This window comes from Polyangium sorediatum, assembly GCF_029946465.1.
Classification (GTDB): domain Bacteria; phylum Myxococcota_A; class Polyangia; order Polyangiales; family Polyangiaceae; genus Polyangium; species Polyangium fumosum.
The window spans coordinates 1-57,671 of record NZ_JARZHI010000067.1 but is presented as its reverse complement, the minus strand read 5'-3'; the positions used below and the strand labels follow the sequence as shown (position 1 = coordinate 57,671).

Sequence of the window (57,671 nt, the reverse complement as noted above, 5' to 3'; positions counted from 1 at the left end):
CCACAAGGCTCGGAAGGCGTTCGAGAAGGCCCTCGCGCGTCGCCAGGCGCGCCTTTCGCGGGGGAGGCGCCGATGAAGGAGCCGAAGCGATGGCTCGACGCCGACGGTTCGGCTCCGCCGCGCGTGCGTGAGCTTCTCATGAGCGCCGAACCGACGCGGAAGATGACGCAACTCGAGCTGGCGCAGTCGACCGTGCAGGTTGCGCAGATCGCGGCAACGCCTGTGGGCGTTTTGCCGGGGGTTCTCGCGAAAAAGATCGTGATGGCAATTCTGGGGATCGGCGGCGCGGTCGCACTTGTTGTCGCGCCTCGTGTCGGGCAGGACGTCCCGCTCGTGCTCAGGGTGCGGGCGCCGATCGAGAGGGTGGCGGCGACGGTGGAGGCGGTGCGTTCGAACGTACCTGCGCCGGAGGAGCCTGCGAAGCGCAGCGAGCGCCCGACGGAGGAAATGGAGGCGCGCGCCACGCCGGCAGCGAGCCGTCCGGCGCCATTGCCCAAGAAACCGGCCAGGGGTTCGGTCACGAAGAAAGTTGCGCCTCCCATGCCGTCGCCGCCGGTTTCGGCGGAGCCTGTCATGGAGGACTCGATCACCCGTGAGATTGTGATGTTGGAGGAAGCGCGGCGCCTCATGGCGACGAGCCCCTCGGAGGCGCTCGGTCGCGTCGAGGCGCATGCGCGGGAGTTTCCCGCGGGGCGGCTCGCGGCGGAGCGGGAGTTTCTTGCGATCGATACGTTGCTTCGGCTCGGGCGCAAAAACGAGGCCCGAGCGAGAGCCGAGGCCCTGCTCGAGCGATCGAGCGGGAGCCCGTACGAGGTGAGGGTGCGGCGGAAGCTCGACGAGATGCGCTGATTCGGAGAGAGGCGAACCATGCGAGGAATGCGATCGATGGGCTATCGTGTGGGGGCTGGGCTTCTGGTCCTGGGAATGGCGACGGCATGTGCGCCGGAGGGCCATGAGGCGAATGCGAAAGGAGCCAAAACGGGCGACGAGGCGCAGCCGGCTACGTCTGGTCTGAAGCCGATGTCGACGACGATGGTTGGAGGGCATCCACAGTCGATGGTGGCGCGTGATTTCAATGGCGATGGTCATCTGGATATCGCCGCCATCGTCTGCGGGACTGTCGCCGATGAGATGAACATGCATGGCTCGCCCGAGTGTAGCTGGGTTGATTGCTCCGTCGTCACGCTGTTCGGGAACGGCGACGGGAGCTTCGAGCAGCCGCCCGTCAAGTTGCCCCCTGGCTCCCTTCGAACCTATCGGGATCTCGAGGCAGGCGATTTTGACGGTGACGGGAACCAGGACCTCATTGCGTTGGCCGGGCCCGACGGGTTCGCCGTGGCATTTTGGCATGGTTTCGGCGGAAAGGATGTGCCGTTTGATGCTCCCGTCGAAACGATCGGGTGCAGCACCTGGACGGACCATGATTGGTTGTCGTCTTATGGGGACCCATGGTGGCCTGACGTGATGCGACCGTGGCTACCCGTGTCTGGAACATTTGGAAACGACGCGGCGACGGATGTGCTCGTATTGGGCGCAGAATGTGATGCCTTCGTGCTGGAGCACGGCAAGAATGTCGTTGGCGGCATTGGCGACTCGTCATGGATCTTGTCGACGGATATGCCGAGCGGGCCTGCTGTTGCGGGTGATTTTTGCGAAGACGGGAAGAGTGATCTCGTGTTTGCGGGTCAACTCTACTGTGGCGTCGCTGATGGCGCATTCCAGTTTGCTGTCTCAGATTTTTACAATCCGTTGAGTGATCGAGTCGTTCGTTCAGATGAGCCATGGGTGTCGTCGTATGAGACGGAGGAAAGGGTGCTCTTGACAACGGACCTCAACGGTGACGGTCATCTGGATCTCGTGCGGCTTCTTGGTCAGGCATCTGGGGCCCAGGATATCGCGGCCTCTCGCGGATTCGGGGACGGGACGTTTTTGTTGTCCGCTTATCTTTACGTCGGCGAAGCGACGCAGTGGACGTGGCCTCAATTGCAGACTGGCGATTTTGACGGGAATGGTAACGCCGACGTCGTGTACTTGTTCGAGGCCGAGCCTTTGCGGCAGGTACTTGTGGTCCTGCTAGGTGACGGACAGGGCAAGTTGATGAATCATGGCGAAATTGTCTACCGGAGTGAATCTCACGTGAATGCGGTGGGAGACTTCGACGGCGACCATGTGACGGACATCGCCCTTGCATACAAATGGAACATATCCACTGTGGCTGGTTCCACCCTCGTGGGGGTCGCCAAACATTGAGCGTACGGGCGGGCATCCTCAGCCTCCACGATATCCACGACTTCATGAACAAGCGCGTCTCGTACCGTCAAAGCAGCGTGCGTCTCGGTGCCGTAGCTGCGCTGCTCCTCGCCGGATGCACGACCGATGTCGACATCGCACGTTCTCGGGGCGAACTCTGCACAAGGAGCCAAGCTCTCGGAGCCGACCCAGGGGGCGCGCAGACTTGCAAACGCGGCGCGTGTGCCTGGAGCAAGCAAATCGACTCCCAGCACCGGGGCAGCGTTATGTCTGCCGCCCTCGATCGAAGCGGGAACTTGCTCATCGTCGGTCATTTTCAAGGCGAACTCAACCTCGGCGGCGAACCGCTCGCGTCACCAACCGGGGCATGGTTTCTGGCCAAGCTGGACGCGCAAGGCGGCCACGTATGGAGCAAGCGGTTTTGGGGGAGTGTCGCGGAGATCGTGTCCGTCGCGACCGACCCGTGGGAGAACATCGTGCTTATGGGCAACGTCGATGGCATCGTCGACTTCGGTGGAGGCCCGCAGCATCCGTCGGGGCGTTCCCAACATGATATGTTCGTCGCCAAATTCGCTGCGGATGGCAGTCACCGATGGAGCAAGCTCTTCGAAGCAGACCATGTATATGATTGGTCGCGACAGTTGAAATTGAAAGTAGATGCCATGGGTAGCATGATCGTGTGTGGCATCCGTGAAAACGAAGAAGCCCAGACCGCAGAGGGTGTTCTGCTCACGCTCAAAGAAGACGGTACCGACCAATTGAATACGAGACTCTCGAGCAGCGACAACTTTTTTGCGGGCATAGGCTGTGCGGCTGACTCGATGGGAAACATTTTTGTTGGAGGTGGCGCTGCGCTGCCACTGAATGAAGAGGGTCATGGTTCGACCCAAAGCGGCACGCATGTGCTGTTTTTGGCTAAATATGACACGAATGGCAAGCTCCTGTGGAGCCAGCAGCTCAGTCGCGACGGAGACAGCGGTGCCCTCGATGATGTTGCCGTTGACTCCCAGGGAAACGTCGTCGTCGTCGGTTCTTTCGTCGACATAATCAATTGGGGCGGCTGTCCCCTCGTTGCTGATTCAGAGGTCGGCGAAGCGTTCATGGCGAAGTTCGACGCCACGGGGAACCTTGTGCGGGCCAGGCAACTCCGAAGCATATATGGGCCATCCTTGGTGGCGGCTGGGGCAGGTGCCACCCTTGTCGGCGGATACGTTTCCGAGGACACGTCGCCCGAAGCAACCGATCGCAATCTTCATCTGGACGGCTGCCCTCTCTCGAACGGATCGGCGAGCGCGTTCCTGTTCAAGCTCGATGACGCCGGAGACATCCGCCGGATTTATTTCATGGACAGAGCATGGACTGGCGGCGCAGCCGCAATCGATCGAGACCATAATATCTTCCTCGCCGGTTCCTTCCAGGACACGCTCGACCTCGGCTGCGGCCCCATGACGAGCACGGGGGAGGAGAACATCGTCATCGCCAAGCTCGCGCCCTGACGCCCCAGTCTCGAAACGTGTGGCGCTCGATCCGATTTTGTGAAGGAAAAGCGCCTCCGCGCGGAAGTACATCCAGAACAACCACCTGCGACGTGGAAGCACGTGCGACGTGCCTTCAGGACGAGTCCTGAAGAAACCTCGCGGCGCAGGCGGACAAAGTGGAACGGGCGCACAGGGCGAGCCAGGTGTGGGGCCATCGATCCACCCTGCGCACTGCGAATGTGAAAGGAAATGTGCATGAAGCGTTTGACGACTCTCGTGATGATGGTTCTCGTGGGTGCGGGCTGTGCAGCGGAGGCAGCGGATGAAGGAGAGGGCGCCCTGGAGGGCAACCCGGGCGAGGAGAGCGTCGCGGAGGCCGAGCAAGCGCTCCATCTCTACGACTACTCCGCCTCGGACACCAACAGCGCTGCGAACGAGGCCAACGTCAAGAAGAAGACGATCAGCATCGGCGCCGGAGAGACCGTCATGATCGGGACGACGGTTCTCCCGGGAGCCCTCTTCAAAGGAGATACGTATCTCCGGCTTTACAATTTTCTCGACAAGCAGGCTGCGTCCAATGACGACTCGGCATGCGCCCAGAACTCGGGATCCCTGATCGCGTTCACATCTCCGTATGGGACGAAGGAAAACTTCGTTCTCTGGGGTGGCTGTTACGGCAACGATGCATGCGGGCCGAATTCGGTGCAAATTGCCCGGAGGGATCCGGTCGTCTTCTCGTATAGCGCCCAAGATACCAACAATGCCGCGGTCAACACCACCAATAAGACGTACTCCCTGACGGCCAACCAGATCGTTCGCGTCAGCACGTGCAACTATGCTGCTCACGGCGCCAAGGCCACCGGGGATACCTATTTGCGCCTCTACCGGGAAGTGGAGGGGACGTGGGTGTACGTGGCGGGGAACGACAATACATCTGCATGCGCAGACCAGTGCGATCTCGCATCCCTGATCCAGTACACGGTCCCCGCGACCGGTAAATATCAAGTGCGTGCCGGCTGCGCAGACGCCGCAGAATGTAGCGGCACGGTCGTGCTCTACAGGCAATAAGCGGGGCCTCATGGGCCACGGCGGCGGCGTCGATCTCGCCAGCCGCCGCCGCTCCCGCGTCTTCAAACGTCCCACCCCCCTCGCGTCACGGTAGCTCGCGCCCGTTCGAACGTTCGAACCCCCACGCGTCGCCGTCTCCTGCGGCTCTCCAAACGCCCGAACCCCGGCGCGTCACGGTCGCTCGCGGGTCTCCAAGCGCTCGAACCCCCACGCGTCACCGTCTCCCGAGGCGGTCCGAACCTTCCCCCACCCACGCGTCACGGTCGCTCGTGGGTCTCCAGGCGTTCGAACCCCCACGCGTCACGTTCTTCTGCCACCGTTCGAACGTTCGAACACCCTCGCGCACCGAAAACCTGCGGACCCCAGCGGACTGAGGACACGTCCGCGCGCGCCCTCCTCGCGCGCATGCGGAGCCCCCACCTACCCGCGTGATCCGCGCAGGATCCCGGCGGTGTTTCCTTGAAGCGATGGCCGAGGCGCGTCGTCTAGGCACAGTCAGGGTGGACCCCTACGAGCCGCGCGCGCCGGTGCCCGACACCTGATGTGACGAATCCAAAACGAAGGCTTCCCCTCATGAACTTTGAACGACAGAGCTTCGGGCCGTGGCCGGGTCGTATCCTCGGCCCGGTCATGATCACCATGCTTGCCGCTTGCAGCGACGCCACGCCCGCCGAGGGCATGGCCGCGCCTGCGAGCGCCCCCGCCCAGGCGGAGCGGGAAAGCTCGGCATCGATGCCAAAAGCCCTGCGCGCGGCCTACATCGCCTCCGTGCAGCAGCATGCCTCGGATCGTTATGCCGCCGTGGCGCTCGCGCCGGGGCTCGTGCGCGCCGAGAACGAGGCGCAGCGATGGGGGACGACGCTCGACAGCGCAGGGGTCTCCCTTTCGTCGGACGACGGCGCGTGGACCCTCGGAATGCGCGCGGCGGGGCTCGGCTGCGAGGGCCAGGTGACGGCGCTCGGCGCGGCGGCGCCCACGGCGGAGGGGAACCGCATTCGTTATGAGCGCGACGGCCTGGAAGAATGGTACGTGAACGGGCCGCTCGGGCTCGAACAGGGGTTCGTCCTGCGGTCGGCCCCCGCGTGCGCCGGGACGAAGGTCGTGGCCATCGAGTTCGGCGGGGATTGGCAGGGAGAGCTCGTCGACGAGGACGGGGATGGCCTTGGGGAGGCGCTTTCGCTGCGGGACAACGATGGGCGCGCGACGCTCCGGTATACCGACCTGTACGTGAAGGACGCGGCGGGCAAGGAGCTGCCGGCGTGGCTGTCGCTCGATCAGGGGCGGGTCGTGATTCACGTGGACGACGCGGGGGCCGTGTATCCGGTGGAGATCGATCCGCTGATGGCCATTCATCTCGGGAAGCTGTGGCCGGACTTCGGGTCGGTCATCAATTTCGGCAACGCGCTTTCGTTCTCGGGGGACACGGCGCTCGTGGGGGCGCGTAGCGACGGCGGCATCAACCCCTACTCCGGCTCGGCCTACGTGTTCGTGCGCAGCAGCCAGGGGCTCTGGACCCAGCAGGCCAAGCTGTTGGCGGATGACGGAGCGACGTATGATCAGTTCGGCTGGTCGGTGGCGCTCTCGGGGGACACGGCGCTCGTGGGGGCGAACTACGACAACGCCACGGGCCCCTATTCCGGCTCGGCCTACGTGTTCGTGCGCAGCGGCGGGGTCTGGACCCAGCAGGCCAGGCTCGTGGGGAGCGGAGGGGCGGAGGTCGAATTCGGTACTTCGGTGGCGCTCGCGGGGGAGACGGCGCTCGTGGGGTCGATTGGCGAGGGCGGGTATTCCGGCGCGGCCTACGTATTCGTGCGCAGCGGTGCTGTTTGGACCCAGCAGGCCAGGCTCGTGGCGAGCGACGGGGAGGCGGAGGACCGCGTCGGCTCTTCGGTGGCGCTCACGGGGGACACGGCGCTCGTCGGGGCGATCGGCGACGACGACAAGGGAGAGAATGCCGGCGCGGCCTACGTGTTCGTGCGCAGCGGTGCTGTTTGGACCCAGCAGGCCAAGCTCTTGGCGAACGACGGGATGGGGAATGACTGGCTCGGCTACTCGGCCGCGCTTTCGGAGGATACGGCGCTCGTGGGAGCGCATCGCGACGAGTTCGGTTTCTCGAATCGCAACTCGGCCTATGTGTTCGTGCAGAACGATAAGGTCTGGACCCAGCAGGCGAAGCTCGTGAGCGGCGCGGCGTTGGATGAGCGATTCGGCGCTTCGGTCGCGCTCCAGGGGGATCTGGCGGTCGTGGGGGCCACGCTCCCCGGCCGGGCGTACGTGTTCGCGCGGAGCGGGGGCGCGTGGACCAAGGAGGCGATGCTCGAGGATACGAGCGGGGGGGGGAACGAAAAGTTCGGCGCCGCGGTCGCCATCTCCGGGGAGACGATCCTCGTGGGAGAGCCCGTCGGGCCTTCGGGGGTTGGCGATGTCCATATCTTCGGCCCTGCGCTGAGCCTGGGCACGCCGTGCATGAGTGGTGCCGTCTGCGCGAGCGGATTTTGCGTGAATGGCGTCTGCTGCGATACGGCATGTGGTGGAGACGCGATCGGGGACTGCCAGGCGTGCAGCGTGGCGGCGGGCGCGGCGGTGGACGGGACGTGCGGGCCCCTCGCGGCGGGCACGGTATGCCGCGCGTCGGCAGGCGCGTGCGACGCGGCTGATGGCTGCGATGGGGTCGCGAAAGAGTGCCCGCCGGACGCGAAGGCCGCGGTGGGCACGGTATGCCGCGCGCCCGTGGGCGCGTGCGACGCGGCCGATGGCTGCGATGGGATCGGAAACGATTGCCCAGCGGACGCGAAGGCCGCGGCGGGCACGGTATGCCGCGCGGCGGCGGGTGCGTGTGACGCGGCCGATGGCTGCGATGGGGTCGGAGACGATTGCCCTGCAGACGAGAAGGTCGCGGCGGGCACGGTATGCCGCGCGGCGGCGGCCGCGTGCGACGTGGCCGAGAGCTGCGACGGGGCCGCGAACGATTGCCCAGCGGACGTGAAGGTCGCGGCGGGGACCGAGTGCCGCGCGTCGGCGGGCGTGTGCGACGTGGCCGAGTTCTGTGACGGCACGGCGAAAGGTTGCCCCGCGGATGGAAGCGCCGTCGATGGAACACCGTGCGCGGCTGGTGTCTGCGAAGGCGGCGCGTGCATTGACGGCACAGGCGGTGCGGGCGGCGCGGGCGGCGCGGGTGGCGCGGGTGGAATGGCGGGCGCGGGTGGCTCCGGGGGGATGGCCGGCGCGGGCGGCGCGGGCGGCAGCGCGCCATCCGAGGACGGTGGCTGCGGATGCCGGACGGCGCCGCAGACAGGGAGCTCGTCCGCGCTGTCGGCGCTGGCGCTCGGGCTTATGTTCGCATGGCGGAGGCGCGAGCGGCGCGCGTGAAGCCGCGCCTATTCCCTGAGACCCATTCGACCAAGGCCTTGAGCGCCTCGAACGGGGCGCCGTCGCCCCCCCTGGAAGATCATGGCAGCGCAGTGATTCGATCGAGCGCGGGTGGGCTCACGGGGGAGTGGGCTGCGAAGTAGACCTGGAGCGCCTCCAGGTCGAGCGCGCCGCCGAGCCGGTCCGTTCCCTGCACGAGGACGGTGAAACTGTCTCCGCCCGCGGCGAGGAAGCTGTTGACGGTCACGCGGTAGCTGGCATTGGCCTCGATGGGCACGCCGTTCAGCTTCATGCTCGCGAAATCGACCCTGGCTCCGGCCATCCCGCTCAAGGTGTACGTGTAGGTAAAACCCTCCGAGATCTCCAGGAGCCGCACGATCGGCATCCCCTGTGCGTTTTGCTGGAACTGCTGCTCGAGGAGCTGCTTGATCTGCTCGCCCGTCAGGGTCATGACGACGAGGCTATTGCCGAAGGGCTGGACGGTGAAGATCTCACCATAGGTCACGATGCCATCCGCCATCTCGCCCGCCGACGCGGCATGGACGAGGTCCGCGCGCACGCCGCCTGGATTCATGAATGCGATCTGCGCGCCGCCGAGGTTCGGAGCCTTCGTCGCTTCGAGCTGTGCGTCCGCGATGATCATGCCCATCGACGAGCTTTGCGGGAGCGCCTGCGGCACGGGCTTGTACAGGTCTGCCGTGATGGAACCAACCTGTTTGCTCGCGAGCGGCGCCGCCAGATCCTTGTACGTTTGGACGAAGGCCTCCACCATCGGATCCGAGAGGTCCCGGGTCACGATCATGTTCGCCGCCTTCTTGTCGACGACATGCCCGGTGGCCTTGTCGATCGTGAGATCGATATCGGCGACGAGCCGGCCGTACGACGCGGCGCTCGTGACGATCTTGCCGGAGAGGACGCAGTTATAGGCCTGGTGGGTGTGACCGCTGACGATGACGTCGACGGCGTCCGAGAGGTTGGCCGCGATTTCGACGATGGGGCCGGAGATGCCCGGGCATTCATCAAAGAAGCCCGTGGGGTAGCCGCCCTCGTGGACGATCACCACGATGGCCTCGATGCCCTGGGCCTGGAGCTCGGGGACGATCTCGTTGACGGTCTCGACCTCGTCCGTGAAGGTCAGACCCGCGATGCCCGTGGGGGTCACGATCGAGGGGGTGGCTTCGAGTGTCATGCCGATGAACGCTACCTTCGCGCCGTCGAATTCGCGGATGTCGTACCGCGGGAAGAGCGTCTTGCCGGTCGTCGTGTCGACGACGACGTTGGCGGCCAGGAACTTGAAATCGGCGCCGGGGAAAAAGGTGCCGTCTGCGCACCCGTCGACGGGGCTGCATCCGCCGTATTGCAGGCGCAGGAGCTCGGCCGCGCCCTGGTCGAACTCGTGGTTGCCGACGCCGTTGATGTCGAGGCCGATCATGTTCATCGACTCGATGGTCGGTTCTTCGTGGAAGAGCGCCGAGACGAGCGGCGAGGCGCCGATGAGATCGCCCGCGGAGACGACCACCGTGTTCACATTCTGTGCGCGAAGCGCCGCGATGTGCGTTGCGAAATACGCCGCGCCGCCGGCGTTGACCAGGGTCATGTCCGGCAGCTTGATCTGACCGCTGCTGCCCGTCGGCGGCTCGAGGTTGCCGTGAAAATCATTGAAGCCGAGGATCTGCACGTCGACGAGCGACGGCCCGGCGCCGCCCGTTCCGCCTGCGCCGCCTGCGCCGCCTGCGCCGCCTGTGCCCCCGACGGCCCCCACGCCGCCCGAACCACCGACGCCGCCTGCGCCGCCGTGGCCGCTCGTGGCTCCTGCATCCGCGTTCGTTTCTCCTTCGTCACTGCAGCTTGTCAGCGGCAAGAGGCAGGAAGCGAGCAATACGCCTGCAATGGTGACGAGGGGGCCCTTGGAAAATCGATCCCCGCGTCGTCGCAGGGCCATGGTGAGGGACTGCATATCGAACTCCTGTCGCGATTCGCCGCAAAGGGCGCCGACGCGACGAGACCCCATAGACCCTCCCCGCGACGATTGGAGGGCGACGCGGTTTCATCGTAACGACAAGCACGTCGCAGCGCCGCGCGTCCCCCGCGGCGTCACACGATCGTCGCGTCCCCCGCATGATTCCGACACCGTAGGTACACTATCGTCGTCGACGGAGGTTGGGCAGTTGAAAAGCGGTGTGCTGAAGACGGTTACGCTCGTGGTCACGAGTCTGCTGATGGCTCATTGCGCGGCATCCGGGACCGGCGACGATCCGGGCGCCGGCGGCTCGGCGGGGCCGGCAGCAGCCCCGCCGACCTGAGTGGCTGGCTCTTCAAGGACAACGACGATACGCACGTCTACGCCATCCCGAATGGTATGACGCTCGCGCCGGGCACCTACCTCGTCTTGGAGGAGCTGAGCCTCGGTTATGGGCTCGGAGCCAGCGATTCGGTGAGGCTGTTCGATGCGGGGGGGCAAACCCTCGTCGACACGTACACATGGTCGAGCCACGCGGCGACCACCTACGGCCGCTGTCCAGATGGCAGCGGCGCTTTTGTCGTCAAGCTCGGCCCGACCAAGGGCGCCGACAACAATTACGATGTAGGCCCCCCGGGGCTACCGTCGGACCGCGGCTCGGCCCGTGGCGCCCCCCACTGCCGCCTCCGCTGCCGTCCGAATCGACCGACGAGGCCGAAGGTCCACACGGAGCCAAATTCGGCAGTCCCCCATGGAAAGCCCGGCCGCGACAAAGATGTTGGGTTGGGTTATGGGCTCACCTTGCCGGCCTCGCGAACGCGCTGGGCGCGGGCAACCTCCTCGGCGATGGCGAATCCCTCCACGCGCAACGCGGCGCAGGCCGGATCGGTGGCCACGCGAGCCACGTTCCCGACCACGCACCGGAATTCGTCGCATGTTTTGCCCGTGCACGCGAAACGACCGTCCCCTGCCTGCGCGAAGGAGCCATCGGCGCGAACGCCCAGGGTGAGCACGAGGCTCCCGCTCGGGGCAAAGACATCGATCGTATCGACCTCGCGCGGGAATGCGAAGAAACGCCCCTCCGGATCGGCGCCGAATGGGTACGGCTGCGACTGGGTGGCGAACGACGCGTACTGCGGCTCGGCGCCGTCCGTGGCGGGAAGGGTCACGATTGTGATGGAGGCCCCGGCCCTCCCGGCCCGGAAATCGTGTCCCACGATCCAGAACCGGCGATCCTTCTCCAGCCAGCCCATGGACAAGTCCAGAGGACTCGTCAGATCCCAATCCGGCGCCGGGAAGCTCCGTCGCACGTTCCCGGTGGACAGCTCGATCTCTTCGATCGAATGGTTGTACCGGATGCTCGGATCCTTCAGGTGCACCGTGAAGGCTGTCTGGCGCGCGCTCGACACGACCAGCCCGCGATACTCATCCTTGGCGTTGCGAGTGTTGCAGGGGCTCGTCGAGGGAGCGCCGGGCGGGCAGCTCCGCAGGAACACTTGTCCCGTCCGCGTGTCGATCCATTGCAGGCCGGCCTTCCCGCCGGCGATCAGCATCTGCGGACGCCCTGCGTTCTCGAAGGAGACGAAATCGGGCCTGAAGGTCGAGGCCGCAGAGGTCTTTTGCCAGGTGAAGCCCGGCTGACCCGGCTTTCGTTTGCCCAACGAGAGGACGTACTTGCTGTCGTCGAGCCCCGCGTAGGTCGCCAGGAGCGCCTCGTTGCCGCGGCTCAGGAGAACACCCACCGACGTCTTCGGCGCATCGAACACGAAGCCGGTTTCCTCCAAATGAAACAGCTTCTCGTTCGTGTACGCATACAGATCCGAGCCCGAGCCGGCGAAGTCCACCTGCTTGTCCGCCACGCCCGGCGGCGCGGGCAGCGGCGCGGGGAGGCCCAGGCGATCGACATCCATGGAATAAGCTTTGGGCAGCTTGTCCCAGGTGAGGAACCGCTGGGTGAGGGAGCTCCATACGATCCGGCGGCCCCCGCCGGCCCAGTTGAATTGGCTCGTCAACCGCTCCCTGTCGTCCGTTCTCTGGTACTGGCGCGCTTCCACCAGATGCTTCGCCAACTGGCAGGCGCTCGTGTCCTTGATCAGGCGAAAACGCCTGGAGATGTCGGCGTTTTCGTCGAGGTTGCTCTGCTCGTCGACCAGGATCGTGGGCATCTCTTCCGAGCCGCCTTGCGCGAAACGAGCGCACGTCGCTCGCACCCTCCCGACGATGCGCCCCACGTCGTCGAAGACCAGGGGAACCTCCTCCCGGGACCGATAGCGATGGACGAGCGTATAGCGCCGCCCTGGCGACACCTCTTGCGCGTCATGGTTCCACCACGAGAAAGGAAAATCCTTGAATGACCATGCTTCCGCGGCGCCGAGCGCGCCCGTACGCTCGTCGAGCGCGACGACGTGGCAGTTCGTGAGGGAGGGCGCGAGCATCCTCATGCAGCGGGTCGCAAAGAGGCCGCGCGGGCTCAGCGTCAGGAGGTCGTCATTTTCGGCCGACGACGCGCCCTCCTTCAGGTTCGGCATGGCAGGCAGGGTGCGCGACCAGAGCCGCGTACGCGTGGCGAGGTTCCACCGTTCCACCACCCGCACCGAGGGGAGCCGAACGAGTTGTCCCTCCCAGGCCGTCGCTGCGACCGACGAGAGCACGAAGGCATCGGCGCCCTTCGAGGTGAGCACGATGCTCCGTGGGTTGAGGCTGTTCGCGGGAAGCGAGGCGACGGCGACGAAGCGCCCCCGATCGACGCCCTCCCCGGAAGGGGCCTTCTCGAAGAACGTCAGATGGTTTTCCTCGCTCCAGAACACGTTCCGCTCGGGCAATGCCAGGAGGCGTCCCGCCCCCACGCGCCACGGCTGAAAGACCACGCTGGCCGGAGGCGCGGCCGGTGGGCTCGGAGGCGTCACGGCAGCGCTTTGCAGGATCGGTGGCGTGGGGGTGGGGGTGCTGCTGCAACCGATGGCGACGCATCCGGTGAAGAAACCAAGCCATCGTCGAGCGCTTCGGGGCGCGAAAGAGTTCACCCGCACCGTACATCACGGAACCGTCGTATCCGTCAAGGTCGTGTGGCTCGGCGCGCCCCGCTCTCGCGGCAGCGCCAGCGCGGCACCGATATCGTACATTTGAAATGGCATGATACGTCCCACAAACTCCTTAGCGTGCGTAAGAATTCGCTGGCCATTTCGACCTCGGTTCGTGTAGGGGTATTCCGAGATGACGGGCGAGGCGCGTGTTGACGCGTAGAGGCAGCCTTTTCTGCCATTCCAGGCGCTCGTACCGGGGAGCAAAAATGAAAAAGTTCACTACGGTGGTGCTCGGCACCGTCGCGGGGCTGGTTTGTTCGCAAAGTGCGCTCGCCGCCGGGGGCGTCACGTTCGACGATCAGATCGTCATCACGTCGGCGGACGGGACCGAAATCGCCGCCAACCTCTTCACGCCCGTCACCACGAGCCCAAACGCGGCGCTCCCGACCATCATCTTCGTGAATAGCTGGGCGCTCGAAGAGCACGAGTATCTCGTCCAGGCCGGCAAGCTCGCGCAGGACGGCTACCTCGTCCTCAGCTACAGCGCGCGCGGCTGGGGGCAGTCGACGGCATTCGCGACGGTCGGCGGGCCCGAGGACGTGGAAGACCTGTCGGCGATCATCGATTGGCTAGACGCGAACACGCAGGCCGACATCTCGAACATCGGCATCTCCGGGATGTCGTACGGCGCGGGGCTCTCGCTGCTCGGGCTCGCGCACGAGCCACGCATCAAGACCGCGGCGGCGCTGAGCGGATGGGGCAGCCTGCCCGACGCCCTCTACGGCGGCGAGTCGACGAGCCTCGTCTGGGGCACGCTCCTCGTCGGCTCCGGCTACCTGCTCGGCGAGATTTCGAGCGATATCCCGGCGTATTTCGGCGATCTGCTCGCCGGGACCGACGTCGCCGAGGCGATCGCCTGGGCCCACGAGCGCTCCCCCCTCACGCACGTGGACAAGATCAACGCGCGCAATGCCCCCGTCTACATCAGCAACAACTTCAACGACGAGCTGTTCAAGCCGAACTCCTCGCTGAAGTTGTATTCGCTCCTCACCGGCCCGAAGCGGATCGACGTCAACCAGGGCATCCACATCAGCGCCGAGGCGACGGGCTTGCTCGGGCTCCCGAACTACGTATGGAACAACGTCCACGACTGGTTCGATTTCTGGCTCAAGGGCGTCGACAACGGCATCACGGAGGAGCCGCCGGTCACGATGGAGCTTCAATCCTCGAACCAGCGCGTCGAATTCGAGGACTGGCCGAGCGCCAGCGTCAGCACGAAGACCCTCTACCTGGGCCCCCGCGGCTTGATCGGAGACGGCGCCCTGCGGAGCTCCCCCAACACGTCGACCTACACGAACGCGATCTGGTCGGGCGCCGACTCGATCGCCACGACGGGCATCCCCATCCTCTCGGCCGCGCTCGACGCGCACATCAATCTCGAGGTCTCGGCCTGGCTGCCCGCGGCCTCCGACATCAACTCGATCGTGTATGAGACCTCGTCCTTCAGCTCCCCACTCAAGCTGCGCGGCGCCTCGACCCTCGACGTATGGATATCGCCCTCGCACGCGAAGACGCAGCTCGTCGCCTACCTCTACGACGAGGACGCCTTCGGCAACGGGAAGCTGATCTCGCACGGCGTGCGGACCCTGCACAATGCGACGCCCGGGCAAGACGTGAAGATGTCCATCGAGTTCGTCGCAGCAGGCTACGACGTGCCGGCCGGCCACCGCCTGGCGCTCGTGCTCGACACCTACGACCCGCTCTATCAGCCGGCGACGCTGCTCGCGCACCAGGTCAATATCCGCTACAGCTCGTCGAAGCAGTCCGTGCTGAAGCTCTCGTACGACCCCTGAACCGCAAATTCCCCGAAGCCGCGGGGCGCCGTCCCTTCCCAAAAGCCCGATCTGCGTGTAGAACTCGGGCGTGTCCGCCCGCTCTCCGCGCCCCGACGACCGAAGGCTCCAGCGCGCCTCGCGCCTGCTCTTCGCAGCCGCCCTCGGCCTCGTCTGCGCCGCGCCCTTCATCACAGGCGAGCTCCCCATCGCCGAGGCCAAGGAGGCGAAGGGCAAGGCCAAGCCCAAGGCCGAGAAGAAGGCCCCCGCCGGCAAGGGTGTGTTCGAGCACGGCTGCCGCGTCCAGAGCCCGCAAAAATTCCTCGAACGCCGCACGTTCGTCTCGAAGGGCGTGCTCGACGGCGGGAAACACACGAAGGCCGTCCAGTACCTCGCGACCCATTACGGCAACGTCGGCGACGACGTGACGCGCAAGCTGAACCCCAAAGGCGCGCTCCCCCAGGCCGTGACCGTGCAGTTCATGGGTCTTCCCGTTTCAGTGCACACGAAGGTCGCGCCCGCGCTCGCCTGCGTCGAGAAGAAGATCAAGAAGTCCTGCACCGGCGCTTCCAAGTACACCCCGCGCGCCCTCGGAGGCTTTCGCGGGGCGAACACCTACCGCGGCATCGAAATCTCGAACCACCTCTTCGGCATCGCGCTCGACATCGACCCCGACCGAAACCCCTGCTGCGGCTGCGTGGACCCCTGGCCGAGCCACCCAAAATGCAAGCAGAAGTCGCGCTCGCCCTACGACCGCGCAGCGATGCCGAAATGCTGGATCAAGGCATTCGAACGGTTCGGGTTCGATTGGCTCGGGCACGACCCGCTCGAGGACACGATGCATTTCGAGTTTCTCGGGGATCCGGACAGGATCAAGAAGTAGGGGGACCTGGGGGGCGTCGCGCCGGGGCGCCGCCCCGGACCCCGCGGGGGGCTGTCCGCCCCCTCGACCCCGGACCAGCGAGGCGCTGGACCCAGGGTTGAAAAACTGCGCGGTGCGCAGTTTTTCAAACAGGCCGACGAAGAAGCCGGGGGGACAGCAGAAGCCGTAGCGCGGACAGGTCGGCGGCCAACGCCTCGTCGCATGACGTCGTGGTGTGACGCGATGGCCTCACGCTCCAAACAGCACGGCTCCGTCCCTCCACGTGATGGGGCCGTAGGTCTTCGGCGATGAGCCCATGGTCTCCCGCATCGTGCCCATCTCTCGACGCCACGAGCCCGCCGCCCCTTCCATCGTCCTCGTACCTCCAAGGCACGGCCTCGTACCTCCGGAGGCTCGACCGCACGCCCCAGAGACACGACCTCGTACCTCCAAGGCACGACCTCGTGTCTCCGGAGACTCGACGTCGTCTCTTCGGACCGTGCCCCCGTCTCTCGCACACGCGTCCCCGTCGCCTTTTGGCTCGGCCTCCAAGCCGGAAGACACGGCCTCATCGATGAACTGCGTATCGCGCAGCTCATCGAACCAACGCCAGCGAACCTCCCCATGGTCTTGCCACCGGCCTGCTGGAAGGCCGCGCGCCTATCTCGGTTGGCAACCCCGCTGCCGGTCTTGACCGGGCCTGTTCGATGAACTGCGCATCGCGCAGTTCATCGACCTCGGGTCCAGCCCCTGGCTGGTCCGGGTGCAGGGGCGGATAGCCCCTGCTGGGGTCTGGGGCAAAGCCCCAGCGCGGCGCCTCAAAGCCCCTCGCAAGGGTCCTCCCCCGGCCACGGCGTGCCCGTCCGGCAGGCCTCGGCCTGGTTGATGCACGCTTCCAGCATCTTCGTCCAGCCCGTGCGTTTCTCGAACGACGTTGCGCGGTATGTGTCCATCAGGGACCGCCCGCTTTCGCGGAGCAGGAGTTCGAACGGATTGCCCCATAATACGCTCAAGCCGCCGAGCCGTGCGCCTGTGGCCGGCTCCATGCGCTGGGCTTCGACCACGAAGGGGCTCGTCGCGTGGAAGCCGGCGAGGCGGCGGTACTGGCCGCCGTATTGCACTTGCTCGCCCCAGGGCTCTGTTTTCGTCCAGAGGTGCGGACGGCCGATGACGGCCAGCACCTCGCGTGCTGCTGCTGCTACGTCCGGACCGACGAGGACCGAGCCCGAGCCGTCTGGCCCGCAATGCGCGGGATCCGCGAGCCGGTCGAGCAAGGCCACGAGGTCGACCGAGGCGTCCGATGCCGTCGTGCGTGACCGCGATGCACGCCGCGACCGCCCTCCGTGCGACGCGGATGTTGCCGAGGCGACGATGCCTGCCCCGCCGCAGGCTTCGGCGAAGAGCGAGGTGACATCCTCGCAGGAGAACCCGCGAGGTCGCTCCCGACGCACGGCCGTGACGAGGTCGGCGAGCGCCTCTTCGAGCTTGCCGATGCGACGCAAATCGAGGCCGACGCTCGTGACCGAGGTGCCGACGTAGGCGCGCCCTGCCGTCGAGACCCCCTCGACGTAGGCGCGCACGTAATCGGTGACGACCGCCTCTACGAGCACGCGTGGGCTCGCCGCGGGGCGATCTTGCGCGATGTAGCGGAGCGCGCTGTACGGATGACCCGCGTCCGGCATCGTCTCGCGCGAGGCGACCATGTAATCGGCGACGCCCGAGAGCGACGAGGCCACCTCGACGGCGCCGAGCCGGCAGACGTCGAATGCGACCACGTCGATGCGGTTCGAGGTCCCGAACCCGCCGAGGCCGGGTTTCGTGCGGATCTCGGTCTCGATCACCTTCGACGCCTCGCCGAGCGCGGCCGAGAGCCCTGTCAGGGACAAACGTTTTCCTTCGCCTGACGTCGTGTCGTCGGCGAGGCCCGTGAACCCGTCGCCATGGCCCGTGAACGTCACCCAGTAATGGCGCGCCGGGTACATTCGCACGCCCTCCACCAGGAAATCGCGCAGTGTCGCCATGTCGCTCGTGTCGGTCTCGCCGAGGACGAGGACACCCGGCTCCTCGTTCTCCCGGCCCGGAGGCCTCACTTCCTCACGGTAAAGCGAATACCGCTCGGAGGGGCGGGGTTTGCCGTCGTCGCCCATTTGAAATGGCGCATAGTCGCGTTGCACCAGGATGCGGAAGAGGGCGCTGCCGCCGAGGCCGTGCTGCCATTCGAGCGCGTCTTGATCGAACGCGGAGACGAGGTTCGGATCGAGGTCGTCGTTCGCCGCGAAGACGAGCCACGTCCATTCCGCGGTCCAGAGCGAGGGCGGCCCGCGACGGAGCTCTGCGCCGCTCTGCTCGACCGCCGGCGCCGACGCCGTGGCGCCCGCCGAAGGGCCCTCGGGGGCGCACGCCGCGAGGCCCGCGGCGAGCGCCCCGAGGGCGATCACGTATTTTTCACGCACGGTCGCTGATGTCCTACCGGCCATTGCGCGAGAGGCGCAGGATCGACTGGAGCACGACGGACGAGATGTGCGGGTTGTCGCTGCGCCCGCCGGTGTCGTCCCCGGCCTCGTCGCTCGCGTCGGGGAACGCCGACATGAAAATGAAGTCGGGGTGCAGCTCCTTGCTGTTCGGTCCGACGCCCGTCGGCGAGTCGATCCATTCGCCGCCGAGGATCGTGCCGCGCCCGTCGAGCTCGAGCACGTAATGGTACGTGACCTCGGCCGTGGGGCGACGACGTTGCAGGGGCGGCACGAGGAGCTGCTCGATGCTCGCCGCGTAATTGACGAGGTAGATGCTCGTGCGGATGCGCGCGAACCGGACGGCGTTCTCGTTCCAGCGGTAGCTCCGGCAACCGGCCGAGGGGCCGTCGCCGTTGCAGACGAGCTGCGAGGCGCGCCGTTCGTCGATCTCCTCGTTCTCCTGGATGCGATACTTCACGACCGGGAACGTCCAGACCTCGTCGCCGTACGCGTAATCGATGACGAACGGGAGCCGCTCGCGCGGGCCGCCGAGGTTCGCGAGCGCGGGCGCGCCGCGGCCCATGAGGCCCGTCAAGGCGATGTGCAGCGTGCCGGGGTTCACGTCGCGGCAGGCGGCGGTCGTCGGCCGTCCGACGCTGTCGCGCGTGATGTCGTCCTCGGGCACGTTGCAGCGGTTGCCGGCCATCGTGGACGAGTCGTGGAAGTAGATCTCCGAGAAGAGCGCTTCGAGGTCCGCCATGCGGAAGAGCACGCAGGAGCGGCCGCGCTCGCCATTGCACTCCACGATCCGGCCATTCTCGCGCCGAACGCGCACGTCGCGGCTGGGCGCGCCGTCTCGCTCGGCCGTGGAGTACGACGACCAGCCATTGCAATGGCCCCACCACGACTCGGGGACCGTGGTCTGGTAGGTGCCGTGGTTCAAGAGCTCCCACGCGGTGGCGGGGCCGGCGACGACGATCGAGGGGCGGACTGCGCCCGAGCCGCGCTCGCGCTCCGGCCTGCGCATCTCCTCGGACGTGAAGGCGCGGACCTGCGGGAGGCGCTGCGCCTCGCCCGGGTTCATGAGGAGATCGTACTTTTCGACCGGCGAGAGGTTCTCCGGATCGGAGCGGAAATCGCTGTAGTCCTTGTTTCGCGAGTTCCAGCGGTCGGCGATGCCGTTTTCGGTCATCGGCCACCAGCTCGACGGGAAAATGGGCCGCGAGCTCTCGCCGGACGCCGGACCGGAATCGATGCGCAGGAGCGCGCCCCGGAGCTCGGGGTGCAGGCGTGCGGCCCTGTTCGTTTCGTTCATGGGCTCTCGTCCGGGAGCCCGTGGCACGAGGATTTCGTGGGTTCGGAAGTAACCATTCGGCACAAATCCCGGGCGGAGCCGCGGTTCTTGCGCCGAGGTCACGCGTTGTGCGCCGATGAGCGCGAGTACGGACGCGGCCAGAATGACGCTTCGGGTGGTGTTCATGGTGTTCATCGTCCTGCCGAGATGGCGGCCGTCCGAACACCACTGCACCCCCCGGGCCAGCAGGCTCGGCGGAGAACGTAACGTTTCCGCTCGCGCAGGCGCGGGACTGTGCAGGCGGAGAGCGGTGACGCGTGGGCGGAAAGAAACGAGGGAAAGGGGGAAGATCAGCGTTTTCCGCGGGGGGTCCGGCGCGAGGGGACGTACTGGCCGGTCTTCTTGTTCCACGTCCAGAGCAGCTCGAGCGGGCTTGCGCTCTCCGACTCTTCGCCGCTGTAGGGGACGCCGCGCATGCCGAAGCGATCGAAGCTCTTTTCGTGGAACGCGTCGACCGAGGACCAGCCGGACGTCAAGAAGTCCGCCTCCAGCGGCTCCGAGGTGTCCCCTGCCGCGTCCACGGCAAGGACGCTCCACGAGGAGGATATCGCGCCGATCGGATCCATCGCGTGCTCGTCGTAGCCGAAGAAGTGAACCGACTTGTTCCGCTCCACGAACCCCTTGGGCTCGCCCACGAGCAAGACCGTGTCGACGAGCTTTTTCGCCTTGAAGATCCCGATGTACGTATCGAGCAGGTGCACGTACCCGAGCTCGAGGTCGCCGAGCTTCGTCAAGGGTTCCCAGAGGACCTGCTCGGTGGGCTCGAGCGATGTGCCGCCGTGCACGCGGTCGGGGAAATCGACGAGCTCGACGAGGTTCGGCTGGGCGGGGTGATAAGAAAACGCCTCGCGGAGCGCGTGCATGCGGGCGGCGGCGCGGAGCTCGCCCATCGGCTCGAAATCGATGTCCGCAGGCGCGCTGAGGTCCGACCGCTGCTCGGGCTGGAGCGCCGGCGCCTTGTCGGCGGGCCCCGCGACCGCGGCCAGGGAAAACGTCATCGCGGGGGCCTCGGAGATGCGCGGCAAGGCCGAGAGCGGTAGCTTGATCTCGGTCGTGACGCGATCGCCTTTCACCTTCGAGGCGACGACCGCACCCGGGACGGGCAAAAGGCCGCCGTCGCCGCGCCAGCGGAGGCCCTTTTCGTCGAGCCGGAAGAGCCGCGTGAAGCGCGCTGCGTGTTTCGCCGCGAAGGCGGCGTGACGCTCCAGCGTCGCCTTGCATTTCGCGGCGGCCTCCGGTTCGAGGTTGTCCGTACAATTGAACTCGTAAAACGTGCCGTCCCGCGACCATTCTCCCAGGGGCCGAAGCTCGGCGGCCGGCGTCGAGAGCTCGATCCAGAGCCCGTTTTTCGCGTCGCCGACGAGGTCCGTGACGATGTGCGCGCCGTCCTTGGTCACGGAGAGCCCGACCGAGGGCGAAGCCTCGATCGTGCCCCATTCGCCGAGCTCGCCGTCGATCACTGGGCTCTCCGGCGTCGTCTCGACCCACGCGACGGGGATCGCGGGCTTCGGCTCCTCGGCGGCGGCCTCCGCGATCGGAGCGGGCTTGGGTTTGGACGGGGCGGCCGTCGGCCGCGGCGGCGGCGGCGGCGCGGCGCCGCACGACGCGCCGAGCGCGACGAGGGTGGTGGCTCCGGCGAGGAGCAAAAGCGAACGCGGGGCGAGCATGTTTTTTCGTTTCATCATGGCGAGGCAGGGGGGCTGGGGATGCGGAGGGTGCCCGTGGCGACGACGATTTCGTCTTGTTCGAGGTCCACGCCGAAGGACGCCGCCAGGGTGGGGCCCATGCGCTGGTAGACGACCTCCCAGCGAATGGTTTGCCCCTCGATCGAGTCGGGGAAGACGAGCACGGCGACGCGCGGCGCCCCCGAGGCGGGGACACGCTCGTCACGCACTTCGATGCGCGAGGAGGAGCCGCTCTCCGTGCCTTCGAGGCGAAAGACCCGCTGGAGGGCCACGGCGGGGGCGCGGAGCGCGGCGTTTCCCACGGCGGAGGCGCGGAGCTCGATTCTGCGGAAGAGGTCGCCCGTGGGGAAGGCGTGGCCCACGGCGCCGGCGCGCAGGGTCACGAGGATCGAGCGATCGCTGCGCGGCGCGGCGGCGGCCTCGACGGCCGCGCGGAGCAGAGCCGGATCCTCGCGCACTTCGAATCGATGTCCCTTGCCGGAGCGGCCGCCCGCGCGCGCCTTGGGCTTCATGTGGCAGGTTTGGCAAGGCGTACCGGCGTGCTGGCTCGCGCGGTGCTCCGTGAGGGTCGCTTGCATGCGCGCGCCTTTGCGTCGGGGGAAGTCGAACTCGTGGCAGCCGTCGCAGGCGGCGGCCGTGTCGAATCCCGGCGTCGAGCGGCTCCGGTGCGGCATTGGGCCCGCGAGCGCGGGTTCCGCGGCGAGGTCCGCGTGGCAGGTCACGCATCCGACGCCCATGGCGCGCGCGCCGGGATCCGGCGGCTTTTGGGGATCGGCCGCCGGGGCGTGGCAGCCGCGGCAAAAGGGCAGGGGTTCGATTGAATACGCAGCGAGGAAGACCGGATCACTCCACGAGCGCTGGTGCAGCGATCCACGCCACTCGGCCGCCACCTCCTCGTGACAGCCCTCGCAACGCGCATTCGCGGCCGCTTGCCGATTCTCCTCGGCGACGTCGATCCCGAGGGGCGCGGCCGTCGCCGTTGCCACCTCGTCTTGCGCGGCCGGCGGAGGCGCGCCCGCGCCCGCGCAGGACACGAGAAAAAGCGCCAGGCCGCGCGTTCGCATGCGTGATGGGAATTCCGAAGGGCACGTCGTGTCAAGCGCAATCCCTCGCGCTCTCCTCGAAGCGCGAGGTCGTCGAAATCCTGCTCCTCCTTCACGAGGTGCGCTTGGCGTCGTCACCCGAACGGCGGACGATCGTCGGAGCGGATAGAGGAGGAGCTACGCGCATGCAAAGGATGACGGGGATCGGGGTCTTGCCACTTTTGTTCGTCGTGGCCTGCGGAGGCTCGGCCGCCCCGGCCCGGGGACCGATCCTTTCGAGTCCTTCGCCGCAGATGGCCGTGGAGGAGGACGCCCCGCCCCCCCGCGGTCCCGATGGGCCGGTGACCCCCGCGGAGCGCAACGCCGCGATCGACGCGCTCCTCAAACACCTCGATGCGCGGTATGTGTTTCCCGAGAAAACCAAGCTGGTGAGGGCCGCGGTGGAGGCCCGGCGCAAGCGCGGCGAATACGACAAGCTGACCACGGGGCACGCGCTCGCCGCGGCGCTCACGACGCACGTGAACGAGGTGTTGAAGGACGCGCATTTCCGCGTGCGATACCTGGCCGAGAAGATCCCCGAGGCCGAGCTACAAACGGAGCCGACGGCCGCGGAGCGCGAGCGATTCGAGGCGGAGGGGCTGCGGCTGAACGGCGGGTTCGAGCGGGTGGAGCGTTTGCCCGGGAACATCGGTTATGTGGAGGTGCGCTCCTTCAGCTTCGTCGGGCGCGGGGCGGAGGCCGCGGCTGCGGCGATGCATTTCCTCGCGGAGACGGACGCGCTGATCATCGACGTCCGCCGGAACGGCGGCGGGGATCCGGAGCTCGTGGCCGTGCTGTGCAGCTATTTCTTCGACGGCGCCGTGCACCTCAACGACATCTACGATCGCCCGAAGAACGAGACGCGCCAGTTCTGGACGAGCAGCGTGCCGGGCAAGCGATACCTGGGCAAGGATGTCTACGTGCTCACGAGCAAACGGACGGGATCCGGCGCCGAGGAGTTCGCGTATGATCTCCAGACGCAGAAGCGGGGCGTCATCATCGGCGAGAAGACCTGGGGCGGGGCGAATCCGGGGGACTTTTTGCGCCTCGGGGATCACCTCGCCGCGTTCGTCCCCTCGGGCCGCGCGATCAATCCGATCACGAAGACGAACTGGGAGGGCACGGGTGTCCTCCCCGATATCGCCGTGCCGGCGGAGGACGCGCTGCGGGTGGCGCAGGTGCGCGCGCTGCAGAAGCGGATCGGGGCCGTCTCCGAGCCGGAGCTGAAGACGTCCCTCGAAGAACGATTGCGCGAGCTTTCGAGCGACGAGCCCGCGAAGCCTCCGCGGTGAGGCGGGTCAGGGCGCGCCGCAGGCGAGCCAGTCGGCGAGCTTCATGCGATCGTCGAGCGACGGATCGTCGGGCCCGGGCGGCATCGAGTCGTTCTCCGCGGCGCTCCGCGCGAAGACCCGCGCCCTGTGCCGCTGGACCTGCGATTTCGTGTCGAAGATGAACTCCCCCGGCGCGCCGGCGCGATCCGTGGCCGTGGAGGCGTGGCAGCTCTGGCAATGGGCGTTCATGAACGCCGCGCCGAAATTCTCGTAGGTGAGTAATGTCCCCTCGGGAGGGCACGCCCAGTCCTCCATGTCCGTGTAGAAGAGGCTGCACGCGGCCAAAACGAAGGGGAACGTGGCGAACACGAGGCGGGGCAGGGGGCGCATCGAATCCTCAGAACAAGGCGAAATGGGCGCCGAGATTCGCGCCCACGAACCCATACCAGTTCGGCCCGCTCGAATACCCGAGGTAGGCGCCCACGAGCTCGGGGCCGAGGGCCAGCGTGAACTTCGTTCGGCGGAGCAACGTGAAGTCACAGCCGAGGCCGAATTGCACGCCCGCCCGGTGACGAATGCCGGGGCCAATGCCGAGCACCGCGCCGGCCGGCTCCTCGGCGACCGAGGCCATCGATTCCTCGTGTTGGTGGACGAACCCCACGTGGGCCCGCGGATAGACGAGGGGCGTCGCTTGCCACCCCGCCCGGATGCCGAGCGATAAAAACGTGAGCAAGCGCTGATCGACGGTGCCATACCCGAGGCGCCCCTCGGCGAACGGAGTCACCACGCCGAAGAGCCGCAGGCCGACCGCGAAGCCGCCATACCCCGTGACGTCGGTGCGCCAATCGGTGGTGCCGACGGCCGAGGAGACGGCGACGAAGAGCTCCCCCCGTGGAGCAGGCTCCTGCGAAGGCGGGGGCGGGGCCTCTTCGCCTCGCGCGAGGGCAGGGGCGCCGAGGAGGCCCACGAGGGAGACGAGGATGTGCCGAGGACGCGTCAAAGCGCAGGCCTCCGTGTGCGGGTTTCCAGGCGTCGGATGCAGAAGGCGAGGCCGTGCCGCAAGGTCCCATGGGTGGGAATGCCGGACAGGTCCACGCCGAGCGAGATGAGGGTCTGGGCCACGGTGGGCCGGATGCCCGTGAGAATGCCTTCGGCGCCGAGCAAACGAATGGCGTGGACCATCTGCACGAGGTGATACGCCGTGGCCGTGTCCACGACCTCCACGCCGGTCAGATCGAGAATGGCGAAACGAGCGGAGGCGCGGGAGACGGCGCCGAGCAGGTCATCCATGACCCGCGCGGCGCGGCGGCTGTCCACGACGCCGATCATGGGCAAGGTGAGCACGTTCTCCCAGACCTGGATGATCGGCGTCTCGAGGTCGCGGATCACCGCCTCCTGGCGCTCGATGAGGGCGAGGCGCGCTTCGAGCTCCTCCCGGATGCGCTGGCCCTCGTTCATGTTCTGCGAGATGCCGATCACGCCCGCGAATCCATTCCCGGCGTCGTGGATGGGCAAGTAGACATTGTCCCAGTGGGAGCCGACGATGTGCACGGATTCGCGCCCCGGCGTGCCGTCGAGCGCCGCGCGCATGGGCGGGCTGATGTGGTCGCCGAAGACGTCGAACACGCTTTGCCCGAGGAGCTGCCCCGGCGAGGCCCCGAACGCCGCGAGCGCCTTGCCGTCGTAGAACGTGTAAATGCCGTCCTTGTCCGTGACCCACGCGATGATGTCGAGGTGATCGAGCAGGGCGCGGAGCACGCGCTCGGAGAGGGGTTTTTCCGGGGCCGTCTCCGCCTCGCGCACGTGCGCGTGTGCGCTGTCGGCGAGCGAGAGCGTGGCGAAGATCTCGGGCCGCCCCGGCGCGCGCCAGATTTGCCACGCGAGAGCCAGCATGCCGCCGTTGGGTTGTCGCGCGCGGCACATGAAACGCGCGGGCGCGCCGTCGTCCTTGACGAGCCCGAGGGCCTGCGTGAGGGCGAGCGCGTCGTCCGGGTGCGCGTGCTCCGCGACGCGCACCCCCGGCGCGAGCTTTTCGCCCGCGAGCGCGCGGGCAGCGGCGTTCATCGCAATCACCTCGCCCCCGGGGCTCACGATCACGAATGCGCCTGGATACGTACGGAAGAATGCTTCGAAGGGATGCTCGGCTTGTTCCGTCGCCACGGTTCCCCACCTCCGCCAACGATCGACCGTATCAGCCTGGGCGGTCCACGTCGACGCGCGAGCGACGTGGAGTGGCGTCGAAATTTTGTTGTGATGCATCGCGGCGGGGCACCACGCTTCCGACGCGCGCGCGGCCGTGGTAGCGAGCCTGCCCGAGGAACCATGAGCAAGGACGAGATCACCGAGCAGGCCGCGGCCTTCGACGCCATCGGCGAGAAATACGACGAGGTATTCGCGGACAAGCGCGCGCAGGTGGAGGCCACGCGGTGGCTCGCCGAGCGCCTCGCCCCGGGCGATCGGGTGCTCGACGTGGGGTGCGGCAGCGGAGTCCCGACGGCGAAGCTGCTCGCGGAGGTGGGGTTCTCCGTGCATGGCATCGACGTTTCGAAGGAGATGCTGCGCCTCGCGCGGCAGAATGCCCCGGGCGCGACCTTCGAGCAGGTGGACATGATGACCTTTTCGTCCGAGCCCGGCTCGTTCGGCGGGATCGCGGCCTTCTTTTCGCTGCTCATGCTGCGGAGGTCCGACATTCCTGCCGCGCTGCGCAAGATCGCCCGCGCCCTGCGGCCGGGCGGGTACCTCGTGCTTTCGATGGTGGAGGGGGATTTCGACTTTTTAGCGCTGCCCTTCCTCGGCCATGCCGTCCACGTGAGCGCGTATCCGCAAGAAGCGCTGGAGGTCGTCCTGCGGGAGGCGGGGTTCGAGATCCTCGACGCGGAGGTGGTGAGCTTCTCGGCGGAGGAGCAGGCCGAGCGGCAGCTTTATTATCGGTGTCGCGTCGCGGCCGCCGTGTGATCAGGCGCGCCCGATCCGCGCGAGGCAGATGCGCAGGCCGTCGCGCAGGCTCCGCGCGGTGGTCAGGCCGCCCAGATCGACCCCCATGACCGTCAGCGTCTGCGCGACCTGGGGCCCGATGCCCGTGAGCACGCAAAAGGAGCCGAGCAACGAAGCCGCCTGGCTGAGCTTGACGATATGCGCGGCGGTCATCGTGTCGACGACCTCGACGCCCGTCAAATCGATGATGACCCCGCGTGTGCGCCGCTCGCCGATACGACCGAGCAGCCGATCCGTCATGTCCGCCGCCCGCTGGCTATCGATGATCCCCACGATGGGCAGCGTGAGGACGTCGTCCCACAGCTCGAGGATGGGCACGCTCATGTCGCGCAGGGCGCTGCGTTGCCGCTCGATGGTCGCGATCTTCTCCATGAGCTCGCGTTGCGTGGCCTCCAGCGCTTGAATGGCGCCTTCGCGCTCCTCGTTCGTGCGGATCTGATCTTCCAGGGTGCGGCGAAGCATCTGCTCGTTCTGCTTGCGCGCGACGATGTCGCGGCACGTGCAAATCAGGCCCCCGTCGGGCATGAGCGCGTTCGCGGGCAATCTCGTGAGCGAGATTTCCAGGTCCACCAAATGGCCGGCGCGATGTAGCCCCCGGACCTCGCCCGACCATCTGCCGTGTTCTCCCAAGATGGGAAAGAACTCTCGTTCGATACGTGTCCTTTCGGCGTCGTCGTAGAGCATACGCCATGTCTTGCCGATCAACTCCTCGGGCTCGTAGCCTAACACCATGCCATGGGCGCGGTTCATGTACCGATAGGTGTCGCCTGCGAGGATGGACAGCCCCTCCATGGACACGTCCACGGCCAGCTTGAGCAGGTCGAATTCGTTCGTGATGGAGACCTCTTCGAGAGGGACGGGTCGAGTGGGGGCCATCAAACATTCCTCCAGGGGCTCGTCCGGGCGCCAGGGTGTCCCGGTTGGAAGTGCCGGATGATACTTGCGAGCCATGCGGAAAACAGGATTTTTGCACACCACGCGCGCAGTCGTGGGGGGGGCGTGTTTCACGGCGTGAAACATGCCCCGCCGGCCCGCTGCTTCCCGGCCTGCCTCCCGCGCTGCGTGTGTTGGCCCGCTCCTTGCTGTTGAACCGTGGCGCCATGTTCCACGTCGAGCCCTTCTTTGATCCCGCCACCTTCACGCTGACCTACGTGGTGTATGATCCCGGTTCGAAGGACGCCGTGGTCATCGACTCGGTGCTCGATTACGAGCCCATGTCCTCCACGGTGAGCACGGCCTCGGTCGAAAATATCGCGGCGTTCCTCGACAAGGCAGGCTTGACGCTGCACTGGACGCTCGAAACGCACGCGCACGCCGATCACCTGACGGCCACGCCCTGGCTCAAGAAACGCTTCGGCGGCCGCAGCGCCACCGGCGTGGGAATTCGCGAGGTGCAAAAGGTCTTCAAGACCGTATTCGACATGCCCCCGACGTTCCGCACCGACGGCAGCCAGTTCGACCTGCTCCTCGAAGACGGCCAGATCCTCGAAGCCGGCACGCTGCGCATCGCGACGATGTCGACGCCCGGCCACACGCCCGGCTGCGTGTCCTACCACATCGGCGACGCGGTCTTCACCGGGGATGCCCTGTTCATCGAGGATTACGGCACGGGGCGCTGCGATTTTCCGAAGGGCTCGGCCGACGCACTTTATACGTCGGTTCACGACAAACTGTACGCCCTGCCCGACGAGACGCGCGTCTTCGTGGGCCACGATTACCAGCCCGGCGGACGACCGATGCGCGCCGAGACCACGATCGGGAAGTCCAAGCGGGAAAACATCCAGCTCCGCGCCGAGACCACACGCCCCGATTTCGTGGCGCTCCGCAATGCGCGGGACGCGACGCTCGCGGCGCCGCGTTTGCTCTGGCAGAGCGTGCAGGTGAACATCGACGCCGGGCGCTTGCCCGCCGAGCACGAGAACGGCGTCCGGTACCTCCGCATCCCCCTGAACCTCCGCAAGCCCGTGGACGACGACGGGGCGCCGAGGCGCGCGAGCACGAGCTGAAACACGCGTTGCAACATGTTACGCTGCGGGCGTGCCCCGCAAACCTCCCGCCCTATCGACCGAGGACGTGATCGCACGCGCCCTCGAGGCTGCCTCGGGGGCGGCCCTCGTCCTCGACGGGGAGCTCCGCATCGTCCTGTCCACGCCGGCCGCGTCGGAGCTCCTCGGCATCGAGATCCCGCCCCACGCGTCGGCCCCCAAGCTCTTGTGCGGCGACAGCGAGAAACGTCCTGTGGCCGAGGCGCTCGCGGAGGGGCGGCCGGTGCAGGCCATTCTCCCGCCGCGCGGGTCCAGCCGGCGCCTCGTGCGCGTGCGGTCGCTGCCCGTGACCCAGGGGCGCGCGCGGGTGGGCACGCTCCTTTTGCTCGAGGACGCCGGCGAATCGTTCGAGGCGGGCGAGATCCTGTTTCACGGCATGTGGACGCAGGACCCGGCGATGAAGGTGATGTTTCGCGTGCTCGAGCGTGTCGCGGGCGATGACGTGACGGTGCTCGTGCGCGGCGAGACCGGCGCGGGCAAGGAGCTCGTCGCGAGCGCCATTCACGCGCTCTCGGGGCGGCACAAGGGGCCGTTCCGCGCCATCAATTGTGCCGCCTTGCCTTCCCATCTGCTCGAAAGCGAGCTCTTCGGGCACGCGCGCGGGGCCTTCACGGGCGCGGTGCGCGATACGCCGGGGCACGTGCAGCTCGCGCACCGCGGCACGTTGTTCCTCGACGAGATCGCGGAGATGCCGCTCGAACTCCAGGCGAAGCTGCTCCGCGTGGTCGAGACGCGCACGGTCCTCCCCGTGGGCGCGCGTGAGCCCGTCCCCGTCGACGTGCGTTTCGTCTCGGCCACGCACCGCGCCTTGCGAAAAGAGGTCGAGGCAGGCCGGTTTCGCGCCGATCTCATGTACCGGCTGCGGGTCATTCCGGTCTTCATCCCCTCCTTGCGCGAGAGGCCCGACGACATCCCGCTGCTCGTCGAGAAATTCATGGCGCTCCGCAACGAGACCAGCCGGCGGCGCGTCGATCGCGTCTCGCCGGCGGCCATGGCCCTTCTCCGTCGGTATTCGTGGCCCGGCAATGTGCGCGAGCTGAAGAACGTGCTCGCGTATGCGTACGCCATGGGCGACGGCCCGACGCTCGTGCCCGCGGATTTGCCGCCCGAGCTGCTCGACCCGAGCCTCTTTGGCGCCGAGCAGGTCGCGCCGTCCCCGACGCCCGAGGCGTGTGCCGAGCACCCGAACCCCGAGGCGCGCCGGATCCTGGAGGTGCTCGCGCGCGCCGGGGGCAATCGCCAGCGCGCCGCGAAGATCCTCGGCCTGAGCCGCGTGACCTTGTGGCGAAGGATGCGCGAGCTCGGCATCGCCGGCCCTGCCTGAGGAACGTTGCAACACGCGCCTCCGCGTGTTGCAGGATGTTTCAAGCCGCAGGCGTAGGGGCTTGAAAAAGGGGGGTGTTGCGTGGGATCCGCGTGAAACGGCGCGTGGCACCTCGTTTGCAGCGCGGTCCGCGAGGAGAGCCCCATGCCCACGCTGCTCGACAGGTCCACCCCGAACCCTGCCGGTTATCGCGACATCACGCCGAAGGACGTCGCCGCGGCGATCCCCGGCGCGCGGCTGATCGACGTCCGCGATCCGGCCGAGCTCCGTGGCGAGCTCGGGCACGTGGCCGGCGTGGAGAACGTCCCGGTCGCGCGGCTCGACGCGGCGGGCTTTCGCAAAGACGAGCCGCTCGTCCTCGTTTGCCGCTCGGGGCGCCGCTCGGGCCAGGTGGCCGCGGGGCTCGCGGCGGCTGGTTTTTCCTGCGTCATGAACATGGCCGGAGGCATGATCGCCTGGAACGAGGCGGGCCTGCCGGTGAGCCGCTGAGGGAGACGCCATGCTCGCCCTCGGCGCCGCGCTTGCGCTCGTGATTGGTGTCGTCCTCGGCATGCTCGGCGGCGGAGGCGCCATTCTCACGCTGCCCATGCTCGTGTATTTGCTCGGCGTCGAGCCACGCGCGGCCATTGCGACGTCGCTCTTCGTCGTGGGCGTGACCGCGCTCGTGAGCCTCGTCTTCCACGCGCGGCGCGGCCACGTCCGTTATCGGATCGGCGCGTTGTTCGGCGTGGCTGCGATGGCCGGGGCGTTCGTGGGCGGGCGGCTCGCGCATTTCGTCCCCGAGGCCGTCCTCCTCGTCGTGTTCGGCGCGACGATGGTGGCCTCGGCCGTCGTCATGTTGCGCGGACGTGGCGAGGACGCCGCGAACCGGCGCGAGCTCCGCGTGGAGCGCGCGCTCTTGCTGGGCGGCGCCGTGGGGTGTTTTGCGGGCCTCGTGGGCGCCGGCGGCGGCTTTCTCATCGTCCCCGCGCTCGTTCTTTTTGGCGGGCTCGCCATGCGCGAGGCCGTCGCGACGTCCCTGTTCGTCATCACGCTGCAATCGTTTGCCGGATTCGCGGGGCACGTGGCGCACGCGCAGCTCGACCCGGTGCTCGTCGGGCTCGTCACCTCGTTCGCCGCGCTCGGCAGCGTGGCGGGCGCGCTCCTCGGCAAGCGTGTATCGCCGGAGGTTTTGCGCCGCGTGTTTGCATGGCTCGTCGTGGCGATGGGCCTCTTCATGCTCGGCAAGCAGCTCCCCCTGCCGCTCCTCCTTCTCGTGGCCGCGCTCGCGCTCGGTGTGATCACGCGCCCCTGGGCCGCCGCATTGCCCGGACGTCCCGCCGAAAGGTAGCCCCCACGCCGCCGCGGCCCTCGTGGTTTGCCGCGAATTGCACGTCCGCCGCGGGCGGCCGGGCTCGTGCGTGTTCCTGAAACACCGTGAAACATCCATGCAACGCGGCTGGAACGCGTCGGGGCGCGCGTTCGTGGGGCGCGCGGGTTTCGAGGCGCTGGCGTGGGAATCGTGGTGTGGCATCTTGCTTGCTTGGGTCCCGGACGAACCGAACACCCTGGAAGAGGAAACGAGATGGCCACGACCACGCCCGCACCGTCCACGAAAACAAGCCTCCCGCGATCCGAGGCCGCCGCGACTCCGGAGCTTGGGCGCGCGCGCGTCGTCGTCATCGGCGGCGGCACGGCCGGCATCTCCGTGGCCGCGCGGCTCGCGCGCGCCGGCGTGGAGAACATCGCGATCATCGAGCCCTCCGAAAAACACTATTACCAGCCTCTCTGGACGCTGGTCGGCGCCGGCATCGTGAGCGCGGACGTATCGGAGCGCGATGAGGCCGCCTACATCCCCGAAGGGGTCCGCTGGATCAAGGATTTCGCGGAGGAGATCGATCCGGTGGCGCAAACGGTGCACGTCCGCGGGGGCGGGCGGATCGGCTACGATTTCCTGGTCGTCGCCCCGGGCATCCAGCTCGATTGGGACGCCGTCCCCGGATTGCGGGAAGCGCTGAAGACGGAGAGCGTGTCGAGCAATTACGATTTCCGCCTCGCGCCGAAGACGTGGCGCCTCATCGAGTCCTTCCGCGGCGGCGGGACAGCGCTCTTCACGCACCCCACGGGGCCGATCAAATGCGCAGGCGCGCCGCAGAAGATCGCATATCTCGCCTGTGATCACTGGCGCAAGACGGGCGTGCTCGAACGGTCGAGCGTGATCCTCGGCTCGGGGCAAAAGGCGATCTTCGGCGTCGCGGAGTACCGCGCCGTGCTCGAGCAGGTCGTCGCGCGCTACGGCATCCAGACGAAATTCGATCGCAACCTGGTCGAGGTGCATCCAGACCGGAAGGAGGCCGTCTTCGCGGTCGTCGGGGCTCCGGCGGGCACGCGAGAGACGATTCGATACGACATGATGCACGCCGTGCCGCCGCAGAGCGCGCCCGATTTCATCAAGCGGAGCCCGATCGCGCACAAAGACGGACCGAACAAAGGCTGGGCCAAGGCCGACAAGCACACGATGCAGAACCCCGAGTACCCGAACATCTTCGCGCTCGGCGACGCCTCGGAGCTGCCGACCTCGCGCACGGGCGCAGCCATTCGCAAGGAAGCGCCGGTCCTCGTGGAGAACCTGCTCGCCGTCATGAACGACAAGGAGCCCACGGCAAAATACGACGGTTATGCCTCGTGCCCCCTCGTGACGTCCTACGACTCGATGCTGCTCGCCGAATTCGATTACACCGGCAAACCCACGCCATCGATCCCCGTCATCGACACGATGAAGGAGCGCTACGACATGTACCTGCTCAAGCGGTACGGGCTGCCCTGGATGTACTGGAACCTGATGCTCCGCGGTCTGTCCTGACCGAGGCGTTGCGCTGGGGCTTTGCCCCAGGCCCCACCAGGGGCTGTCCGCCCCTGGACCCGGACCAGCGAGGCGCTGGACCCAGGGTCGATGAACTGCGCGGTGCGCAGTTCATCGAACAGCCAGGGTCAAGACCACAAGCGACCCTGCCAACCAAGGCCGCAGTGCTGCAGGTTCAACGAGCAGCGGCCCCGCCGCCAGCTTGAAACCCACCTAAACAGTCTTGCCACCGGCCCGTTGGAAGAACTGCGCGGAGCGCAGTTCTTCCAGCTTCGGTCCAGGCCGTGCCTGGTCCGGGTCGAGGGGCGGACAGCCCCCGCGGGGTCCGGGGCAGAGCCCCGGTCACGCCGCCTTCCTGATGCGCGCGAGTGTCCCCCGCGCGAGTGCGTCTCGATCCACCTCGTCGAGCGACTCCACCACGAGGTCCGCTCCCGCTGCCCGCAAAAGCTCGGCGTCTCCGAGCCGCGCCACCCCGAGTGCTTGCATCCCGCCGGCCTTCGCTGCTTGCACGCCTGACGTCGCGTCTTCCACCACGAGTGCTGCCTCGGGCTGCACGCCGAGCTCTGCTGCGGCGCCGAGGAAGATGTCCGGGGACGGTTTGCCCCGTGGGAACGTCCGGCCGCAGACGTTCGCGTCGAAGAGGTCGACCAGCGTCGTGCCGGGCTCTTTGCCGAGCGGGTCTGGACGGAGGCCTGGCATCGGCTCGGGCACCACGATCCGCGCGAGCAGCTCGTTTGCGTTCTTCGACGACGAGGCCACGGCCATCGGCAAACCCATGTCGCGCACGGCGAGCACGAAGCGCAGCGCGTCCGGGAAGGCCTGGAACGCGCCTTCCTGGATGAGGCCCAGGATCTTTGCTTGCTTCGCCGCTGCGTACTCTGTGGCGTGGACTGCGGCGTCGGGGACCCCGAAGTACTCGAGAGCTGCGCGGGCCCCGTCCTCGCGGGGTTTGCCCGCGACGAGCTTCTGGTAGACCGCTGTGTCGAAGCGCGCGGGCGTGTACAGCGACTGCGCGGCGAGCGCCTTCCAGGGGCCTTGCATGAGCTCGTCCAAGGTCTCTCGCCAGGCGCGCTCGTGCGGCGAATCGACGAGCACGCCATCCACGTCGAAGAGGATCCCCGCGAACGCCATGCGGGGACAGATGAAGCCCTGACGGGCGCGCCGGAAGCCCTGCGGCGCTCAGCCGAAGAGGAGCATCGTGGCCGTCTGGTTGACGTGGCCGACGAACTGCTCGCCGTACGTGCTGAACAAGGCCGTCGGGATGCCCTCGAAGATCGCGCCGTACGGATCGAGGAGGCCTCGGGCTTCGATCTCCAGCGTGCGCAGAACGCAGTCGAAGCCGACGAGCGCCGACGCGCCGCCGAGCTCCTCGCGGGCTGCCGTCAGCGCGCGGCGCGTGTCCTCCACGATGTCGCTCGCTTCGAGCACCGTGAGGACCGTGCCTTCGGGCACCTCGCAGTAAAACACCACGCTCTCGCCGCGGAGCTGCTGCGGGCTCCGGACGAACGGTTCGTCGCCGACCATCAGGCCGAGTGGGTGGCGCTGGAAGTGGCTCACGAGCTCGGCCATCGGGATCCCGAGCACCTCGGCGTACCGGACGGCCGCGGGTTTGCCGTCGAACGTATACACGACCCGCGCGGCCTCGTCGCAGGCCGTCACGCAGAGCGCGCGATCGAGCGGGCGGAAGCTCTGCGTCTTGATCGCGCGGAACGGCACGGCGGGCTCGAGCAGGAGCAGCACCGCGGCGTTCGTGTACGCGGTGCCGTCCTTCGCGACCCACGTCGAGGCGAAGGTGAGATCGTCGCCGGCCGAGCCGCCGAGGATCGGGATGTCCGTGAGATCGCCGAGCCGATCCATCAGGCGATCCTCGGCCATGCTGAGCCCGTCGACGAGCAGGAGGCCCACGTGCCGCGTTGGATCCAGGCGTGCGAGCGGGCGACCGACGTGCGCTTCGAGCGGCGTGAGCGCGGCCTTCACGTCGGCGCGCCCGCGCAGATCCTCGATCACGGCGACGGCCGCGTCCCGCACGATCTCTGCGCCGAGCGCCATCGCGACGACCGAGCCCTTGCGCCACGCGCGCCCCTCGCGCTCGCCGGCCGTCGTGCAGCCGACCACGATCGCGCCGGGAAACGCGCGCTGCATCGCCTCGGCGAGCGCGCGCGGATCCCGCGGGCCGCCGGCGAAATAAAGGACCACGACGGGCTCGACGGACGCGAGCTCTGCGCGCATGCGGCGCGCGACGTCCTCTGCGCCGATCTCGGTCGCATGAGCGGTTCGAACGGGCACGTTGACAATCCTCCCTGCGTGCTCTCGATGAAGATGGCTAGAGCGCCGACCCGTTCGGCGCTCTGCGAGATCGCGAAGCGAGCTCGCCTCGGGGGGTGAATCGCCCGGGCTTTGCCCGGGCGAGAGGGGGACGCGAGGCGTCCCCCTCGGGACAGAAGGGTGAATCGACCGGGCTTTGCCCGGGCGAGAGGGGGACGCGAGGCGTCCCCCTCGGGACAAAAGAGCTAGGACATCGAGCGGTTGTCAAACCGATCGATGTCCTAGCGTTGCGGGCCCGAGGACGGCGGCGGTCGCCACGACACACCCGCGCCCGGCCCAGGCAGATCGACCCCAAGCTCGCGCGCCAGGGCTTCGAGCTTCCGAAGGACCTCGGGATCGTCGGAGGAGGTGTCCGTGTACTTCGAAGGATCGATGCCCTTCAGCATGAGCTTCGCGCGGACGAACCCTGCCATCGACGGGTTGCCCCGCGAGCGGTGGGCGACGATGGCGTCGATGATCTGCTTGACCTTGCCCGACATGCTTTCGCGGGCTCGCGCGCGAAATGCGGCGCGATCTCCCACTCCACGGACATCATCGCACAAACGTCACGTCATCCCCAACTGCTCTGTCAGGCCGGGGCCGCCGCCGCGGGCGTGCTGCCTGCGAGCTCGGCGAAGAGCGGCGCCAGATCGGCCCGGCCCCGCAGCGGCGCGCAGATCCGGCCCGAGGCGCGCAAGAGCTCGAACTCGAGCTTCTCCGCGCGCCGGCCGACGTCCGCGAGCGCGAGGAAGTGCTTCGCCTTGCGATCCTCCATCGCCCGATCCGCGATCACCAAGCTGTGCCGGAGCTCGCGGATTTGCTGGTCCACCTCGGACACGGCGCGCTCTTTCTCGACCGCCGCCGCCTCGACCTCGAGCTCGGCGTGGCGCGCGTTTGCCCAGAAGTCGACGAGATCGGCGAGCGCGCGGTACGCGGCTGCGAGCTCGCGGTACGGCTCGCGGAAGCCGCTCCGGCCTTCCCAGAAGACGACCTCGCGGTGCGCCTCGCGCACGCGCGGCGCGAACGAGCGCGCGGCCCCGGCGAGCGGCGCGATGCCGGCCCGGGTCGCGCGCGCCTCCTCGCGTGTCCGCGAGATGTCCACCGTGAGCCGGTCCATCGCCTTGCCCTGGCGGAAGCGGCCCTCCTTCCACTCGCGGTGGATCGTGTCGAGCGCGCGTTGCTCCTCCAGCCCGCGGGTCCGCAGCTCCGCGAGCTCCTTCACGTGGGCCTTCATCTGCTCGAGCGTGCGCGCGACCTCGACGGGCAGCGCGCCGCCGTAGGTCTTGCCGACGAGGCGCTCGACGATCTCGACGCGCGTGCCCCAGCGCTGCACCGCGGCCGTGGCCGTGGGGCGCGGGGGCGCGAGCGGCGGCGCTGCGTCGAGATCGGGCGGCGCGGGGATACGCGCGGCCTCGCTGACCTCCTGGAGCATCGCGAGCACCCGGTGGGCGTCGACGGGCCGGCCGTCGGGCACCTTCGACATCAGGTCGTAGACGAGGTGATCGAGCGCGGGCGGCACGCCGGGCAGGTTCTCGCCGAGGCGCGGCGGTGGCTCCAGCATGTGCTTGTTCAGGATCTGCGCGGGGCTCGGCGCGTCGAAGGGCAGCCGCTGCGTGAGCATCTCGAAGAGGATCACGCCGAGCGCGTAGAGATCGGCCGGCGGGCCCGCGTCCGACGACGTCGCGCGCTCGGGGGCCATGTACTCGGGCGTGCCGAACACCTCGCCCGCGTTCGTCAGGCGCACGTCCTGCGCGCAGCGCGCGATGCCGAAATCGAGGAGCTTGACCCGATCGCCCCGGAGCAAGAAGACGTTCTCCGGCTTGAGATCCCGGTGGATGACCTCGAAGTCGTGGGCGCGCGCGAGCGCGCGCGTCATCTGAATGACGATGGGCAGCGCGCGCGCGATCGGCACGGGACCGGCGGCGATGACCTCCGAGAGGCTCTCGCCTTCGAGCAGCTCCATCACGAGGAACGGCGTGCCGTCCTCCGCGTCGCCGTGATCGAAGATCTCGATGATGTTCGGGTGCGCGAGCCGCTGCGCGAGCTTCGCCTCGCGGTTGAAGCGCTCGCGCGTCGTATTGTCCGAGGCGAGCTGCGGGTTCAGGAGCTTCACCGCGCAGGGCCGGTCCGTGAGCAGGAAGCGCGCGCGGTACACGGAGGCCATGCCGCCGATGCCGATGAGCTCGTCGAGCACGTACCGGCCCCCGACGGTGCTACCGAGCCACGGATCGCGGAGCACGACGAGCGTCGAGCCGTCCGCGAAGCAGACGTTGCTCTCGCTCGGATACCGGAGGCTGCACGTGGGACAGGACTTCATGCGCGGCGCGAGGGAGGGCGGGGTGGGGGGCGTGAGGCAGCCGGTCCCATCCACCGCCCCTGCGTGCCACCTGATTACAGGATCTCGCCAATGCGCTGCAAGAGTCCGCCGCCGGAGAAGAGCGCCCGGAGCCCTTTGCGGAACCAACCATAACTTTGGGCCGTGTAGGGGTACCAGAGCGGGTCCTTGCTCCCCATGCCGACCCGCTCGACGCTGACGTGCTTGATGTTGCACATCTCGCGCAGCCCTTCCTCGCCCATCGCACGGCCGAAGCCGCTCGCCTTGATGCCGCCGAAGGGGGTGTCGGGCGTGCCGCCGTTCGTGAGCACGTCGTTCACGAGCACGCTGCCCGCCTCGACGCGCTCGGCGAGACGCGTCGCGTGATCGCGGTCGCGCGAAAAGACGTACGCGTTCAGGCCGAGGTGCGAGTCGTTCGCGAGGCGCAGGGCCTCCTCCTCGGTCGAGACGCGCATGAACGGCACGATCGGCCCGAAGATCTCTTCGGTCATCACGGTCATTTGGTGGTTGCAGCCGTCGATCACGGTCGGCTCGAAGAACTGCCCCGGCCCCTCGCGCCGCTTGCCGCCCGCGCGCACCGCGGCGCCCTTCTGCACCGCGTCTGCGATGTGCTTCTCGGCCACGTCGATCTGGTGCGGGAAGATGATCGCGCCGACGTCGACGAACTCCGCGCTCGGATCGCCCTGCCGTAGCTCCTTCGTCAGCTCGACGACGCGATCGACGAGCTTGTCGTGGACCTCGCGGTGCGCGTAGACACGCTCGACGGAGACGCAGACCTGGCCGGCGTTCGAGAAGCCGCCGAACACGATGGCGCGCGCGGTGCGCTCGACGTCGGCGTCGGCGCAGGCGATGAGCGGGGCCTTGCCGCCGAGCTCCATCACGCACGGGATGAGCCGCTCGCCGCACGCGGCTGCGACCCTGCGGCCCGTGGCGACGCTGCCCGTGAGGATCACGAAGTCGGGCTGCGCCTCGATCAGCGCCGCGCCCGTCGGCCCGTAGCCGGGGACGATCTGGAGCAGATCCTCGGGCAGGCCCGCGCTGTCCCAGACCTCCTTCGCCTTCTGCGCGATGAGCGGCGTCACCTCGCTCGGCTTGATGACGACGGCGTTGCCCGCGAGCAGGGCGATGATGGCGTCGCGCAAGGGGAGCTGGAACGGGTAGTTCCAGGGCGAGATCACGGCCACGACGCCGCGCGGCTTGTAGTGGATGAAGCTCCGGCGATGCTTGAACATGTGGAGCTTGACCTCGTGCGGCGCGAGGACACGCGGCGCGGCCTTGGCGAAGAAGGTCGCCAGGTCGGCGGCGACCATGACCTCGTGCAGCAGGGCCTCGTGGCGGGGTTTTCCGCACTCGCGCACGAGCAGATCGACGATCTCGTCGGCGCGGTCGACGATGGCGTCGCGGAAGCGGAGCACGCGCTCGCAGCGCTCCTCGACGGGCAACGCGCCCCAGGCCTCCTGCGCGCGCCGCGCCCGCTCGACGGCGCGCTTGACCTCGTCGGCGGAGGTGACCTTCACCTCCCCGAGCAGCTCGCCCGTGGCCGGCGCGTAGCTCCGGATCTTCGTCGCCGCGTGCCCATTGGCGCCCGGACCGCTCCCCGTCACGTTCCCCGCCCCTCGGTCCATCACCACCTGGCCCATTTCATCCTCCTGACAGCCGAGCGTTCGGCCCGGCGCGTCGTGCTCGTCCGCGCATCCGCGCGGGCTCTTCGCCGGCACGGTCGTCGCCCGAGAACGTAGCCAAAGGGGAGGCATGCTTCAATCGGAGAACTCGCGCCACGGACGGCTTCCGCGCGGCTGTCCGGAACGAAGGCGCCCGCAGGCAAGGGCGTCTCCGGGCCCGAGGGCGTGCCGTCGAACGCCGGCGTCAAACCCGGGTCATTCCACCGTCGAGCACGATTTCCTCGCCGGTCATGAAGGATGCGTCGTCACTCGCGAGGAAAAGGGCCGCCTTCGCCACCTCGTCCGCCGTGCCGAAGCGCCGCATCGGGATCTGCGCAATCAGCCCTTGCGCGAAGCCCTTGCGCGCCTCCTCGGGGAATCCGAGCTTGGTATGGAGCGGCGTCTCGATCGGGCCTGGGCTCACGGCGTTCACGCGAATGCCCGCCTCGGCGAGCTCCGCCGCGGCGACGCGCACGATCGACCGAACCGCCGCCTTCGAGGCCGCATAGACGCTCGACCCTGGCATGCCGAGTTGATTGTTGATCGAGCTGTTGACCACGATGGCGCCGCCGCGCCGGAGGATGGGCGCGAAATGCTTGATGTAAAGCCAGGGGCCCCGCACGTTGATGCGGAACGAATCGTCGAACGCGGCCTCGTCGAGCGAGGTGATGGGGCCGAATTTGGCCACGCCGGCATTGAGGAAGAGGACGTCGACGCCCTTGCCCTCCGCGGCGAAACGCGCGGCGAGCGCTGCGATGTCTGCGCTCGACCCGGCGTCCGAGGCGACGACCTCGGCAATGCCCGAGAGCTCCTTGCGGGCGGCTTCGATGGTTTGCGGATTGGAGCCGGTGACGGTGACCTTCGCGCCCTCGGCCGCGAAGAGCCGGGCTGCGGCGAGCCCGATGCCCGTGGTTCCACCCGTGACGAGGACGACCTTGTTCTGCAGCTTGCCCATGATCTTTGCTCTCCAGCGAGGCCGGCGTCCCGCGGTGTTCGGGGTCCGCGTCCGGCTTCGATGAGCAGAGCATGCACCCACCGGCCGACCTCCGGCAGGCGAGGGAATGGCAATCTTCTGTTGCAAAAAGCTGAAGGATGCAGAGCATCCGGTCCATGGACTTCCTGGGTCGGGCCCGCACGCTCGTTCGGATCGTCGAAGCTGGTTCGTTCTCGTCGGCGGCGCGGTCGCTCGGGCTCTCGCTCGCGGCGATCAGCCGGCAGATCGGCACGCTCGAAGAGGAGCTCGGCGCGAAGCTCTTCGTGCGCACGACGCGGAGCCTTCACCTCACCGACGAGGGGAGGCGTTTCCACGAGCATGCGACGCGGCTCGTGCGCGAGGCCGACGCCGCGATGGCGAGCGTGCGGCCCGACCGGGCGATCGGGGGCCGTGTCGTCGTCTCCGCGTCCGTCGCGCTCGGGGTGCTGCGGATCGTGCCGGCGCTCCCGGCGCTGCTCGAAGCGTATCCGGCGCTGGAGCTCGAAATGCGCCTGGAGGACCGCGAAGCCGAGCTCGTGGGCGAAGGCGTCGACATCGCCGTGCGCGCCGGCATGGCGCTCCCGGACACGACGAACCTCGTCGCGTTGCCGGTCGCGACGTTCGCGCGGGTCCTGGTCGCGTCCCCGGCCTATTTGCGTCGTCACGGAACGCCTCGCACGGTGGATTCGCTTGCGAGCCACGCGGCGGTGCTTGGCCTTTTGAGCTCTGCGACGGTGCATTTCGTCGAGGAAGGCGAGACTCGCGCCGTCACGTTGGCGCCGAAGCTCCGTGTGGCCACGATGCTCGGCATTCGCGCGGCGGTGGAGGCCGGCGTGGGCATGGCCGTGGTTCCCAGGTTCGTCGTCGCGGACGCCCTCGCCGCTGGTTCCCTGCGCGTGCTCCTGCCGGAGGCGACGCTCTCCCCCGTGTCGGCGCATGCGCTCTACCGGATCGAGAATCGTGGTTCGCCGCGCATCGACGCCATCGTTGCGCACTTTCGCGCGACCCTGCCGACGGATCCAGCGCCCGCCGCGCCTGCGCGCGGGCGACGTCGCGCCTGAGCCTCGAAGGGCCGCGCGGCGGCTGTCCGGAACGATGCCGCCCGCGCGCGCGGCCATTTCGTGTACGTGGCTTGCGCTCCTCCACCCCGATCCGAATACACATCGTCGGGGGAATGAAGATGAAACAGATGCTTGGGACGAACGTGGCGTTGCTTTTCGTCGTGGGGACGGCGCTGCCGCTCCTGCCGGGGACGGCGCGCGCGATGGAGGGGCTCACGATCGAGATGGGCCAGAAGGGCCAGTTCCTGCATGGGGCGCTGCTCGGCATTCCCGTCGTGTACACGTGCCCGAAAGGCAGCACGTCCACGAGCCTCCTCGTGCAGCTCTCCCAGGCGTCCGGGAACGAGGTGGTGAACGGCTTTGCCGTCGAAGACGCCCTCGAATGTGATGGCGAGCCGACGGAGACGTTGATCCTCGTGATGCCGACCAGCACGTCGCCCTTCCGCCGGAGCAAGGACATCGTGGTCGACGTGAACCTCTCGGCCTGCGACGACGTCTCCCTCACCTGCGGCGACGTGTCCGCGGGGCCCGTGGTGTTATCGCTCCGGCGATAGCGCAGGATTTCGACGTCCGAGGGGGGTCGCCGCGTGGCGAGGGGCGTGGGTCACGAGCGACCGCGGGGGTCGCCGCGCGTCGAGGGGCGCAGGTGACGATGACCCGCGGAGGTCGCCGCGCGTCGAGGGGCGCAGGTGACGATGACCCGCGGGGGTCGCCGCGCGTCGAGGGGCGCGGGTCACGACGGACTGCGGGGGTCGCCGCGTGTCGAGGGGCGCGGGTCACGACGGACAGCGGGGGTAGACGCGCGTCGACGGCGTCGGCAAGGTCGCGACGTCGTCGGCGCCAATCTTTCCCCGCCCGCGTCGTCTCACCACGCGGCTCCATGATCCGACTTCTTCGCCGCCGCCCCGCCCCGAACGCCCACGTCGTCCGCCCTCCCGGCCCTCGCCTTCTCCGGCGAATCGCCCTGCGCTTCTTTCAAAGCCCACCACGTGCGTGGCGCACGCTGCCGGGCGTACGCGCGCCCATCATCCTCGCCTTCATCCTGCCGCTCGCGTGGTACGCGTTCGGCCTGCTCCCCGCGTTCTCGGCCTCCGGCGAGTGCTGCGGCCCCACGCGCCTGCCTTGGCTCCCGGCGGCCTTCCATGGCGAGGACCTGGTGGACGCTCCCCTGCTCGTCGTGGGTCCCCGCCACGTCACCGTCGACGGCGTCCTCGTGGCCGAGACGCCTGCGATCGTCGAGGCCGGCGAGCCTCCCCCCCTCGACGCGCTTCGTACGCTGCTCGTGAACAAGAAAGAGCTCTGGCAGCAGATTCGTCCCGACGTGCCCTTCCCGGGGGAGATCCTCATTGCTGCCGCCCAGGATCTCCCTGCCCACGCCGTCGTGCGTGTCATGGCCAGCGCCGCCGCGGCGGGGTATCCGCGGACGAGCATCATGATCCAGAAGCTCTCTTCCCCGCTGCGCTGAGCTTCTGATCGAGCTCGGGCGAGGCGCTCGACAGGGCTTCGTCGTGCGTGGCCTACTCGCAGGCGCCCTTGGCTTCGGGCGTCTCCGTCGGGCTGTGCATGCAGCGTGTGCTGATGCAAGCATCGGGGCTGTTGCACGCCGCGCCGGGGCCGCCTTTCGGCCTGCAGGTGCCGACCGCGTGGTCCCCGTCGCGGAGCAGCCCGTAGGTGCGTCTCCGCGCGTACCTGCCGTTCACGCGGTCCCCGGGATCGCAGTACGACGTCGGGGCGCAGGCGGTCTCGCTCAAGACGATGTTGCAATCGCTCCCGTCCGCTTGATTCGGGCCGATCGCCGAGGTACAGCCGCTCGAGAGGATCAGCGCCGCGAGCAGCCAGCCGATGTGTTTCATGGGGGCGATGGATACCTTCGGCGCCCCGTCGCGGCAACTTCCGAATCACGCGCGCGCGCGAAGACGCCCCCCGCCGAATGCCGCGCGGGATTTGTCTTGTCCACGGCAGCGCATGCGTCCACAGTCTCGTCCGGCCGGAGCCGAGCGAGCGCCATGCCCCCTTCCAGGTCCAAACGCCTCTCCACCCGCCGGCAACTGCTGGCCTGCGCCGTCGTCGGGGCCGCGTCGACCGTCGCCTACGTCGTGTGGTCGCCCGGCGCGACGGTGAAGGACGGCCGCCACGATCTCGGCACGAACGGCATCTGGATGCAGCACGCCTGGCTCGGCGGCGACGGCTGGTTCACGCAGTATGGCAAGGAGGCGAAGAAGCCGCTGTTTCGTGATCCACGACGGCTCGCCGAGGCCGCGGCGCTTCTCCGCCGCCACCGGATCCGCGACGTGTTCCCGCACCTCTGCCCCGCCGCGGCCTCGGGGGCCATTGCCTCCCACGACCCGGCCCAGACCGAGCGGTTCCTCGATGCATTCGAGGGGTTTCGTGTGATGCCCTGGGTGGGCGGCGTGCTCGACGTCTCCGCCCGACCCGGCGATCGCGCCTGGCGCGAGGGGTTTACGCGATCCATCCGCGCGCTCCTCGACGCCCACCCGCGTATGGCCGGGATCCACGTGAACATCGAGCCCTGCCCGAGCGGCCATGCGCCGTATTTGACGCTGCTCGACGAGCTGCGCGCGGGGTTGCCAAAAGGAAAACAACTGTCGGTCGCCGCGTACCCGCCGACGACGGTCCTGCACCCCTTCAACGACATCCACTGGGACGAAGCGTATTTTCGCGAGGTCGCGCGGCGCGTGGATCAGCTCGCGGTCATGATGTACGACACGGCGCTCACGAACGGGAAGCTCTACAAGGACCTCTTCAGCCGGTGGACGCGCGAGGTGCTCGATTGGGCGGGCGCCACGCCCGTTCTCCTCGGGCTGCCGGCTTATGACGACCCGGGCGTCGGCTACCACCACGCAGACGTCGAGAATGTACCGAATGCGCTCGCCGGGGCGCACGCGGCGCTGCAGGCGTATCCCAAGCTCCCGGCGAGCTACCAGGGCATTGCGCTCTATTCGGATTGGGAGATGACCGAGGACGAATGGGGGACGCTCCGCGCGCAGTTCCTCCGGCCGGAGGGGCCGCGCGGGGCGTCGTCCTGAAGGGGGGGAGCATGTTGGGGGCGCTGCGCTGGGGCTTTGCCCCAGGCCCCACCCGGGGCTGTCCGCCCCGGGACCCGGACCAGCGCAAGCGCTGGACTCGGGGTCGATGAACTGCGCTTTGCGCATTTCATCGAACAGCCAGGGTCAAGACCCCAAACGACCCTGCCAACCAACACGGCAGCGTTGCAGGTTCAACCGGCAGGGTGCGCGTCGCCGGCTTGAAACCCACCTTCATGGTCTTGCCACCGGCCCGTTGGAAGAACTGCGCACCGCGCAGTTCTTCCACCTTCGGTCCAGGCCGTGCCTGGTCCGGGTCGAGGGGCGGATAGCCCCCGCGGGGTCCGGGGCAGCGCCCCGGCGCGACGCCGCGCAGCTCAATTCCCGTTCGCCAGGAGCGGCAGCGTGCCGACGGCCTCCGGGAGAGGGCCGTCGAACACAGCGCTTCCACCCGTATTGAGCTTCAACGTACCGCCCGCCTGATCCTCGCCGAAGGCCACCTCGACGCTCGTCCCATCGTCGAAGGCCACGTTTGCGCCGATCGTCCCTGCGCTCGATGCCGGCGTGGCGCTCGCAACGGCGCCGCCCGGGGCGAGCAGCATCAAAAAGCGCGCCTGCCCGCCCGCGGCCGGGTCGCGGACGTCGAGCCGGTAGCCGCCGCTCATTTCCGATTCGAGCGCCGGCCAGGCGAGCACCTCGCCGCTGGGGAGCGCGGGGAAGAGCGGCCTCACTTCGAGCGAGCCTTGCGCGCCGCTCACCTCCCACCCCTGGCCGAGCGACGTCGGTGAGATGGGCGCATTGAGCTGCCAGACGGCCTGGGCGCTGCCGTTCGTGTCCACGCGATCCATCACCAGGAACGCGCCCGGCCCCTTCAAGAAAAGCACCTCTCGATCCACGCGGCCCACGGCCCCTTTCCCCGCGTAGACGGGCGTGATGTCCGCGCGCAGATAAAGGAAGTGCGGCGTATCGTGCAGGGCCACGAGGTTCGCCGCGCCATTCTGCATCGTGACCGTCGCGCCGTTTTGCTCGACGCGCACGAGGTTGTGCGCCTCTTCGTTCTGGTAGATCCCCGAATGGGACAGGATGTTCTGATCGTACGCCAACCATTCGCCCTGGTAGATCAGCAGCGAGCCCTGATCGCGGTGCGCGTGGCTCTCCGTGAACGGGCCGGCCATGAAGGCACCCCACGTCGCCTTCGTGTCCCAGCCGTTCCGGAAGAAGACGCTCCCCGTGCCGGCGGCGTGGTACGTCGGGTGCAAATCCGCGAGGGGGCGCTTCGCGTGCGCCGGCGCGGCATACAGGAAGTCGTCGATGTACATGAACCGCTGCTCCATCTGCGGCACCGAGCAGCTCTCGAGCCAGGTCTGCGCCACGTCCGTGAGCGGATCGTCCGGGCCGAGCAGGTGGGACAGGGTCAGCACGTACGATCGGTGGTAATCGAAGAGGGCCGCCGTGCTGTCGCGCGCGTGGTCGCCGATCGGCGCGATCCGATCGAGGGTGGGCACGGTGGAATGGATCAAGCTCGGGAGCGACGCGCGCGTGTGGCCCGTGAGATCCCAGATCCGCTCGCCCGTGCTCGATTCCCACAGATCGTAGAGCCGGAAGAGGTTCTTCATCGCCACGCCGTACCCGGTGCCCTCGCGCGAGCCGCCGCCCTGGAGATCACTCGTGAACGTGGGCACGAGCTCGTCCTGGATCTTCGCCACGCGGAACGTGTCGAGCCACGTCTGCGCGCTGTCGTGCTCGCCGAGGGACGTCAGGCCGAGGAGCATCGTCGCGCGTAGGAAGGAGTAATAGTAGTTGTTCGAGGGGTTCTCGATCGACCAACCGCTCCACGGATAGGAGACGCCTCCCCAGCTCGCCTCCTCCGGGTGCCACACGTTCCAGACCGCCTGGTTGGCATACGTGAGCCAGCGGGTGCGCTGATCGGGCGTGATGGAATCGAAGCACCAGTCGTGGACCAGCGCGAGATCACCGATGGTCTCGCCGATGTAGAGATAACTGTCGAAGGCCACCTCGGCGCGCTCGCCGGAGGCGATCAGCGCCTCTTCCGCGGTGACGCGCGCCTCGATTTCGTCGACCGCGTAGGTGCAATAGGCCGCCTCGCCAGTGAGGGCGCCGAGGAGCGCCGCAAAGTGCGCCTCGAACGCGTAGACATTGCCGTTCTGGAGGTGGCCGTCCACCATGTCGCGGAAACGCACGGCGGCTGGCTCGGCGGCTGCGAGCGAAGCGCCGAGCCGCGCGTGGTTCGCCTCGTTCAAGTAGATCCGCGGATGCTCCGTGGGGATGACCGGGCCGCCCCCGCCGGCAGCGCCGCCCCCTCCCGCGCCGCCCCCGCCCATCCCGCCGGCGGCGCCTTGTCCGCCGGATCCGGTGGTTTCGGGCGTGTCCGAGCAAGCCACCACGAAAGATGCCGCGAGCATCGCCAGGGTCGACGCGAAGCAAAGCTTGGAAGAAGTCATGGCGCATCATCGCCCATTCTCCGCATCGTAGGGGCGAAAAGGAGCCGTGGATCGTCGTTCTTGCGCGGGCGAATCGCGGATTTTTCTCGAAAAGATGGAAGCGGACCGCGATGCTACCCCACCGGAACTCTGCGGTGTCTGTGGGGGCCAGCGTCCCGACGCGCCGGGGACGAGCCGACGTCACGGCGCAGGAAGGAAGCGGAGCCGACATCGTTACGGAAATTTAACGTGGCCCGTAACCATTACAAAAACGTATAGTTGCTCGTAACGGCGCGCGTCCTTCGTCGGGGTATAGGTCCAGGCGATGCAACGTTCCGCCATCGCGTGCGCCTTCGCGCTCTTGTTGACTTCTTGCGGCAAGGGGGCTCCCCCTTCTCCCGCGACGGTGAAACCTCCCTACGAGGCCCTCGAATCCGGGCGCCTGCGGATTCGTGAAGACCTCGTCGCCCAGTTCCACTTCGCGCCCGCGCGCGCGAGCGACATCCAGGCGAAGCTCCAGGGCTTCGGGCGCGTGGCATTCGCGCCGAACGCCTCCTACGCCGTGCGTGTCCCCTTTCCGGCCTTCGTGGAGCGTGTCCACGTCGCCGTGGGGAGCGACATCCAGGCCGGGCAGGCCCTCGCCACGCTCCGCAGCAGCGAAGTCGCGCGGCTGCGCTCGGAGCTCGGTCGGCTCTCGATTGCGATCTCCGCCGAGAAGGATGCGGTCGAGAGGCTCGAGAAGCTCGTGAACCAGGGCGCCGCGTCGAGCCGGGACCTCGTCGAGGCGCGCGCGAGGTATTCGACGGCCAAGGCCGAATTGCAGGGGACGCGGCTCTCGCTCAGCGCGGCGGGCGTGGCCGCGGGCGCCGGCGAGACGTTCGAATTGAAGGCGACGGCCGAAGGTCAGCTCCTCGCGCGCTCGGTCGATCCGGGCGAGCGGGTCACGCCGGAGGACGAAGAAGCGGCGTTCCTCATCGGCGACGGCAAAAAGCTCGTCGTTCGGGCCGCGTTTCCCGAGCGGGACGCGCCGCTCCTCGCGGAGGGCGCGCCTTGCGCGTTCACGGTCCCCGCCCTCGGCGCCCAGCGCATCGAGGGGAAGGTGATGCACGCGGTCCGGGCGGTCGACCGGCGCACGCACACGACGGAGGCGGCGTGCGCGCCGAATACGGACGAGCCGCGGCTGCGCGCGGAGATGAGCGCGCGTGTCGAGGTGACGGTGCGCGGCGCCGAGCGGACCCTCGTGGTGCCGCGCGGGGCCGTTCTCCTGCGCAGGGACGACCGCGTCGTGCTCGTGCAGGTCGAGCCGGGCGTGCTCGAACGGCGCGTCGTGGAGGTCGGCTCGAATCTCGGCGACGACGTGCAGATCCTGAAGGGCCTGCACGAAGGCGACGACGTGGTCACGACGAATGCGGTCCTCCTGGACGGCGAGCTCGACCTCATCCTGTAAAACTCATGTTCAAAGCCATTGCTCGTTTCGCCGTCCGCCGCTGGCCCTTCGTCGTCACCTTCGCGGCCTTGTTCGCGATCGTCGGCGTCCAAGCTTTTCGCAGCCTGCCGATCGAGGCGTTCCCCGACGTCACCAATCCGATGGTGGAGGTCGTGGGGGTGTATCAAGGGCAGGCCGCGGAGGAGGTCGAGAAAAAGGTCACGCTGGAGCTCGAGCGCGTGGTCGCGGGCACCCCGCGGCTCATCGATATCCGCTCCGTCTCCGTGTTCGGCCTGTGCCTGATGACGCTCACGTTCGAGGAAGGGACCCCGGACTTCGAGATGCGCACGCTGGTCGCCGAGCGGCTGCGCGACGCGGAATTGCCGGCGTCCGCCGAGACCATCCTGGGGCCCCAGGCCACGCCGGTGGGCCAGATTTACCGCTATACCCTGCGCGGGGACAAGCCCTTGCGGGAGCTTCGGGCCCTCCAGGACTTCGTCGTGGAGCGGCGCCTGCGCGCGGTCCCCGGCGTCGCCGAGGTCGTGACGTTCGGCGGGTTCGAGCGGCAATACCAGGTGCGCATCGATCCGGCGCGGCTCGCCGCGACGGGGATCTCGGTGCAGGAGGTCTACGAGGCCCTCGAAAAGACGAACACCAATGCAGGCGGTGGGTACGTCGGCATTGGCTCGCAGGAGTTCGTGGTGCGCGGCGTCGGCGCCCTGCGCTCGCCGTCCGACATCGGCCTCGCCGTGGTGCGCGAGGTCGGCGGCGTCCCCGTGCTCCTGCAAGACATCGCCACGGTCGTCGAGGGATCGACGCCGCGGCGCGGATCCGTGGGCCGAGGGCACGAGGACGAGGTGGTCGAGGGCATCGTGCTGCTCCGGCGCGGGCAAAACCCGAGCGTGGTCCTCGAAGCCTTGAAGGAGCGCATCGAGCAGCTCAACCGGGACGTCCTTCCCCGCGGCGTCACGATTGACGCGTTTTACGATCGAACCTCCCTCGTCGACGCGACGCTAGGCACGGTGAAGCGCAACATGGCCGAAGGCGCGCTGCTCGTCGTCGCCGTGGTCTATCTCTTCCTGCGCACGTTGCGCGGGGCGCTCCTCATTTTCCTGGTGATCCCGCTCAGCCTGCTCGCCGCGTTCGTGGGGCTCAAGCTGATGGGCCTGCCGGCGAACCTCATCTCGCTCGGCGCCATCGATTTCGGGATCATCGTCGACGGCGCGGTCATCGTGCTCGAGACGACGCTGCATTTCATGCATGGCCCGCGGGCGCCGGGAGAGGACAAACGGAGCGTCATCGAGCGGGCCACGGGCAGCGTCGCCAAGCCCGTCATCTTTTCGATGCTGATCATCATCGCGGCGCTCGCGCCCATCTTCTCGCTCGAACGTGTCGAGGGGAGGATCTTCGCGCCGATGGCGTATACCTATGCCTTCGCGCTCCTCGGCGCCCTCGCCTGCGCGGCGTTCGTCGTGCCGGCCCTGGAGACGATCGCGCTGCCGGAGCACGGCGCCGCGGAGGACGCACGATGGCTGCAATGGTTGCGGCGTAGCTACTTGCGGCTCCTCGCGCGGGCGGCGCGGATGCGCCTCGTGGTGCTCGCGGCGAGCGGCGCGGCCGCGATCGGGGGCGCCGTGTATGCGAGTGGGATCGGCACGGAGTTCCTCCCGGAGCTGAACGAGGGCGGTTTTTACATCACGTCGACGTTCCCCTCGACCATCTCCCTCGACGAGACACGCAGCCAGGTCCGGCGGATCCGCGAGAAGATCCTCCGCGTGCCCGAGGTGGTGGACGTGCTCTCCCACATCGGCCGGCCCGAGGCCGCCACGCAGGCCGAGGGCCCGAACAATGCCGAGTTCTTCGTGCCCTTGCGCCCCGAGACCGAATGGCGCCCCGGCTCGACCCGGCGCACGCTGGAGGCCGAGCTCCGCCAGAGCCTCCGCGCGATCCCGGGCGTGCAATACAACTTCTCGCAGCCGATCACGGACCGCGTCTTCGAGACCATCTCCGGCATCATCGGCCAGGTGGTCGTCAAGGTGCACGGCGAGGATCTGAAAGGCTCGACCGAGCTCGCCGAGAAGATCCGCGAGAAGCTCGGCCAGGTGCAAGGCGTGACCGATCTCGCGATCTACATGGCCGGCGACAACCCGCAGCTCCGGATCGACATCCACCGCGACGCCATTGCCCGCCGGGGGCTCGCGATCGACGATGTGCAGAGCACGATCGCGGTCGCGCTGGGGGGCGCGGTGGCGACGGAGGTATGGGAGGGGGAGCGGCGTCATGGCGTCGCGCTGCGGCTGCCCGACGCGGTCCGCGCCGATCCGAGCGCGCTCGGACGTCTGTTCGTGGGAGACGCGGAGACCCGCGCGACGCTCGGCGAGGTCGCCACGATCGAGCTCGGGACGGGGCGCTCCGCGGTATGGCGGGAAGACTTCTCGCGCTTCGTCGCCGTGAAATTCAACGTGCGCGGGCGGGATCTCGGGAGCGTCGTGGAGGACGGGCAGCGCGCGGTGGCCACGCTGGGCGCGCTGCCGGAGGGGACGTACATAAGCTGGGGCGGCGAGTTCCAGAACCAGCGGCGCGCGATGCGAAGGCTGGGGATCGCCTTGCCGCTCGCGGTGCTCGCGATCCTCGCGATCTTGTACGCGAACTTCCGGCGCTTTCGGCCGACGTTGATGATCCTCGCGTTCCTGCCGCTCGCGCTGGTCGGCGCTGTCGCGGGGCTGCGGCTCATGGGGGAGAATTTCTCGGTGAGCAGCGCCGTCGGGTGCATTGCGCTCCTCGGGCAACTCGTGCTCGCCGGGGTCTTGATATGCTCGCGCATCGACGAGATCGCCGAGACGAACCCCCACGGCGCGATGCTGGAGGGCGCCGAGACCGCGTTCCGGCCCGTCGTCCTCACCACGTCGCTCGCGCTCCTCGGCCTGCTGCCCGCGGCGCTCTCCCATGCGATGGGGAGCGAGACCCAAAGGCCCTTCGCCATCGCCATCATCGCCGGGCTCCTCGCCGGGATCCCCGCCATTCTCTTCGTTTTGCCCGTCGCCTATGCAGGCCGACGCCGCGCGGCGCCGGTGGAGGTTGTCCCATGCGATTCTTGAAGCTTGCCATGCGGCGCGGGCTCGTCCCCGGGGCCTGCCTCGTCCTCCTGGCCCTGGCGGAGCCCGCGCAGGCCGGCGTCGACGCTGTGACGACGACGGGCGAGGCGCCCGCGGCCGCAGGGTTCTCGCTGGCCGAGGCGCTCGCGGCCCTCGATCGCCACCCGCAGCTCGTCTCCGCGCAAGCCACGGGCCGCGCCGCGGCGCACGACGTCGTGGCCGCGGGGGTCTGGACGAATCCGCAGATCAACATCCAATATGCGCGATCCCTCGGGTACACCACGTACGATCCGCTGCTCGGCGCGGGGCAGATCGGCGTGACGCAATTCCTGGAGACGAGTGGCCTGCCGACGGCGCGGCGTCGCGCTGCGGAATTCGAGCGAGACGCCACGCACGCCGACACCGGCGCCACGCGGACGCGCCTCGCGCTCGAAGTGCGCCGGGCCTTCCTCGCGCTCGCAGGCGCTTTCGAGCGGAGGAATGTCGTCGCGGGGACCCTCGCGCAGGTGGAGCGCGCCCGAGGCATCGTCGAGGCGCGCGTCGCAGGGGGGCTCGCGCCCCGCTATCATGCATCCCGCATGGCCATCGCCGTCGCGGACGCGCGCGCGGCCGTCGAGGAGGCCGAAGCGCAGATCGCGACCGAGCGGGGCGCCTTCGACGTCGCCGTTGGTCCAGGCGCATCGGCGCTCCTGGGGGCCCCGAAGATGGATCTCTACGAATCGTCGTCCCTGCCGTCGCTGAGCAGCTTCCTGGACGCCGCGAAAAACCACAACGCCGAGGTCAACGCCATGCAGCTCCGCGCGCGCGCGGCAGCGGCGGAGGTCGATATCGCCCAGCGTTCGGTGTTCCCAGGGATCGCGGTCTACGGCGGCCTCGGCGTCGGCCAAGGGATCGGCCCGAACAACGAGCGGCAATACGATGTCCTCGTGGGCGTGACGGTCCCGATTCCGTCGCTGGACCGCGGCCAAGGCAGGATCCCCGCCGCGCGCATGCGCGCCCAAGCATGGTCGAGCGCCGCGGACGGCCTCACCCTCGAAGTCGACCAGCGTGTCCGCGCCGAGCACGCCGCCGCGAGCCGGCGCCGCATCGCGCTGGAAAAATATCGAGAATCGGCGCTGGCTTCCAGCGCGGCCATGGTCGGCGAAATCGAAGCCGCCTACAGCGACGGGCGCCTCGCGGTGCTGGAGCTCGTGGATGCCTATACCTCCGCGCGTGACGCAAAGCTCCGGTTCGTGGACCTGGCCGTCGACGCCAAGATCGCCGAGGTGGCCGTGTGGCAAGCGGCCGGCGTGGCGCCGTGAGCGCCGCATGGGGCTCGGGCCGCGCCGGGGCGCCGCCCCGGACCCCGCGGGGGGCTGTCCGCCCCCTCGACCCCGGACCAGCGAGGCGCTGGACCCAGGGTTGAAAAACTGCGCAGCGCGCAGGTTTTCAAACAGGCCGACGAAGAACCCAGTTCGCCAGCCGAACCCGCAGCGCGGCTGTCTCGGTTGGCAGTGTCGCTGCTGGTCTTGACCGGGCCTGTTCGATGAACTGCGCATCGCGCAGTTCATCGAGCTTGGGTCCAGCCCCTGGCTGGTCCGGGTGCAGGGGCGGAGAGCCCCTGCTGGGGCCTGGGGCAAAGCCCCAGCAAGGCCGCGGCCCGGGGGGGATCATCGCTTCCGGCGCAAACCCAGGAGCCCGAGCAAGAGCAGGCCTGCGACGTGGTGCAGCGTCGAGGAGGCGCTCGTGTTGTCGATTCCGCACTGGCAGCCCGCTTCGGCGCTCGCCACGTCCGCGCCCTGTCCCCCGGATCCTCCCGTCCCGTCGACCTCGGGGCAGCCCTCCGCGCCGCAACAAATGCCGTCCACGCAAACGCCGCTCGGGCAATCGTCCCCGGTGGCGCAGGCGTCGCCCGTCTCGGTCACGAGCTCGAAGGCATGCGCCGCGCCTTTCTCCTCGATGGCGTCGATCGTCTGCAATTGCGCCCCGATGAGGGCCACGTTCCCCGAGAGCGCGCACGAAGAGCCAAACCAACTGCCCGGCGCCGGGATCTGGGGCTCGAGCCGCGCCTTCTGGACCCAAGCATCGCCGATCTGCTGAAAGACACGGGCCGCGCCTTCCCCGACCGCGGTCTCGCCGAGCAAGCCTTTCAACGCGACGATCGCCGTGTCTCCGTCGAGCGCCACCGACTCGACATGCGCATGCGGAGGCCAAGGCGTCTTCGGGAGCAGTTGGGCCTTTTCCACCCAGGTCCCGCCGCTCCGCTCGAAGATGTACGCCGAGCCCGGGCCTGCCCCGGGCACGGTATTTCCGGCGGCGATGAGCGCCCGATCGCCGTCGAGCGCCACATCGACACCAAAACCCATCCATTGCTCCCCGTCGCTCGGCACGAGCTTGGCCGTCTGGGTCCACGTCGCCCCCTCGCGCTCGAAGACATAGGCCGCGCCCTTGGGCGCCTCGGTCCAAGCCCCGACGAGGGCCGTGTCTCCGTCGAGCGCCACCGAAGTGCCGAACCACCCGGAGAGCGCGCTGTCGCTCGCAACGAGCTTGGCCTGCTCCTTCCACATGCCGCCCTCTTCGACGAAGACGTAGGCCGCGCCCGCCCCCTCGGTCGCGCCGATCCGAGCGTCCGGCGCGCCGATGAGCGCCGTCTTTCCCGACAACGACACTGCGGCGCCGAAGTAGTCCGCGTTCGTCCCGTCGCTGGCGCGAAGCGTCGTCATTTTGGTCCACGTCACGCCGTCGCGTACGAATACATGGGTGGCGTTCCTTTTTTCGGGCTGATCGACGTACCAGATGGCGGCGCCGACGAGCGCGGTGTCTCCCTGGATCGCGATCCCGGCGCCGAAGCCGGACTCTTCCGGGTCATCCGATACGAAATGGGCTTGCTCGGTCCAGCCGAGCTCCTCCCGGACGAAGACGTACGCGCCCCCGGACGCCGCGATCAGCGCGGTCTCCCCGTCGAGCGCCACGTCGGCGCCAAACCACGCATGCTGGGTTCCGTCGGCCGCGTGCAGGACCGCGTCGTAGGTCGGCAGGAGCGAGTTGCTTTCGTCCTTCCGGACGGCGGGGAGATGCGCCGGCGTGATCTCCTCGGGCATGGCTTCCGACGTGGGGAGCTCGGATCCACACGCGGTGGACAGGGCCAGGGGGATCACGGTGAGGGCGACGAGGTACCGCGCGGTGTTGGTTTTGGAGGAGGTCGCAGGGGACATCACACCCGAGTATCTGCGATCCGCGTGGGGAGCGCGCCTGAAATGGGGGCACATGTCCTGCGCCGTTCTTCGAAGCGTCACCGTCGAGACCCCCCAAGGACCCTGCTCAACCACGTGGTGGCGAAGGGGGAGGATGCCTGGAATGGGGCCGAACACGTGCCCTCTGCCGTCGACGGCGTGTGTTTGGCGGCGCGACAGAGGTCTTCGACGCGTGACCTCCCGAGGGACACGGCCCAACCTCCGACGTGGGTCTCCGCGCTGATCGGTCCGCCCCCGCGACAAGGTCCATGGGGGGGCGGACAGCACGTGTTCGGCGGCTCGACAAGGACCCTCGGCCGCCCCCGATCCTCGTCTCTGGGCTCGACCTTCCCCTGGGAACACGCCTTGCCGCGTGTCCGGCGGCGCGACGCTGGCCCTGTCGTGCCGAGGGGCCTCGTTCCGCTTCGTGACCGAGGGTCCGGCGGCGGGGACGTGGGCTCGTTGCGGCGCCGAACAGACGAGGACGAGGACCGATGTCGCCTGTCGAGATGCCCAGCGGCAACCGCGCAAAGCTCACCGATCGAGGACGGGCCCCGCGCAGCGCTCGTGCTCTCCCCCCGGGACTCGTCTCCGCCGCGGCCTTGGCCTCCAGGCTCGTCACCGGTCTTGTCAGCGGCCGTTCGATGAACTGCGCATGGCGCAGTTCATCGACCCCGGGTCCAGCGCCTCGCTGGTCCGGGTCCAGGGGTGGACAACCCCTGGTCGGGGTCCGGGGTGGAAACCCCGGCTCCGCGCTTCACGCGGCCCGTTCCCCCTCCCGCGGATTGCTTTCGGTGTCGCCCTCCCGAGCGACGGGGAATCGTACGACGAATCGGCTCCCTTTTGACCGCGTCGCGTCGAAGAGCACGTCGCCTCCGTGGGCGCGTGCGATTTGGCGTGCGATGGGGAGGCCGAGGCCGGCGCCGGGCATGTCGTCGGCTCGCTCGCGTACGCCTCGATAGAAGGGCTCGAAGACGCGCACGCGTTCGGCTTCGGGGATGCCGGGGCCTTCGTCGCTCACGGCGGCCTCGATGGTGTCGCCGTGGGGCTCGACGACGACTTCGACGCGCCCTCCTTTGGGGGAGTGCCGCACGGCATTCTCGATCAGGTTTCGGAGGAGCCGCTCCAGGTTTCGGGAATGCCCGAGCACGGTCGCTGGGGCTCCTTGGACATCGATGCGTGTGTCTCGCTCGCGGGCTTCCCAGGCGACGGCTTCGGCGGCGGCGCGGGCTCGTTCGAGCACGTCGACTGGCTCCGACGGCTCGCCGACGTCGGCGCCCAGGCGCGCGAGGGCGAGCAGATCGTCGGTCATCAGCTTGAGCCGGCGGGCGGCTTCGAGGGCCTCCTCGATGGCTCGCCGGTAGGTGTCGGCGTCGCGGGGTTTGCGCAGGGCGTGCGAGAGCTCGCCGTAGAGCGTCGTCAGCGGCGAGCGCATCTCGTGGGCTGCTTGTGCGATGAACCTTTGCTGCGAGGCGACGAGCACGTCGAGACGCTCGATCATCTCGTTGATGTCCCGGCCGAGCTGCGCGATCTCCGCGTCGCCCGTGCGGGTCGCGACGCGCGCGGACAGATCGCCTGCGGCCACGCGCCGTACGACGAGCGTGATGGCCTCGTGTTCGCGCGTCAGGCGACGCACGATCCAGGTCGCCAGCAGCGCGGACCAGCCGACGGCCACGAAGAACACCGTGAGCATCGCGCGGGCCAGGAAGGAGGCGTCTCCGTCGAGATCGGCGCGGGGGGCTGCGAGCAAGAGGCGCGCGCCGGCGTGGGCGGGGATGGGCACGAGCACGCCGCGCAGGTGCTCTCCGCGGAACCACAGGTTGAAGCACTCCATCGTGCCGGGCCCCAGGGTCTCCAGCGGCGGCGGCGAGCCGTGGAAGGTCGGGGTCGCGGCGAGGACACGGCCCTCGGGGTTGAAGATGGCGCCGTACTTCGTCAGAGGCCCGACGTCATTCGCGGCGGGCCCAGGACGGTCGCTGATGGCAAGCTCGTCGCCGCCGAGGGCCGAGGCTTCGCGCGCTTCCTCGGTGGCTTCGGCGCGCAGCGCTTCGTCGAGCTGGCGCTGCTGGGAGGCGTTGACGGCGATGGAGATGGCCATCAGCGCGCCGCCCAGCGTCCCCATCGTCAGCACGGAGACGGCGCCGACGAAGCGCCTCTGAAAGCTCACGGGGCCCTCTCAGCGCGCAGCCGGTAGCCGACGCCGCGCACGGTCTCGATCATCCAGGCGTGGTCGCCGAGCTTGTCCCGGAGGCGGCTCACGTGGACCTCGACGATGTTCGTCCCGGGGTCGAACTTCATCTCCCAGACGTGCGCGAGCAGCTCCGACTTGGGCGCCACGCGATCGATGCGGAGGGCGAGGTGCAGGAGGAGCGTGTATTCGCGGCCCGTCAGATCGAGCGCGGCGCCGCGGAGGAGCGCGCGGCGGTTCATCCGATCGACCTCCAGGTCGCCGCAAGCGAGCTTGGAGAACGCCGACGAGCGCCGCACGAGCGCCCGGATGCGCGCGAGCAGCTCCTCGATCTCGAAGGGCTTGACCAGGTAGTCGTCCGCGCCCGTCTCCAGCCCGAGGACACGCTCGCGCAGCTCGCCACGCGCGGTGAGCATGAGGATGGGCGTGGCGAGGCCCGCGCGGCGGAGCGTCCGGCAGACGGAGAGGCCGTCGACGTCCGGCAACATCCAGTCGAGCAGGATGAGATCGTACATCCCAGACTGGGCTTGCTGCGTGGCGTCGGCGCCGTTCGCGCAGACGTCAGCCACGTAGCCCTCCTCCGTGAGGACACGGGCGACGAACTTCGCGACCCGCGTGTCATCCTCGACGATGAGAACCTTCATGCCGCCTGAAGGACTAGCAGAAGGGGCCGAACACGAAACATTACGAATCGTTCATGTGTGTCGGCAGGACCCTCGGGCTAGGGTCCGTCTCGATGCCGACACCCCTCGCGCTCCCCGGAGAACCTCCGCCCGTCGGATCTTCCTCACGTTTCGACCGGGTCTCGGCGAGCATTCGGGTGATGCGCGTGATGCTGGTTTTCCTCTCTCTGCTTCTCCACGGGTTTTCCTGCAAGCCGTAGCCTCGCTCCCTCACCTCGGGGAAGCACCGCCCGGGGCGCTGCCCCGGACCCCGCGGGGGGCTGTCCGCCCCCTTGTATCTGAAGGCTGCGCTAGGGTTCGGGGGTCTGGAGGCAGAGGGCGCGGTAGACCGTGGCCCCTTGGGTCTTCGAGCCCGT

The 57,671-nt window shown here is 68.3% G+C and carries 43 protein-coding genes (1 of these 43 running past the window's edge); 22 read left to right on the top strand and 21 right to left on the bottom strand.

Going from position 1 to position 57,671, the window contains the following annotated elements; genetic code table 11:
* The 6 genes from QHF89_RS40580 to QHF89_RS40555 form a co-directional block, all read left to right on the top strand.
* A protein-coding gene (locus QHF89_RS40580; protein ID WP_136973217.1) for an RNA polymerase sigma factor crosses the window boundary here: on the top strand, positions 1–76 show its 3' end. Its footprint begins 527 nt before the window's first position; 76 of the gene's 603 nt are visible here — the last part of the coding sequence; the start codon falls outside the window, past its left edge; the stop codon is at positions 74–76.
* Positions 73–849 carry a hypothetical protein gene (locus QHF89_RS40575; RefSeq protein ID WP_136973218.1) on the top strand — a complete coding sequence of 259 codons (777 nt, stop codon included), beginning with the start codon at positions 73–75 and terminating at the stop codon, positions 847–849. The genes QHF89_RS40580 and QHF89_RS40575 overlap by 4 nt, the downstream gene beginning before the upstream one ends.
* Before the next feature lie 36 nt (positions 850–885).
* Positions 886–2,250 (top strand): FG-GAP repeat domain-containing protein, encoded by a 1,365-nt coding sequence (locus QHF89_RS40570; RefSeq protein WP_284721569.1) that lies wholly within the window; start codon positions 886–888, stop codon positions 2,248–2,250.
* Between the two features lie 44 nt (positions 2,251–2,294).
* Complete coding sequence (locus tag QHF89_RS40565) at positions 2,295–3,746, top strand: NHL repeat-containing protein (protein ID WP_284721568.1); 1,452 nt, start codon at positions 2,295–2,297, stop codon at positions 3,744–3,746.
* A gap of 237 nt (positions 3,747–3,983) precedes the next feature.
* Positions 3,984–4,796: a hypothetical protein gene (locus tag QHF89_RS40560; RefSeq protein ID WP_136973221.1), complete on the top strand. Its 813-nt coding sequence runs from the start codon at positions 3,984–3,986 to the stop codon at positions 4,794–4,796.
* A gap of 573 nt (positions 4,797–5,369) precedes the next feature.
* Positions 5,370–8,165, top strand: coding sequence for a hypothetical protein (locus QHF89_RS40555; RefSeq protein WP_136973222.1), 2,796 nt, complete (start codon positions 5,370–5,372; stop codon positions 8,163–8,165).
* Positions 8,166–8,244: 79 nt separating this feature from the next.
* Here QHF89_RS40555 and QHF89_RS40550 read toward each other — a convergent pair whose 3' ends face one another.
* The gene (locus QHF89_RS40550; RefSeq protein ID WP_136973223.1) at positions 8,245–10,107 is read right to left on the bottom strand and encodes a bifunctional metallophosphatase/5'-nucleotidase; all 1,863 of its coding nucleotides are present in this window, start codon (positions 10,105–10,107) and stop codon (positions 8,245–8,247) included.
* Between the two features lie 806 nt (positions 10,108–10,913).
* The gene (locus QHF89_RS40545; protein WP_284721567.1) at positions 10,914–13,031 is read right to left on the bottom strand and encodes a hypothetical protein; all 2,118 of its coding nucleotides are present in this window, start codon (positions 13,029–13,031) and stop codon (positions 10,914–10,916) included.
* 383 nt (positions 13,032–13,414) lie between these two features.
* On the opposite strand from QHF89_RS40545, the gene QHF89_RS40540 reads away from it, so the two are divergent.
* Positions 13,415–15,001, top strand: a complete 1,587-nt coding sequence (locus QHF89_RS40540) for a CocE/NonD family hydrolase (protein WP_136973224.1) — start codon at positions 13,415–13,417, stop codon at positions 14,999–15,001.
* A gap of 70 nt (positions 15,002–15,071) precedes the next feature.
* Entirely contained in the window at positions 15,072–15,863 is a 792-nt protein-coding gene (locus tag QHF89_RS40535) for a M15 family metallopeptidase (RefSeq protein WP_284721566.1), read from the top strand.
* 797 nt (positions 15,864–16,660) lie between these two features.
* Here the strand turns inward: QHF89_RS40535 and QHF89_RS40530 are convergent.
* The 4 genes from QHF89_RS40530 to QHF89_RS40515 form a co-directional block, all read right to left on the bottom strand.
* Positions 16,661–18,295 carry a clostripain-related cysteine peptidase gene (locus QHF89_RS40530; protein ID WP_284721565.1) on the bottom strand — a complete coding sequence of 545 codons (1,635 nt, stop codon included), beginning with the start codon at positions 18,293–18,295 and terminating at the stop codon, positions 16,661–16,663.
* Between the two features lie 13 nt (positions 18,296–18,308).
* The gene (locus QHF89_RS40525; RefSeq protein ID WP_284721564.1) at positions 18,309–19,610 is read right to left on the bottom strand and encodes a hypothetical protein; all 1,302 of its coding nucleotides are present in this window, start codon (positions 19,608–19,610) and stop codon (positions 18,309–18,311) included.
* A 329-nt stretch (positions 19,611–19,939) separates the two neighbouring features.
* The gene (locus QHF89_RS40520; protein ID WP_284721563.1) at positions 19,940–21,334 is read right to left on the bottom strand and encodes a hypothetical protein; all 1,395 of its coding nucleotides are present in this window, start codon (positions 21,332–21,334) and stop codon (positions 19,940–19,942) included.
* Complete coding sequence (locus tag QHF89_RS40515; protein WP_136967670.1) at positions 21,331–22,398, bottom strand: multiheme c-type cytochrome; 1,068 nt, start codon at positions 22,396–22,398, stop codon at positions 21,331–21,333. Before QHF89_RS40515 ends, QHF89_RS40520 begins: the two co-directional genes overlap by 4 nt.
* A 164-nt stretch (positions 22,399–22,562) precedes the next feature.
* Here QHF89_RS40515 and QHF89_RS40510 point away from each other — a divergent pair, with 164 nt between their 5' ends.
* Positions 22,563–23,708: a S41 family peptidase gene (locus QHF89_RS40510; protein ID WP_284721562.1), complete on the top strand. Its 1,146-nt coding sequence runs from the start codon at positions 22,563–22,565 to the stop codon at positions 23,706–23,708.
* A gap of 6 nt (positions 23,709–23,714) precedes the next feature.
* On the opposite strand, the gene QHF89_RS40505 is transcribed toward QHF89_RS40510, so the two are convergent.
* From QHF89_RS40505 to QHF89_RS40495, 3 genes are read right to left on the bottom strand one after another with little or no spacing between them, the layout of a single operon-like run.
* Positions 23,715–24,077, bottom strand: a complete 363-nt coding sequence (locus QHF89_RS40505; protein WP_136967672.1) for a hypothetical protein — start codon at positions 24,075–24,077, stop codon at positions 23,715–23,717.
* A 7-nt stretch (positions 24,078–24,084) separates the two neighbouring features.
* Complete coding sequence (locus QHF89_RS40500; RefSeq protein WP_136967673.1) at positions 24,085–24,687, bottom strand: hypothetical protein; 603 nt, start codon at positions 24,685–24,687, stop codon at positions 24,085–24,087.
* On the bottom strand, positions 24,684–25,847 hold the full coding sequence (locus QHF89_RS40495) for an STAS domain-containing protein (RefSeq protein ID WP_284721561.1): 1,164 nt from the start codon (positions 25,845–25,847) through the stop codon (positions 24,684–24,686). The genes QHF89_RS40500 and QHF89_RS40495 overlap by 4 nt, the downstream gene beginning before the upstream one ends.
* 162 nt (positions 25,848–26,009) lie before the next feature.
* Here QHF89_RS40495 and QHF89_RS40490 point away from each other — a divergent pair, with 162 nt between their 5' ends.
* Entirely contained in the window at positions 26,010–26,642 is a 633-nt protein-coding gene (locus QHF89_RS40490; RefSeq protein WP_136967675.1) for a class I SAM-dependent DNA methyltransferase, read from the top strand.
* Here QHF89_RS40490 and QHF89_RS40485 read toward each other — a convergent pair whose 3' ends face one another.
* Positions 26,643–27,557: an STAS domain-containing protein gene (locus tag QHF89_RS40485; protein ID WP_284721560.1), complete on the bottom strand. Its 915-nt coding sequence runs from the start codon at positions 27,555–27,557 to the stop codon at positions 26,643–26,645. It abuts the gene before it with no gap.
* A 224-nt stretch (positions 27,558–27,781) separates the two neighbouring features.
* Here QHF89_RS40485 and QHF89_RS40480 point away from each other — a divergent pair, with 224 nt between their 5' ends.
* From QHF89_RS40480 to QHF89_RS40460, 5 genes are all read left to right on the top strand, one after another.
* Complete coding sequence (locus QHF89_RS40480) at positions 27,782–28,687, top strand: MBL fold metallo-hydrolase (protein WP_136967676.1); 906 nt, start codon at positions 27,782–27,784, stop codon at positions 28,685–28,687.
* Between the two features lie 31 nt (positions 28,688–28,718).
* Positions 28,719–30,050, top strand: coding sequence for a sigma-54 interaction domain-containing protein (locus QHF89_RS40475; RefSeq protein WP_284721559.1), 1,332 nt, complete (start codon positions 28,719–28,721; stop codon positions 30,048–30,050).
* Between the two features lie 144 nt (positions 30,051–30,194).
* The gene (locus tag QHF89_RS40470; protein WP_136967677.1) at positions 30,195–30,539 is read left to right on the top strand and encodes a rhodanese-like domain-containing protein; all 345 of its coding nucleotides are present in this window, start codon (positions 30,195–30,197) and stop codon (positions 30,537–30,539) included.
* Between the two features lie 10 nt (positions 30,540–30,549).
* Positions 30,550–31,380 carry a sulfite exporter TauE/SafE family protein gene (locus QHF89_RS40465; protein WP_136967678.1) on the top strand — a complete coding sequence of 277 codons (831 nt, stop codon included), beginning with the start codon at positions 30,550–30,552 and terminating at the stop codon, positions 31,378–31,380.
* Between the two features lie 234 nt (positions 31,381–31,614).
* A complete protein-coding gene (locus tag QHF89_RS40460; RefSeq protein ID WP_136935931.1) occupies positions 31,615–32,892 on the top strand; it encodes an NAD(P)/FAD-dependent oxidoreductase in 1,278 nt (425 codons plus the stop codon).
* Between the two features lie 342 nt (positions 32,893–33,234).
* Here the strand turns inward: QHF89_RS40460 and QHF89_RS40455 are convergent, their stop codons facing one another.
* The 6 genes from QHF89_RS40455 to QHF89_RS40430 form a co-directional block, all read right to left on the bottom strand.
* Positions 33,235–34,023, bottom strand: coding sequence for an HAD family hydrolase (locus QHF89_RS40455; protein ID WP_136967679.1), 789 nt, complete (start codon positions 34,021–34,023; stop codon positions 33,235–33,237).
* Positions 34,024–34,071: 48 nt separating this feature from the next.
* Positions 34,072–35,178, bottom strand: coding sequence for an FIST signal transduction protein (locus QHF89_RS40450; protein WP_136967680.1), 1,107 nt, complete (start codon positions 35,176–35,178; stop codon positions 34,072–34,074).
* A gap of 260 nt (positions 35,179–35,438) precedes the next feature.
* Positions 35,439–35,696: a hypothetical protein gene (locus QHF89_RS40445; protein ID WP_136967681.1), complete on the bottom strand. Its 258-nt coding sequence runs from the start codon at positions 35,694–35,696 to the stop codon at positions 35,439–35,441.
* Positions 35,697–35,785: 89 nt separating this feature from the next.
* Positions 35,786–37,513 (bottom strand): serine/threonine-protein kinase, encoded by a 1,728-nt coding sequence (locus QHF89_RS40440; RefSeq protein WP_136967682.1) that lies wholly within the window; start codon positions 37,511–37,513, stop codon positions 35,786–35,788.
* A 74-nt stretch (positions 37,514–37,587) separates the two neighbouring features.
* Positions 37,588–39,249 carry an aldehyde dehydrogenase family protein gene (locus QHF89_RS40435; protein WP_284721558.1) on the bottom strand — a complete coding sequence of 554 codons (1,662 nt, stop codon included), beginning with the start codon at positions 39,247–39,249 and terminating at the stop codon, positions 37,588–37,590.
* Between the two features lie 148 nt (positions 39,250–39,397).
* Positions 39,398–40,147, bottom strand: a complete 750-nt coding sequence (locus QHF89_RS40430) for an SDR family oxidoreductase (RefSeq protein ID WP_136934745.1) — start codon at positions 40,145–40,147, stop codon at positions 39,398–39,400.
* Positions 40,148–40,302: 155 nt separating this feature from the next.
* On the opposite strand from QHF89_RS40430, the gene QHF89_RS40425 reads away from it, so the two are divergent.
* The 3 genes from QHF89_RS40425 (at position 40,303) to QHF89_RS40415 (ending at position 42,691) form a co-directional block, all read left to right on the top strand.
* Complete coding sequence (locus QHF89_RS40425) at positions 40,303–41,226, top strand: LysR family transcriptional regulator (RefSeq protein ID WP_284721557.1); 924 nt, start codon at positions 40,303–40,305, stop codon at positions 41,224–41,226.
* A 119-nt stretch (positions 41,227–41,345) separates the two neighbouring features.
* Entirely contained in the window at positions 41,346–41,780 is a 435-nt protein-coding gene (locus QHF89_RS40420) for a hypothetical protein (protein ID WP_136967684.1), read from the top strand.
* Between the two features lie 326 nt (positions 41,781–42,106).
* Complete coding sequence (locus QHF89_RS40415; RefSeq protein ID WP_136934742.1) at positions 42,107–42,691, top strand: biopolymer transporter ExbD; 585 nt, start codon at positions 42,107–42,109, stop codon at positions 42,689–42,691.
* A 52-nt stretch (positions 42,692–42,743) separates the two neighbouring features.
* On the opposite strand, the gene QHF89_RS40410 is transcribed toward QHF89_RS40415, so the two are convergent.
* Positions 42,744–43,079: a hypothetical protein gene (locus QHF89_RS40410; protein ID WP_136967685.1), complete on the bottom strand. Its 336-nt coding sequence runs from the start codon at positions 43,077–43,079 to the stop codon at positions 42,744–42,746.
* Between the two features lie 153 nt (positions 43,080–43,232).
* Here QHF89_RS40410 and QHF89_RS40405 point away from each other — a divergent pair, with 153 nt between their 5' ends.
* A complete protein-coding gene (locus QHF89_RS40405; RefSeq protein WP_136967686.1) occupies positions 43,233–44,273 on the top strand; it encodes a glycoside hydrolase family 18 protein in 1,041 nt (346 codons plus the stop codon).
* Positions 44,274–44,647: 374 nt separating this feature from the next.
* Here the strand turns inward: QHF89_RS40405 and QHF89_RS40400 are convergent, their stop codons facing one another.
* Positions 44,648–46,732, bottom strand: coding sequence for a hypothetical protein (locus tag QHF89_RS40400; RefSeq protein ID WP_136967687.1), 2,085 nt, complete (start codon positions 46,730–46,732; stop codon positions 44,648–44,650).
* A 304-nt stretch (positions 46,733–47,036) separates the two neighbouring features.
* Here QHF89_RS40400 and QHF89_RS40395 point away from each other — a divergent pair, with 304 nt between their 5' ends.
* From QHF89_RS40395 to QHF89_RS40385, 3 genes are read left to right on the top strand one after another with little or no spacing between them, the layout of a single operon-like run.
* On the top strand, positions 47,037–48,158 hold the full coding sequence (locus tag QHF89_RS40395; protein ID WP_136934739.1) for an efflux RND transporter periplasmic adaptor subunit: 1,122 nt from the start codon (positions 47,037–47,039) through the stop codon (positions 48,156–48,158).
* Between the two features lie 5 nt (positions 48,159–48,163).
* On the top strand, positions 48,164–51,235 hold the full coding sequence (locus QHF89_RS40390; RefSeq protein ID WP_136967688.1) for a CusA/CzcA family heavy metal efflux RND transporter: 3,072 nt from the start codon (positions 48,164–48,166) through the stop codon (positions 51,233–51,235).
* Positions 51,223–52,533 carry a TolC family protein gene (locus QHF89_RS40385; RefSeq protein WP_136967689.1) on the top strand — a complete coding sequence of 437 codons (1,311 nt, stop codon included), beginning with the start codon at positions 51,223–51,225 and terminating at the stop codon, positions 52,531–52,533. The genes QHF89_RS40390 and QHF89_RS40385 overlap by 13 nt, the downstream gene beginning before the upstream one ends.
* Positions 52,534–52,881: 348 nt before the next feature.
* Here the strand turns inward: QHF89_RS40385 and QHF89_RS40380 are convergent, their stop codons facing one another.
* From QHF89_RS40380 to QHF89_RS40370, 3 genes are all read right to left on the bottom strand, one after another.
* Positions 52,882–54,426, bottom strand: a complete 1,545-nt coding sequence (locus QHF89_RS40380) for an MYXO-CTERM sorting domain-containing protein (RefSeq protein WP_284721556.1) — start codon at positions 54,424–54,426, stop codon at positions 52,882–52,884.
* A 775-nt stretch (positions 54,427–55,201) separates the two neighbouring features.
* A complete protein-coding gene (locus QHF89_RS40375; RefSeq protein ID WP_136967691.1) occupies positions 55,202–56,611 on the bottom strand; it encodes a sensor histidine kinase in 1,410 nt (469 codons plus the stop codon).
* Entirely contained in the window at positions 56,608–57,276 is a 669-nt protein-coding gene (locus tag QHF89_RS40370) for a response regulator transcription factor (protein ID WP_136967692.1), read from the bottom strand. The genes QHF89_RS40375 and QHF89_RS40370 overlap by 4 nt, the downstream gene beginning before the upstream one ends.
* Positions 57,277–57,671: the final 395 nt, after the last annotated feature.

Bases quoted from the DNA above. Each gene is read 5' to 3' on its own strand.
- QHF89_RS40575 (WP_136973218.1), top strand. From the start codon at position 73: ATGAAGGAGCCGAAGCGATGGCTCGACGCCGACGGTTCGGCTCCGCCG.
- QHF89_RS40570 (WP_284721569.1), top strand. From the start codon at position 886: ATGGGCTATCGTGTGGGGGCTGGGCTTCTGGTCCTGGGAATGGCGACG.
- QHF89_RS40565 (WP_284721568.1), top strand. From the start codon at position 2,295: ATGAACAAGCGCGTCTCGTACCGTCAAAGCAGCGTGCGTCTCGGTGCC.
- QHF89_RS40560 (WP_136973221.1), top strand. From the start codon at position 3,984: ATGAAGCGTTTGACGACTCTCGTGATGATGGTTCTCGTGGGTGCGGGC.
- QHF89_RS40555 (WP_136973222.1), top strand. From the start codon at position 5,370: ATGAACTTTGAACGACAGAGCTTCGGGCCGTGGCCGGGTCGTATCCTC.
- QHF89_RS40550 (WP_136973223.1), bottom strand. From the start codon at position 10,107: ATGGCCCTGCGACGACGCGGGGATCGATTTTCCAAGGGCCCCCTCGTC.
- QHF89_RS40540 (WP_136973224.1), top strand. From the start codon at position 13,415: ATGAAAAAGTTCACTACGGTGGTGCTCGGCACCGTCGCGGGGCTGGTT.
- QHF89_RS40525 (WP_284721564.1), bottom strand. From the start codon at position 19,610: ATGAACGAAACGAACAGGGCCGCACGCCTGCACCCCGAGCTCCGGGGC.
- QHF89_RS40520 (WP_284721563.1), bottom strand. From the start codon at position 21,334: ATGATGAAACGAAAAAACATGCTCGCCCCGCGTTCGCTTTTGCTCCTC.
- QHF89_RS40515 (WP_136967670.1), bottom strand. From the start codon at position 22,398: ATGCGAACGCGCGGCCTGGCGCTTTTTCTCGTGTCCTGCGCGGGCGCG.
- QHF89_RS40510 (WP_284721562.1), top strand. From the start codon at position 22,563: ATGCAAAGGATGACGGGGATCGGGGTCTTGCCACTTTTGTTCGTCGTG.
- QHF89_RS40505 (WP_136967672.1), bottom strand. From the start codon at position 24,077: ATGCGCCCCCTGCCCCGCCTCGTGTTCGCCACGTTCCCCTTCGTTTTG.
- QHF89_RS40490 (WP_136967675.1), top strand. From the start codon at position 26,010: ATGAGCAAGGACGAGATCACCGAGCAGGCCGCGGCCTTCGACGCCATC.
- QHF89_RS40485 (WP_284721560.1), bottom strand. From the start codon at position 27,557: ATGGCCCCCACTCGACCCGTCCCTCTCGAAGAGGTCTCCATCACGAAC.
- QHF89_RS40480 (WP_136967676.1), top strand. From the start codon at position 27,782: ATGTTCCACGTCGAGCCCTTCTTTGATCCCGCCACCTTCACGCTGACC.
- QHF89_RS40470 (WP_136967677.1), top strand. From the start codon at position 30,195: ATGCCCACGCTGCTCGACAGGTCCACCCCGAACCCTGCCGGTTATCGC.
- QHF89_RS40465 (WP_136967678.1), top strand. From the start codon at position 30,550: ATGCTCGCCCTCGGCGCCGCGCTTGCGCTCGTGATTGGTGTCGTCCTC.
- QHF89_RS40460 (WP_136935931.1), top strand. From the start codon at position 31,615: ATGGCCACGACCACGCCCGCACCGTCCACGAAAACAAGCCTCCCGCGA.
- QHF89_RS40455 (WP_136967679.1), bottom strand. From the start codon at position 34,023: ATGGCGTTCGCGGGGATCCTCTTCGACGTGGATGGCGTGCTCGTCGAT.
- QHF89_RS40445 (WP_136967681.1), bottom strand. From the start codon at position 35,696: ATGTCGGGCAAGGTCAAGCAGATCATCGACGCCATCGTCGCCCACCGC.
- QHF89_RS40440 (WP_136967682.1), bottom strand. From the start codon at position 37,513: ATGAAGTCCTGTCCCACGTGCAGCCTCCGGTATCCGAGCGAGAGCAAC.
- QHF89_RS40430 (WP_136934745.1), bottom strand. From the start codon at position 40,147: ATGGGCAAGCTGCAGAACAAGGTCGTCCTCGTCACGGGTGGAACCACG.
- QHF89_RS40425 (WP_284721557.1), top strand. From the start codon at position 40,303: ATGGACTTCCTGGGTCGGGCCCGCACGCTCGTTCGGATCGTCGAAGCT.
- QHF89_RS40420 (WP_136967684.1), top strand. From the start codon at position 41,346: ATGAAACAGATGCTTGGGACGAACGTGGCGTTGCTTTTCGTCGTGGGG.
- QHF89_RS40415 (WP_136934742.1), top strand. From the start codon at position 42,107: ATGATCCGACTTCTTCGCCGCCGCCCCGCCCCGAACGCCCACGTCGTC.
- QHF89_RS40410 (WP_136967685.1), bottom strand. From the start codon at position 43,079: ATGAAACACATCGGCTGGCTGCTCGCGGCGCTGATCCTCTCGAGCGGC.
- QHF89_RS40405 (WP_136967686.1), top strand. From the start codon at position 43,233: ATGCCCCCTTCCAGGTCCAAACGCCTCTCCACCCGCCGGCAACTGCTG.
- QHF89_RS40400 (WP_136967687.1), bottom strand. From the start codon at position 46,732: ATGACTTCTTCCAAGCTTTGCTTCGCGTCGACCCTGGCGATGCTCGCG.
- QHF89_RS40395 (WP_136934739.1), top strand. From the start codon at position 47,037: ATGCAACGTTCCGCCATCGCGTGCGCCTTCGCGCTCTTGTTGACTTCT.
- QHF89_RS40390 (WP_136967688.1), top strand. From the start codon at position 48,164: ATGTTCAAAGCCATTGCTCGTTTCGCCGTCCGCCGCTGGCCCTTCGTC.
- QHF89_RS40385 (WP_136967689.1), top strand. From the start codon at position 51,223: ATGCGATTCTTGAAGCTTGCCATGCGGCGCGGGCTCGTCCCCGGGGCC.
- QHF89_RS40380 (WP_284721556.1), bottom strand. From the start codon at position 54,426: ATGTCCCCTGCGACCTCCTCCAAAACCAACACCGCGCGGTACCTCGTC.
- QHF89_RS40370 (WP_136967692.1), bottom strand. From the start codon at position 57,276: ATGAAGGTTCTCATCGTCGAGGATGACACGCGGGTCGCGAAGTTCGTC.